General features: G+C 62.2%; 46 protein-coding genes (2 of these 46 cut by a window edge). 28 read left to right on the top strand and 18 right to left on the bottom strand.

Annotated features, from left to right (window positions below; translation table 11 throughout):
• The 9 genes from CQW31_RS14715 to CQW31_RS31645 all read right to left on the bottom strand — a co-directional run.
• Positions 1 to 243, bottom strand: partial view of a hypothetical protein gene (locus CQW31_RS14715; RefSeq protein ID WP_012112312.1) — the 5' portion only. 18 nt of this gene lie to the left of the window's left edge; only the first 243 of its 261 coding nucleotides appear in the window; the start codon lies at positions 241 to 243; the stop codon falls past the left edge of the window.
• On the bottom strand, positions 227 to 1102 hold the full coding sequence (locus CQW31_RS14720) for a ParA family protein (protein WP_012112311.1): 876 nt from the start codon (positions 1100 to 1102) through the stop codon (positions 227 to 229). Before CQW31_RS14720 ends, CQW31_RS14715 begins: the two co-directional genes overlap by 17 nt.
• Positions 1103 to 1144: 42 nt before the next feature.
• Entirely contained in the window at positions 1145 to 1357 is a 213-nt protein-coding gene (locus tag CQW31_RS14725) for an AlpA family transcriptional regulator (protein WP_012112310.1), read from the bottom strand.
• 118 nt (positions 1358 to 1475) lie between these two features.
• Entirely contained in the window at positions 1476 to 2222 is a 747-nt protein-coding gene (locus CQW31_RS14730; protein WP_012112309.1) for a hypothetical protein, read from the bottom strand.
• 907 nt (positions 2223 to 3129) lie between these two features.
• Positions 3130 to 4623, bottom strand: a complete 1494-nt coding sequence (locus CQW31_RS14735) for a hypothetical protein (RefSeq protein WP_256587405.1) — start codon at positions 4621 to 4623, stop codon at positions 3130 to 3132.
• Between the two features lie 60 nt (positions 4624 to 4683).
• The gene (locus tag CQW31_RS14740) at positions 4684 to 6852 is read right to left on the bottom strand and encodes an autotransporter outer membrane beta-barrel domain-containing protein (RefSeq protein ID WP_099814806.1); all 2169 of its coding nucleotides are present in this window, start codon (positions 6850 to 6852) and stop codon (positions 4684 to 4686) included.
• A gap of 188 nt (positions 6853 to 7040) precedes the next feature.
• Positions 7041 to 9038 (bottom strand): hypothetical protein, encoded by a 1998-nt coding sequence (locus CQW31_RS14745; RefSeq protein WP_099814807.1) that lies wholly within the window; start codon positions 9036 to 9038, stop codon positions 7041 to 7043.
• A 76-nt stretch (positions 9039 to 9114) separates the two neighbouring features.
• Positions 9115 to 12705 carry an RHS repeat-associated core domain-containing protein gene (locus CQW31_RS31640; RefSeq protein WP_349681611.1) on the bottom strand — a complete coding sequence of 1197 codons (3591 nt, stop codon included), beginning with the start codon at positions 12703 to 12705 and terminating at the stop codon, positions 9115 to 9117.
• An 89-nt stretch (positions 12706 to 12794) separates the two neighbouring features.
• A complete protein-coding gene (locus tag CQW31_RS31645; protein WP_256587406.1) occupies positions 12795 to 14135 on the bottom strand; it encodes a hypothetical protein in 1341 nt (446 codons plus the stop codon).
• Here CQW31_RS31645 and CQW31_RS14755 point away from each other — a divergent pair.
• From CQW31_RS14755 to CQW31_RS14775, 5 genes are read left to right on the top strand one after another with little or no spacing between them, the layout of a single operon-like run.
• Positions 14112 to 15893 carry a hypothetical protein gene (locus CQW31_RS14755; RefSeq protein ID WP_099814808.1) on the top strand — a complete coding sequence of 594 codons (1782 nt, stop codon included), beginning with the start codon at positions 14112 to 14114 and terminating at the stop codon, positions 15891 to 15893. The genes CQW31_RS31645 and CQW31_RS14755 overlap by 24 nt on opposite strands.
• Positions 15894 to 15919: 26 nt before the next feature.
• Positions 15920 to 17899 carry a hypothetical protein gene (locus tag CQW31_RS31320; protein WP_178075570.1) on the top strand — a complete coding sequence of 660 codons (1980 nt, stop codon included), beginning with the start codon at positions 15920 to 15922 and terminating at the stop codon, positions 17897 to 17899.
• Positions 17900 to 17903: 4 nt separating this feature from the next.
• Positions 17904 to 20789 carry a hypothetical protein gene (locus CQW31_RS14765; protein WP_099814809.1) on the top strand — a complete coding sequence of 962 codons (2886 nt, stop codon included), beginning with the start codon at positions 17904 to 17906 and terminating at the stop codon, positions 20787 to 20789.
• Entirely contained in the window at positions 20789 to 21295 is a 507-nt protein-coding gene (locus CQW31_RS14770; protein WP_099814810.1) for a hypothetical protein, read from the top strand. Before CQW31_RS14765 ends, CQW31_RS14770 begins: the two co-directional genes overlap by 1 nt.
• Positions 21296 to 21348: 53 nt before the next feature.
• Positions 21349 to 25200, top strand: coding sequence for an RHS repeat domain-containing protein (locus CQW31_RS14775; protein ID WP_099814811.1), 3852 nt, complete (start codon positions 21349 to 21351; stop codon positions 25198 to 25200).
• Here the strand turns inward: CQW31_RS14775 and CQW31_RS14780 are convergent.
• The 6 genes from CQW31_RS14780 to CQW31_RS14805 form a co-directional block, all read right to left on the bottom strand.
• Positions 25181 to 26284 (bottom strand): fimbrial protein, encoded by a 1104-nt coding sequence (locus CQW31_RS14780; protein ID WP_099814812.1) that lies wholly within the window; start codon positions 26282 to 26284, stop codon positions 25181 to 25183. The two genes, CQW31_RS14775 and CQW31_RS14780, sit on opposite strands and share 20 nt — an antisense overlap.
• A 56-nt stretch (positions 26285 to 26340) precedes the next feature.
• Positions 26341 to 28188: a fimbria/pilus outer membrane usher protein gene (locus CQW31_RS14785; protein WP_256587407.1), complete on the bottom strand. Its 1848-nt coding sequence runs from the start codon at positions 28186 to 28188 to the stop codon at positions 26341 to 26343.
• 393 nt (positions 28189 to 28581) lie between these two features.
• Positions 28582 to 29334 carry a molecular chaperone gene (locus tag CQW31_RS14790; RefSeq protein ID WP_099814814.1) on the bottom strand — a complete coding sequence of 251 codons (753 nt, stop codon included), beginning with the start codon at positions 29332 to 29334 and terminating at the stop codon, positions 28582 to 28584.
• A gap of 89 nt (positions 29335 to 29423) precedes the next feature.
• Positions 29424 to 29966 (bottom strand): fimbrial protein, encoded by a 543-nt coding sequence (locus tag CQW31_RS14795; protein WP_099814815.1) that lies wholly within the window; start codon positions 29964 to 29966, stop codon positions 29424 to 29426.
• A 371-nt stretch (positions 29967 to 30337) separates the two neighbouring features.
• Positions 30338 to 30739: a PA2817 family protein gene (locus tag CQW31_RS14800; RefSeq protein ID WP_099814816.1), complete on the bottom strand. Its 402-nt coding sequence runs from the start codon at positions 30737 to 30739 to the stop codon at positions 30338 to 30340.
• Between the two features lie 68 nt (positions 30740 to 30807).
• Positions 30808 to 33255, bottom strand: a complete 2448-nt coding sequence (locus CQW31_RS14805) for an acyl-CoA dehydrogenase (RefSeq protein WP_099814817.1) — start codon at positions 33253 to 33255, stop codon at positions 30808 to 30810.
• 221 nt (positions 33256 to 33476) lie between these two features.
• Here CQW31_RS14805 and CQW31_RS14810 point away from each other — a divergent pair, with 221 nt between their 5' ends.
• From CQW31_RS14810 to CQW31_RS14820, 3 genes are all read left to right on the top strand, one after another.
• On the top strand, positions 33477 to 34100 hold the full coding sequence (locus CQW31_RS14810) for a glutathione S-transferase (protein ID WP_099814818.1): 624 nt from the start codon (positions 33477 to 33479) through the stop codon (positions 34098 to 34100).
• A gap of 133 nt (positions 34101 to 34233) precedes the next feature.
• Positions 34234 to 35166 carry an ABC transporter ATP-binding protein gene (locus CQW31_RS14815; RefSeq protein WP_054883736.1) on the top strand — a complete coding sequence of 311 codons (933 nt, stop codon included), beginning with the start codon at positions 34234 to 34236 and terminating at the stop codon, positions 35164 to 35166.
• Positions 35163 to 35942: an ABC transporter permease gene (locus CQW31_RS14820; protein WP_099814819.1), complete on the top strand. Its 780-nt coding sequence runs from the start codon at positions 35163 to 35165 to the stop codon at positions 35940 to 35942. Before CQW31_RS14815 ends, CQW31_RS14820 begins: the two co-directional genes overlap by 4 nt.
• Here the strand turns inward: CQW31_RS14820 and CQW31_RS14825 are convergent.
• Complete coding sequence (locus CQW31_RS14825; protein ID WP_143524221.1) at positions 35826 to 36452, bottom strand: DUF2062 domain-containing protein; 627 nt, start codon at positions 36450 to 36452, stop codon at positions 35826 to 35828. The two genes, CQW31_RS14820 and CQW31_RS14825, sit on opposite strands and share 117 nt — an antisense overlap.
• A gap of 142 nt (positions 36453 to 36594) precedes the next feature.
• Between CQW31_RS14825 and CQW31_RS14830 the strand changes: the two genes are divergently transcribed.
• The 8 genes from CQW31_RS14830 (at position 36595) to murB (ending at position 43503) form a co-directional block, all read left to right on the top strand.
• Positions 36595 to 38802 carry a DNA internalization-related competence protein ComEC/Rec2 gene (locus tag CQW31_RS14830; protein WP_099814820.1) on the top strand — a complete coding sequence of 736 codons (2208 nt, stop codon included), beginning with the start codon at positions 36595 to 36597 and terminating at the stop codon, positions 38800 to 38802.
• A gap of 163 nt (positions 38803 to 38965) precedes the next feature.
• Positions 38966 to 39601 (top strand): MotA/TolQ/ExbB proton channel family protein, encoded by a 636-nt coding sequence (locus CQW31_RS14835; RefSeq protein ID WP_023379394.1) that lies wholly within the window; start codon positions 38966 to 38968, stop codon positions 39599 to 39601.
• Entirely contained in the window at positions 39598 to 40032 is a 435-nt protein-coding gene (locus CQW31_RS14840) for a biopolymer transporter ExbD (protein WP_054883740.1), read from the top strand. The genes CQW31_RS14835 and CQW31_RS14840 overlap by 4 nt, the downstream gene beginning before the upstream one ends.
• A complete protein-coding gene (lpxK, locus tag CQW31_RS14845) occupies positions 40032 to 41033 on the top strand; it encodes a tetraacyldisaccharide 4'-kinase (protein WP_099814821.1) in 1002 nt (333 codons plus the stop codon). The genes CQW31_RS14840 and lpxK overlap by 1 nt, the downstream gene beginning before the upstream one ends.
• A 43-nt stretch (positions 41034 to 41076) precedes the next feature.
• Positions 41077 to 41262, top strand: coding sequence for a Trm112 family protein (locus CQW31_RS14850; RefSeq protein WP_003247142.1), 186 nt, complete (start codon positions 41077 to 41079; stop codon positions 41260 to 41262).
• The gene (kdsB, locus tag CQW31_RS14855; protein ID WP_099814822.1) at positions 41259 to 42023 is read left to right on the top strand and encodes a 3-deoxy-manno-octulosonate cytidylyltransferase; all 765 of its coding nucleotides are present in this window, start codon (positions 41259 to 41261) and stop codon (positions 42021 to 42023) included. Before CQW31_RS14850 ends, kdsB begins: the two co-directional genes overlap by 4 nt.
• Positions 42023 to 42487, top strand: a complete 465-nt coding sequence (locus CQW31_RS14860) for a low molecular weight protein-tyrosine-phosphatase (RefSeq protein ID WP_099814823.1) — start codon at positions 42023 to 42025, stop codon at positions 42485 to 42487. The genes kdsB and CQW31_RS14860 overlap by 1 nt, the downstream gene beginning before the upstream one ends.
• Complete coding sequence (gene murB / locus CQW31_RS14865; RefSeq protein WP_099814824.1) at positions 42484 to 43503, top strand: UDP-N-acetylmuramate dehydrogenase; 1020 nt, start codon at positions 42484 to 42486, stop codon at positions 43501 to 43503. Before CQW31_RS14860 ends, murB begins: the two co-directional genes overlap by 4 nt.
• 98 nt (positions 43504 to 43601) lie before the next feature.
• Here the strand turns inward: murB and rne are convergent, their stop codons facing one another.
• Entirely contained in the window at positions 43602 to 46898 is a 3297-nt protein-coding gene (gene rne, locus CQW31_RS14870) for a ribonuclease E (protein WP_099814825.1), read from the bottom strand.
• A gap of 801 nt (positions 46899 to 47699) precedes the next feature.
• On the opposite strand from rne, the gene rluC reads away from it, so the two are divergent.
• From rluC to CQW31_RS14890, 3 genes are read left to right on the top strand one after another with little or no spacing between them, the layout of a single operon-like run.
• Positions 47700 to 48656 (top strand): 23S rRNA pseudouridine(955/2504/2580) synthase RluC, encoded by a 957-nt coding sequence (rluC, locus tag CQW31_RS14880; RefSeq protein WP_099814826.1) that lies wholly within the window; start codon positions 47700 to 47702, stop codon positions 48654 to 48656.
• Entirely contained in the window at positions 48646 to 49326 is a 681-nt protein-coding gene (locus tag CQW31_RS14885) for an HAD family hydrolase (RefSeq protein WP_054883747.1), read from the top strand. The genes rluC and CQW31_RS14885 overlap by 11 nt, the downstream gene beginning before the upstream one ends.
• Positions 49327 to 49328: 2 nt before the next feature.
• Positions 49329 to 50363 carry a S49 family peptidase gene (locus tag CQW31_RS14890; protein ID WP_099814827.1) on the top strand — a complete coding sequence of 345 codons (1035 nt, stop codon included), beginning with the start codon at positions 49329 to 49331 and terminating at the stop codon, positions 50361 to 50363.
• A gap of 38 nt (positions 50364 to 50401) precedes the next feature.
• Here the strand turns inward: CQW31_RS14890 and CQW31_RS14895 are convergent, their stop codons facing one another.
• Positions 50402 to 50980 (bottom strand): nucleoside triphosphate pyrophosphatase, encoded by a 579-nt coding sequence (locus tag CQW31_RS14895; protein WP_054883749.1) that lies wholly within the window; start codon positions 50978 to 50980, stop codon positions 50402 to 50404.
• A 96-nt stretch (positions 50981 to 51076) separates the two neighbouring features.
• Here CQW31_RS14895 and CQW31_RS14900 point away from each other — a divergent pair, with 96 nt between their 5' ends.
• The 9 genes from CQW31_RS14900 to mltG all read left to right on the top strand — a co-directional run.
• A complete protein-coding gene (locus CQW31_RS14900; protein ID WP_027919446.1) occupies positions 51077 to 51604 on the top strand; it encodes a YceD family protein in 528 nt (175 codons plus the stop codon).
• Positions 51605 to 51617: 13 nt separating this feature from the next.
• Positions 51618 to 51800: a 50S ribosomal protein L32 gene (rpmF, locus tag CQW31_RS14905; RefSeq protein WP_003247154.1), complete on the top strand. Its 183-nt coding sequence runs from the start codon at positions 51618 to 51620 to the stop codon at positions 51798 to 51800.
• A gap of 3 nt (positions 51801 to 51803) precedes the next feature.
• Positions 51804 to 52814, top strand: a complete 1011-nt coding sequence (gene plsX, locus CQW31_RS14910; protein WP_082433411.1) for a phosphate acyltransferase PlsX — start codon at positions 51804 to 51806, stop codon at positions 52812 to 52814.
• A gap of 127 nt (positions 52815 to 52941) precedes the next feature.
• Positions 52942 to 53880 (top strand): ACP S-malonyltransferase, encoded by a 939-nt coding sequence (fabD, locus tag CQW31_RS14915; RefSeq protein ID WP_082433413.1) that lies wholly within the window; start codon positions 52942 to 52944, stop codon positions 53878 to 53880.
• Positions 53881 to 53895: 15 nt separating this feature from the next.
• The gene (gene fabG / locus CQW31_RS14920; RefSeq protein WP_060513100.1) at positions 53896 to 54636 is read left to right on the top strand and encodes a 3-oxoacyl-ACP reductase FabG; all 741 of its coding nucleotides are present in this window, start codon (positions 53896 to 53898) and stop codon (positions 54634 to 54636) included.
• A 203-nt stretch (positions 54637 to 54839) separates the two neighbouring features.
• The gene (gene acpP, locus CQW31_RS14925) at positions 54840 to 55076 is read left to right on the top strand and encodes an acyl carrier protein (RefSeq protein ID WP_009685065.1); all 237 of its coding nucleotides are present in this window, start codon (positions 54840 to 54842) and stop codon (positions 55074 to 55076) included.
• A 173-nt stretch (positions 55077 to 55249) separates the two neighbouring features.
• Positions 55250 to 56494 carry a beta-ketoacyl-ACP synthase II gene (gene fabF, locus CQW31_RS14930; RefSeq protein ID WP_054883752.1) on the top strand — a complete coding sequence of 415 codons (1245 nt, stop codon included), beginning with the start codon at positions 55250 to 55252 and terminating at the stop codon, positions 56492 to 56494.
• Positions 56494 to 57309, top strand: coding sequence for an aminodeoxychorismate lyase (gene pabC, locus CQW31_RS14935; protein WP_054883753.1), 816 nt, complete (start codon positions 56494 to 56496; stop codon positions 57307 to 57309). Before fabF ends, pabC begins: the two co-directional genes overlap by 1 nt.
• A 4-nt stretch (positions 57310 to 57313) precedes the next feature.
• A protein-coding gene (gene mltG / locus CQW31_RS14940) for an endolytic transglycosylase MltG (protein ID WP_054883754.1) crosses the window boundary here: on the top strand, positions 57314 to 57671 show its start. It continues 770 nt past the right edge of the window; the window shows 358 of its 1128 coding nt (coding positions 1-358); its start codon is at positions 57314 to 57316; the stop codon falls past the right edge of the window.

Raw genomic sequence — 57671 nt, forward strand, 5'->3', positions numbered from 1 at the left:
CTCGGCGTTGGCGGGCCGGGCCATGCGGGCCTCGCGCTCGGCTCGGCGGATCTGCGCACGGGCATTGAGGTCTGCCCGGTAATCGCTCGCTGTCGAGCTGGTGTAGATGGCGGCGCAGCCGGTCTTGGTGAATTTGAGGTGTCCACCCCGAGTACGTTTGACGTGCCAGCCTTCGCTCACCGCAAACTCGATCAGGGCGCGCAGTCGCTTGTGGCCACGGGACAGTTCATGTGCGCTCGCCACGGGACCTCCCGGTTTCAATAGAACGTGGAGGACGGCCGGACACGCGGGCGAATCTGTCTTGCCACTGCGGGAACAGTTCGCCGGCGAGCGTGCGCATGGTGTCGAGCGCAGCGGGCGCAACTCTGCCTGGTGGCTGTCGATACTCGACGCGATGCACCGGCATGCCGCGGGTTGCAGCGCGCGGATAGGCTTCGATGGCCGGCACGTCGGTGCCCAGCACGCGGATGCCCGTGTGATCCTGAAATAGGTCGTGCAGCGCCTGCTGGATCATGCGTGCGTTGGCGGACACGGGGTGGACACGATTGATGAGTAGGTGCAGCGGTGGCGGTTCGATGCCAAGGTGCCGATACGGCGCGATGTCCTCCAGCAACTGCATGGTGCCGCGCCGCAGTTCGCGGGCCGCAAGGATTTCCGGGGTCACGGGTGACAGCGCCAGGCCGGAGGCGAGCACCGCCATCTCCAACAGCACCGAGCGCGCGCCTTGGGTGTCGATTAGCACCAGGTCATAGAGCGGCGCCAGCGCCGGCAGCAGGTGGCGCAACCGCAGGCGCCCGTCTGGCGCGTGCAGCAGCAAGGTGTTCAGTTCACCCCGGTGGTCGTTCGAGAGCACCAGGTCCAGGCCCGCGATGATGGTGCGGGACACGAGCTGGTCGAGACCGCGCTCGTTGAACGCCAGCAGCTCATAGATGCCGCCGGGCGCGCGGTGAGCCAGATCGTAGTAGGAGGACAAGGTGGGCTGCACGTCGAGATCGAGCAGCAGCACGCGCAGCCCCGCGTCCGCGGCGAGCCCGCCGAGGTTGGCGGCCGTGGTCGTCTTGCCGACGCCACCTTTCGTTGAAATGATGGATACGACCTGCATGGCGCTCTCCGTTTGGCGATGGGAAGTCCGAGGGGGAGCGAGTCAGGTGCGGTTGTTAAGGCGTTCGGCGATCCACTGATCGATCTCGACCGAATCCCAGCCCACCGCGCGCACGCCAAGGCGCAACGCCTGTGGAAACTGGCGCTTCTTCATCAGGTTGTAGATGTGGGCGCGTTTGAAGCCGGACTTCGCTTCAACTTCATCGAGCCGCAGGATGCGGCGCTCGTGCGGTGGCAGTACAGGTACTTGCGACATGGCGGTCACTCCTGAACGCTCAGTGGCGTTTGTTGGCGTGACCTCTATTCAATAGACATGGCTGCAAAAAGACATTGCAAATGCAATCTCCGAGACTGCACATACAAGATGGAAGAATTCACGCGGCTGCGCTACGCACATTCTTCCTGGCGTTGGCGAACTTGCCGTTCAAGGTTCGCTCCGTGATGCCCATGGTGCCGCCATAGTGGGCGAGCAATGCGGTGACGATTGCCTCCTGCGTCTTGAAGCTGGAGTACGGCACACCCGATGGGGATTGACCCAGCATCAGCGTCAGCATGCCACCGATGATGTTCAGGTACGTGGTCTCCGCTCGATCACTGATCGCGCACTGCTTGGATGCCAACAGCACCGCGGACTGCTTGAGCAAGGCTTCGTGTTGCGCTTGAAGTTTGCGCATCTCACGCCGGCTATGGTCCAGCGCGGCCTGCAGAGCCTGCCGTTCCAGCAGGATTGCCTGTCCTGTTTCCAGGGTGATGGAGGGATGCGCCATGCGCTCGCTGCGGCTGAACAGGAATCCGGGTCGATGCTCAGGATAGTGAGTGCGCATCCAGCGTTTCAGATCGACGTGGCGGATGGTCAGATCGGGTGAACTCACCAACTCTGGGTCATTGAGCGTGATCCCGTTCTTGCCAAAGGGCAGTTCCGAGTTGAGGATGCCGTCGTAGATGCGTTCCGAGTACAGCCGACACTCGTTCCATCGCGGGCAGTCCAATGTCTGCGGCAGGCACCGCGGTGATGCGATCGAGGCGAGGATCGACGCCTTGTACCGCAACAACCCAGCCCACCGTATGGCAGCTTCGATGGGACGATAGAACACCTTTGATAATGGTGGCTCCTTGTGCATGTTTTCGTCTCCTTTCGGAAGCGCTACATCACCGGCTCCTTTCTCGCCCTGCCAAGGGCTGTTGTGTCGTTATGCCTGTGGCGGATGCCAGGGACGAATGCCCCGGAACGTGGGCGGACGAGATCATGGCATCCGCCACAGGTGGCCCTCTCTTGCTCAATGTGCAAGAATCGACCAGTTGCCGGCCCGTCGAGTAACAAGGAAGAAGCACGCTCGACAATGGCGCTCACGGTGCCAGCGTCATGGGGTGCGTCAGGCGTATCAAGACCGATTCGCTATGGTCTGATATCCCTACGGTTTCACAAGTCGCGCTGGGGCGCAGTCGTTGCTCAACGTCCAGAGGGACGCAGAGAAAACCGCGCGTGTGATGCTTGTTCTGGCATCCTGATATATCGACATAGCATCCAGCGATCCTGGGCTGTGGCCAGTTTGAGGCTGTTGCGCGCCGCTCCCACACGGTCGCCAGCTGACCAGGTGATGTGAACATGCGCCCCATCTTTCCTTGCTCGCCGCTTGGCCTTCATCACGAACAGCCTTGGGCTGTGGTGCGCACGGCATCAAACCAAGCGCGGTCTCAACGTTCGATGCTGATGCCATTCCTGACGCAAGGAGACCTGAGTGTCGAGCGGCGTTGCAGGGGCGGGCCTCTGGTAGCCGTGTATTCTGCGTCGGTTGTCAGGGGATGAAATGGCAGTCCTTGGACGCTGATGGAAGTTGTTGGATGAGTTTTGTTGCCGAGGGCGAAGAACAAGGCTATAATTCAGGCCTTCGCTGCTCACGGCGGCGAAGAATGTGATTGGGAAACAAGGATTTAGCGCCCTAGTGCCTGTCTCGTTTCCCGCTCCAAACATGAAAAACGCCACTCTTCGAGTGGCGTTTTTTTTTTTGCTGTCTGCTCCTGAGGGACCTAGGCCTGCAGCACGGCGGCCACATCCGGGAATTTCAACCAGGTTTGCTTGTCGTCAAATGACACCTGCACCGAAACTCGGAACTGGTAGTTGAGCGCCAGGCGCGAAAGCTCAGTGCGTGCAACCTCACCCAGTACCATCTCCCCCGACCCGGAAGGTACAGGCAGCTCGGTGGCGATGGGCAGCGTGATGAGGCTACCGATATTGTCGCGCTCCACGCCTTCGATCCAGGCGTTGACGAACTGCGATGGGGCGCGGAAGGCCCAATCCGCCAATGTGAACGCGGCGCTGTCGCCCATTCTGTTCAGCTCCAGGGCTCCGTTGACGATGTCTGTGCACTGCACGATCGGCAGGCCTTCTATTTTGCGTACCGTCACAAAGTGCGACGGTGAGGGCGGCATGTCAGGTTTGTCGATTTGGTAGTGCAGCTCGGCGCGGTTTTCCATGTGGGGCGGAATATGTTGGCCAGGGATGAGGTATTCGCGCCCGCCGGGTGCAATTGGCGTGCTGGTCGAGTAGCCGCCGAGGGTGCCAGGCTCCCCCCAGTACACGGTGACGGTTTCGTTGGGACGTATATCCGCGCCGTCCGGTATGACGAATGTGACCCCATCGACGGCGTCAGCCGGCAGCAGTGTGCTGAAATACTCGCTCCCGGTAGCCTCCCTGATAAACGGTGGTGGCAGTACCCGAGGTGGCGGGGATGGATCGGAATTCAGCGTGCGTGCCAGGGATCGCTGTACGGCCGTGCCGGCCCGGTCCTGCACTTCGTAACGGGCGAAGCGCTGGCCGCCTTGGGACTGACGAATGAAATCACCCGGGAATGTCAGCTCGATCGGTTTGCTGATGCCCCCAGAGAGTTCGATATCGTCCAGGGTCAGTGTGTGCATGTCGACCAGGTGAATCCCGACAGGGTCGTCGCTCCAGAACCATTTGATCACATCACCGGGCTCAGCACCCAGAAAGGACGGTACAGTTCCCACGACCTTGTCGCCGTTGGCATCGAGATACTCTTCGGTGACGCCTTCGCCGATCACGTAGTCAGGAAACCCCAGGCGGTCGTCATCCGGGTCCAGCATGGGGGGGGTCTTGTCGATGTAGACATTCAGAGGCCGGGAAGGGACCTCTGTGCCATTGAATATCGTTACCTCGTAGTGGAGGGTGTGCGTGCCTTCGATCAAGTAGCGCACCGGGACCAGAATGAACAGTTCTTCTGGTTTCACGGGTTGGTTGAAGGTCTTCCTTTCGACCAGCTCCCCGTTCCAGTAAAGGTCAAGGAACTCGTTGTCCTCTTCGCTTGGCTCGGAGGGTGCCCAGGGGTGGAATTCTACTCGCAGAGGCAAATACGTTGCCCGGAACGAAATAGTGTTGGGCATGGCGCCATCGACATCGGGTATGAGGTCTGGTACATCCGGCTCGACAAGCAGGCCCTCGTCCTCAGCAGGGCGCTCTGGCCGTGGTGCTTTGAATTCAACGCTGCGTTTGCTGTGTGCCATCCTGCTTCTCCACCCTTTCTGCTGAATGAAAAAGGGAAGGCACTCGGCCTTCCCGCGGTTTTACCAGTTGTAACGCACTCCGAAGTTGACGCCCCAGGGCTGTTCGATCTTGCTGCCATGGCTGTAATCGAAGTCGGCATGTGCCTGCCACTTGTCGTCCCAGGCAACCGCCATACCGACACCGACTTCACCACGCGACCCTGACAGGTCATTGGCGAAGCGGTTGTCGTTGACTTTCACCTGGTTGCCATTGGCGAACTCATGTGCCGCTGCAACGCGCAGGTAGGGCTGCAGGGTGCGCCCCTCGCCGGCTGCGAAATTGCGCCCGATGGTGGTGCCTACCTTGCCCAGCAGCGAGCGGGTGCGTTCACTCTCGGCACGCATGCCGTTATCCAGGGTGTAGTCCTTACCTTGCAGCACCAGCCCGGACAACTGCGCGAACGGTTCGAGGAACCAGTCATCGGCCAGGGTCAGATGCCGGCCTACTTCCAGCGATACACCGGCGCCGAGGTTGTTGTAGTCGCCCTTTGCCTTGCTGCCGTCGCTCAGGCGAACGTCGGCCTTGTTGCGCAACTGGTTGATACGGGCCACGGTGTCGATGTAATAGCCGCTATCAGCATCGAGCCAGGTGGCATACACCCCGGCGTGGTAGCTGTCGACGCTGGCTGATGAGCCGCGTGCGAGGTTCAGGTCCGAGTTGCTGTAGCCGGCCGTGATGCCGAGCAGCCAGTTGCCATCGCCGATCGGCAGCGGTGCGTCGGCACCTATCGACAGGCCTTGCTGCTGCTGTTGGTAAGGTGCACCCGTCGACACGTTGAATTGGTTGGCGTAGGTACGCACCCATCCACCCGCCTTGCCGGGGTTACGGCGCACGTCGCCCATGCGGCTGCGCAACACTCCCAGCTCGCCATACCAGATGGTCGGCGCGACATTGGCCAAGGCCATGACCGTTTGCGTGCCGGGGCTGATGGTGCGGGTGGTGGCATCCAGGTACCAGTCATTGTCGCCGCGCTGGACCAGGTCGTATGAATAGGCGCCCAAGTCTACCGGGCCGCCCAGCAGTGAAAATTGCGCATCGCCGGCCGCCGTGTGGACCACATGCAGGCTGTTGTCGGCGAGCGGGTCCTTGCCACTGGCGCTGACCTGCAACTGATGGTCGCCGCTGGCGCTGCCCGTGACATCAAGGAAGTCCGAGTGCGACGTGCTGAAGTCTGCCTCCATGATGAAGGTGCCATTGCCTGCCAGGTTTTCCACGGAAAGCTTGAAGAACTCACCCGGGCCGCCGAAGCGTACCGCGCCGCCATCGAGCTGAAGGTCGCCCACCTGGCTGTTCTCGACCAGAATCCACTCGGCACCGCTGCTGATCCCCAGGTCGGCAACGTTCTCCAGCCGCCCCTTTAGCGTTGCCTGGTTTTCCAGCAGTACGTTGGCAGTGCCCCCGCTGGCGACGACGATGTCACCGACCAGGTGACTGTCATTCACTCGCAGGTTGGCATCGGCATCGTCAGCGACTTCCAGCAGTACGCCGTTACCCCCGCTCAGGCTCGCGTTATTGAGCACCTCGATATTTGCTGATGCGGCACCTGCACCGCGTCCGACGGCGATCGCCGGCCCGTTGCGTCCTTCCACCAGGCTGTTGTCTACCACCAGCGACGACCCGCGGCCGTTGTCTTCAATGATGCGTACGCCGTAGCTGCCACCGCTGATGGTGCTGCCGTCCCTTGCAGCCAGGCTGCCGGCCACCATGCGCACGCCTTCGCTGGTCTCGCCGGTGCCACGCAGGGTGGTGCGTTGCAGTTCTGCGCTGCTGGCATTGATGGTTGCGCCCAGCACACCGCCTTCGATCAGGCTGTCGCTGATCGCGGCGGTTGCGCCTGCGCTGAATGCCATGCCGCGCCCGTTGCTACGGATAACAGAGCCTACGACGCTGGCGTTGGCGCCGTTGAGCGTAAGACCGTCGGCATTGCTTTCGGCGGTGACCTGGCTACCCGAAAGATTCACCGTGGAGCCGGCTCGAGCAGCGATCTGCAAGGTCGTGGCACCGGAGGCGGAGAGCGTCGCTTGGTTGGTCACACGGTAGCTGTCCAGTGCGCTACTGGCATCGAGTGCGGTGTCGCTGTCGATGAGCGTTTCAGCCAAGGCGGGGCCGGCGAACAACAGCGGGCCCAGCAGCACCAGTCGAGCGGGGTGCGTGAATTGGCGAAGGGTATGGAGGAGGCGAGTTGACATTAGGGGCACCATTGAAGTAGCAATTTTCTGTAGGACCATTCCCTTTTGGTTGAGAGATTGGTCTTGATGCCCCAAGGCTATTCGGACGAGACCGCGAAAAATGTAGGAAAAATCCCAACAAAATACCGGATTGTTCCTTCAGGGCTCGCCGGCCGCAGCTTTGCCCGTTAGCTGCGGCCGGGGCGCGTTCAAGGTCTGTTCAAATCGCATGAGCTGCCAGTACCTTGGTCGGCAATGCTGATCTTGTTTGCTGTCGTATTGGAGATGAGCGACGGGGTGTCGATGACATAGCTCACTTCGGCACGGCCACGTGATGGAGCGACGTCATAGATTGGCCGGATATGGTCTTCGTATGGCTGTACTCTCCAGACGAAGCCGTTGTTGATTTGCTCCGCATCTAACAAAACCGACTCGGTTTTCGTCACCGTCGTGATCAGGTTTCCGCCCACCTCCTGGTCATATACCTCCCAGGTCAAGGTCATCGTTGCACCTGGCTGGACATTGAGGCGGTGGCAAGGGGGAACCTGAATTCTTATTGCGGGAAGGGCGGTTGGGTCGTCGGGGTCCCAGATCGAAGCGCAACTCAGCCACCCTCGGGAGTTAATGCCAAGGAACTCAAGGTCATCCGGCGTCTTGTCGACCACCTCCACCTTAATATGCTTGGTAATTGACTGCTGTGCGTTGTCATTGGGATCCTCGCTGGCACGCACCGTGTAATACACGGGCAACGCCAGGTTATCGCCCCCGTCCTGGATGGTCTGCCAAAGAACGGTTACGGTCTTTGGCGTACCGGGTGCCTGATCGACCACCCAGCGTGCATATGGCAAAAGAGTGCTATTCCAGTAGAAGTCCACCACTTGCCCGTCTACGGCGCCTTCGAATACGTCGAACGTCAGGGAAGCGTTTTCACCCCGGTCTGGGGTGGTAATTTGGTCAACGACACCGGTATGGCTGGTGATCACCGGGGCGAAAATCTTGGCATTGACCGGGTCCGGCCAGTCGGTGTCAGGGTTGGGGCGTACTGGGCCGACAACAGAAAAGTCGACGTCGACGTCCCGTTGCGCCGGCCCATAGGGCGCTTGCCCGCGCAGTACCTGGTAGCTGATGCTGGTTGACTTGCGTCCGGTGGCAGTACCGTACTCGTCTTGCAGAATATCGCTCGGCACCAGGATCCGGATCGGGAATCCGCGTGACCCCACTTGTTCCTGCATCAGGGGGGTGCTGCCCCAGGTGACCACGATCGTGTCTTCGGGGCGATGGTTGGCGTACTCCAGGATATGCACATGCACGCCTACCTGTGCATCCGCCAGGTTCACCACACCATCCGTTTCGGCCTGGGGGACGCTGGGTGGTAGCAGCGCAGCCGGTTCCGGCGTGAGTACGACATCCACCGTCGCCGGCAAGCGGATGCGGCTGCGGTTCTGCGCCTTGTCGAACAGGTAGTAGACGATGTAGAAGCGGCCGTCGCCCAGGGGACGAACAACAGTATCCGGTATCTTGATCTTCAGGTTGTCAGGGACAGGGCCGACAGCGCTGGGGTTCTCGTAGTCGGTGTCATCTTCAGACCAGTTCTTGAGGTAGAAGACTTGGTAGGTGTCACCTGCCGCACGATCTACGTAGTCGGGGATATCCAGCTCGATCCCGTTGTTACCAGTCAGGTAAGCGTCGTTGATAACGCCGGGGGGCGTGTTCAGCGGAGGGGCAGGCTCGTCACCCCAAGGTGCGACGCTATCGCAGATCAGTTCGAGTGGCGTGGAGTCGTAAAGCTCCCCTCTGTGATCCTCCAGCTCGTAGCGGACCCAGAGTTTGCCGTTGCGTGGCAATGAAGCCTGGGGAAATGGGAGGAGGAGGGGGAAATCACTAGCCTCGAGCGGCCCATCATAGCGGTGGGTAGGCCCAATCGCCGTATAGTTGTCTTCGGCACCTGTCAGGGTGAACTGCAGCTGCACAGTCGAATAGTCATCTGGTTCAGTTTGTAATTCCGGCCATGCGGGGATCTTGAGTATCAGGTCGGCCTTCAGGCAGTCCTTGTGCAACGTGCCGTCAGTGCGATCGACGATGCCATCGACGTCGGGTTTGGTCAGGTCCACCAGCGCCGGCGAGAGGGGCGCATCCTGCAAGTTGAGGTGTTTGCGCCGGGCGCTGATGGCACGGGTCTGTTGGGGGGTGGAGGGTGATGTGTTCATGGTGACTCTCCGCATGGGTGACATCAGCGATGGGTGATGGTGCGCAGTGGTGCCATAGGTAATTGGCTGGGTATGGTCAGCGTCGAATGTCCTGTCTGAATTTCGGTATGTTCTTTCGAACTTGCCCCGAGTACAGCCAGGAGGGGCGCCATAAGCTATTCCCGGCGGTAGGGGCGGAGGTAGGTTTCGGAGGTACGGGCGGCCTGATTCGCGGCCCAATTGGATTCATGGCGTTCTCAAGTACGGAGTAGGTGGCGCGTGATAGCATTTTCGACGCCGAACCTGCCACATAGCCCAAGGCCCCTGCACCCAGCCCGGCAACGACCGCCGCATAGTTCAGGATCGCGCCGATGTTGCTGCGCTCTTCATTCCCCGAGAGCACCCCCTCGGTCTGCACTGCCGTACCGGCGACCGACAATGCTGCCCCGACGATGCTGCCGGCGAGCTTGATACCGGTGGCGATCGATACGCTGGCAATGGCCCCGGCGCCGGCTGCAACTGCCGCTCCGGTCCCCGCCAGCCCACCGCCGGCGGCTGTCCAGGCGGCGGCTACCGCCGGTGCTGCAACGCCGCCCGTGATCACCACAGCCGCCACCGATGCGATCGCGGCGAAGAGGAAGCCGAAGCCCATGCCAATCCAGCCCATCACCCCCAGCTCCACGCGGGGTGATACCCGGTTTGTCTCGATGTCTTCCAGGCTGCGGCTGGTACCGCTGTACCCGCTGCTGTAATGCCCGGTCGGGTCGCGGAAGGTCACCGGGTTGCCTTGGCAGTAGCCGTAACAGTTCAGTCCGCCCTCGGCGAACGGGCTAAGGGCGTCAGGGCTGTGAAAGCGCATCAGCACCGGGTTGAACGCGCGGTAGCCATTGCCCAGCAGATACCAGCCAGTGCCGGCGTCCAGCGCTTCGCCGGTATAGCCCAGGGCACTGTGCAGCGGCTGCTCGCTGTAGCCTTCGCCGTAGGCGGTGTAGTGGCGGGTGCGCAAGCTTCCCGCCTGGGTTTCGGCAATCACGTTGTAGCAGGTGCCGGTGTGCAGCAGCAGCGGCACCTGTGCACCGCTGCCGCTTTGCTGCTGGCCCAGCGGCTGGTCGCCGTGGTGCAGATAGAGGGTTTTCACCCCATCATGTACTGCTTGGCGCAGTTGCAGCCCGTCGCGCAGGAACAGCGTCTGCGGCCCGTTGGCAGAGGTGCTGGCAACCAGTTGTCCGTCGGCGTCATAGCGGTAGCTGATGGCGCTGCCTTCGATGCCCGTCAGGCGGTTCTGGCTGTCGTAGCGCAATACCCGGCCCTGCTCGTCACGGGTCAGGTTGCCATTGGCATCGTAGGTGAACGTCGGGTCCGGCTCGCTGCGCTTTGGTGTGTACTCGATGCGCACTAACTGGCAGGGATCCTGGTCGGCGTAGACGTACTTGGCACGCTCCGGGCGCGGCCCGCCTTCGAAGCTGGTGACGGTCAAGCTTATGCTGTCATAGGCATCAAACCCGATGGTCTGCGTGGCGAGGCGGCGACCAAGGGCATCCACTGGCCGCTCGGGGCCTTCGCACACGTGCTTGGTCAGACGACCGCGCAGGTCGTATTCGAAGGTTTCCTCGAGCAACGTTGCCCCTCCCTGGGTCAGCTTTCGCCATTGCAGGAGGTCGTCTTCCCCCCAGCGCTGTTCCAGGATGCGCTCGGCCTGGCCATCCTGGCGCCAGGTCTTCCTGCACTCACGGTCCTGATCATCGTATTCGATGAGGGCTTCCAGAAGAGTGCCGCTTGCCAGGTCGGTACTGTCCAGCTTCGACACGCGGCCGAGGGCATCGTAGTGAATTCGTGCCTTGAGCTGGCCTTGCTCGGTGGTTTCCAGGCGCCCGTGGGTGTCGTAGTCGTGAACGGTGTAGACACCGGCGTCTTCGTGCGTGCTCTTCAGCCTGTCGAACACCGTGCTGACGTGGGTTCTGCTGAAAGTCTGGTTGCCAGCATCGTCCCAGTGTTCAGCTGTCAGCTGGTTGGCGAGGTTGTAATCGAAGCGTCGCGTGCCCTGTGGGTTGCAGGTGCTCAGCAGGCGGGCGCTGGTGGGGTGGTAATCGAAATTGGCCGGATCGTCCGGCGCGATACTACTGATGGGCTCATCGGTCAGCGCAGGCGTATAGGTCAGCTTGATGGTGTCGCCAGCGGGGGTAACACGCCGCAGCGGGTGTGGCGCGCCTGCCTCGAAGTGGAAGTACTCGGTGCGCCCGCCAGTGGTGGCGCCCATCAGCCGGTCCAGCCCGTCATGGTACTGCGCGCCGACCTCCTGGGCGGGCAACTCGGTGTTGGCCGGCGTCACTGTCACGCTGGCGGGCAGCTCCTCGGTGGAGTGCGCCGCGTAGGTGCGTGTGAGCAAGGTGTCGTCCGCCAGGCGAGTGCTGAGCATGCGGCCCCATGGGTCGTAGGCGAATGTGGTGGTATGGCGGCGTTCGTTGGTTTCGCTGACCGTGCGCCCGAGGCCGTCGTACAGGTAGCTGACCTCCCCAAGCAGTTCGCCGAGGGGAGTGAGGCGTTTGACCTTGGCCGGTTTTTCGAAAAGGTTGAGCCAGGTTTCGGACTTGCCACTGGTCACCCGTGCCTGCAACGTACCGCCCTCACGCCAGCTGCGGCGAACAGGGCCATCGTGGCCCGGGACGCCGATGGGGTCGAGCTCGTCATGGTGCTCGACACCGTCAGGGTCGATGGTGCAGCGCAGTTCGCCCCAGCCGTCGTATTGATAGCGGTTGACGAGGGTCAGGTAGCGCTCACCCTGCAACCAGTCGGTGCGCGTCTCACTGTCGCGCTGGCCTTGTGCGTCATAGCGCGTCGCCAAGGTTTCGAAGAACAGGGTAGGGCGCTGTTCGTGGATATTGTCCCGCGCCTCAAAGGTGACCCTGCCCAGGCCGTCCACTTCGGTGCGGGTGGTGACCCCTCTGGCATTGGTCGCATGCTGGCGGGCGATGTCGCCATCTGCGGCGCAGAGCTCATAGACATAGCGACGGCTGGCCTCGAAAGAGGTACCTGGCGCGACCCGCTCGCGGGTGACCCGACGCAAAGCGTCATGCTCACGGTGGGTCTGCACGCCACTTTCGTCCTCCTCGAACACGGTTTCGCCCAACAGTAGCGAGCGTTGCATCAAGCTCGAGCGCAGGGTTCCATCGTAGCCATGGATGGTGGTGGTGGTCTGCAGCACTGGCTGCTCGCTGATGGGGTCGGCCATGACCCGGAACTGATATTGGGTCGTGGTTTCCAGTGTGCCCAGTTTGTGTATCTGTTGGTAAAGGCGACCATGCAGCAATCCGGACCTGGGTGCATCGACATGGCTGCTGATGGTCTGCTCAAGCACCTGGCCTTCATGCAGCAGGGTTTCGCTGTGCTCCACAGGCCAGTGCCTGAGTTTGGTGTCGTTGCCGGCCAGCGTCGGCAGGGCACGGTAACGGTACTGGCGCACCAGGGTCGGGGCTGAGGCCTCGCCCGCGGTCGAGGGGATGACGGTCTTGCTCTTCATGTGCCGGACAAAGCCGTAGGGGTCGCCGGGGTACCCCTCTTCGGCTTCGCTGCCGTACCAGGTCATCCGCTCGACCACTCCGTTGGGCTGTGTGCGTTCGATCGGGTTACCAAAGCTGTCGTATTTGGTTTCGGCGGTTTCCAGGCGATTGCTGGGCGTATGGCCGTCCATGCTCCAGCGGGTCAGTTGCTTGATCGGCAATTGGCAGGTGCTGACCTGTTGTGCAAATGGCACGTTGTCCGTGATCTCGTAACGGGTAATTACCTCATGGACGCTGGTGCCGCGCTCGGTTCGTACCAATGTCGGCAAGTGGAACCGGTTGAACGTGCGGGTGATGCACTGCAGGCGTGCGTTGTCGCTGTCGCACAGTTCCTGGACAGTCTGGTACTCGTAGTCCCCGGTGTGCTTGTAGAGATTGTCCAAACCGTCGTCCGACCAACCGACACGAGTGCCAAACCCCAGAAGTTGCTGTTCTGCGGATAGCTGTAGTTGGTCTGGAACGCGGGCTGTTGCAGGCCTGGTTCGACGATGTGCCGGGTCACCCTGGGCAAGGGTTTGCGCTCGCCGCTCGGGAACAGATGGCCGCCGTCGTTGTACTGCAGGTACTCTCGTGCGCCGGTGGGCGTGCGGACCTCGGTGATGCACAGGTGTTCGAGCACTACCTTGTAGTCGAAGCGCCAGCTGGCCTGTTCCGCAGTGGGCAGGCTGAAGGAAGCGACCCGGTTGTCGACGTCCTGCAGGGTCATCACGTAAAGCGCCACCGGCTTGCCGTCGCCGCCCAGGTAGGGCCGCTCGCGGATTTCGATGAACCCGTCCTCACGCTCAACTTCCAGCAGCAGCTCGCCGCGGCCATCACGGATAGCGCCGAGCATCATGTATTCGGCGTTGAATTGCTTGTAACTCAGGTTCAGTTTGTGCCCCTGCGGCGAATAGATTTCTACCGGCAGAGCAATCGTGCCCCGGGCACTGCCCATTGTCTGCAGAATCTCCACCATCCCTGAGCGATGTACCACGCGGTAGCGGGGCGCTCCGCCCTCCCCAGGAGGTTCCCGGTACAAGTGGAAATGACTCAGTTTCTGCTCTTGAAAGGAATAACGATCACCCGTACTGCCGGTCACTTTGAATGCCTCGCCGGTGTATGTAGTGAGGATCTGATTGTGTTCGGTATATTGCGTCAGGGACAAGTTCCAGCCTTTGCCCCAGCCGGAATCGATTGTGTTCAGTGGGTTGAAACTCAAACTTAATTCAATGTCCGGGCCAAGCCACAAGTTTGCCGCCAGGTCGGGTAACTTGATCGTCACTGTGTATTGCCCTGTGCGGCTATCCACCCCGTTTTGCATGAAACTCATGAAGTTAAGCGCGTTTGAATGTACGGAAGATTCCGAGCTCATTGCGATGGCCTCTTGGGGGTGCATCAAGGTGAACAAGCGTTCTGCTGGCGGCTTGAATTGGGCGAACTCGTGAATACCGTACGCAATCTGCAAGCGGTTAGCACCTGGCATTTTTGTCAGGTGCGCCGGTTGCCCGGCAGGGTTATAACTTCGTCGCAATGACAGGCGCTGCGATGGAGGCTGCCGATGGATATTCCAGAAGTTGATCACCTCGACCCCCGAACTAACTCAGTGGATGTGGATGCACTCGGGGACGAGGATCTGAAAACTTGGATCACCTATCCAGGTATCGCAAAAGAAGATCGGATACTGATCAACTGGCGTGGCTGCGCTGCGGACGGCAGCGCGGTCGATGTTTTTGGCAATATCAGCGTGGGCGAGCTCGATGATCAGCAACGCTTCCTGCTGGAAATACGCAACTTTCAGCTGCAGGCACTGCGCGAAGGCACGGTGTTCTATTCGTATCAGCAGTTGGACGAAAACGATGAGCCGATCTCGATCGAATTCAAGCGCCGCTTTTTCTACGTCCAGCGGCCGCCCGAAACCAGCGAACTGCCCGCCGTTGCCTTGTTGAGCGGGGCGCATGACCTGATCATCGATGCCGCGCAGGTGCCATCCACCGGCGTTGGGGTGGTGACATTGCCCTATGCGGCAATGGCCCAGGGTGACGTGCTGACCCTCAATTGGCGCCCCTGGTTCGATGAAGACTTCGCCGGTTCCGAGGTGAAACTGGAGCACGAGGTACTTGCCAGCGAAATTGGCATGCCGCTGTCGTGGCGCCTCGACTCCAACGATTTTGTCATGTACTTCGATGGCTTCGGTTTTCTCGACTACAGCATCGAATATGCAGCCGGCGGCAGCAGCCGTTCACCCAGCCAGCGGTTCGACATCGTCTGGGAAGAGCCGGTTACCACGCCGCTGCTGGAAGCGCCGGTCATCCCAGGGCATTCAGGCAGCGTACTCGACCCCGATGACGACGCGTATCGCGACGGTGTCTGGTTGCTGGCAGACCCCTATGCGCAGCTGGCGCTGGGCGATGCACTGACCCTTTACGCTGAAGGCCCGGCCCTGACGCTGCGGCCACTGCGCACTGACGTGACGGTGCTCGACAGTGGCCGGTTGGCGTTTCACCTCGACCGCATCTGGTTGCAGAGCGACATCAACCGCGGCCAGCACGTCGAGTTCAGCTATCAGTTCGGCAGGCCGGGCGCGCAGAAGCGCTCGGCGGCGCTGGCCCTGGCCCTGCAGCGGCCATTGTTCCTGCCCTTGCCGAACATCAAGGATGCCCGCCCGCAGGAAGGTGACGAGCCGCACCAAGGCACCGTTCATCCACAGAACCTGCAGCAGGGCGCGGTGGTCACGGTGCCCAGCGAGGCGGTGATCGACGAGGGTGAAGTGTGGGTGCACTGGGAAGGCCATGGCAGCTCCGGGAACGTAGTCATCAAGCACCCGGACGGCGCCAGCCCCCGACAGTTCACCGTCCCGCGCAGCGCCATTGCGGCCAACCTGGGCCACCGCCTCTGGGTGTACTACTCGGTGACCAAGCCTGGCCAGATGCCCCAGCCCTCGGAAAAGTTCGACCTGGAGGTGGCGGACTACGAGACGCAGAGCTATCCGATCGTCCAGCTCGATGGCGTCGAAAATCAGCAGTTGTCGCTCAAGGGCGTTCCCGCCGCGGGCTGCCTGTGCGAGCTGGGTCCCTGGCCATTCATTGCACAAGGGCAGTGGCTGGGCATGGTTGTGGAGGGTGAGCTCAAGGGCGGCGGCAGTGATCAGCACACCATCCGCACCCGCGAAACCGAAGTGACCTTGGATGAGTACTACGACGGTATCGAAGAGTACTTACCCAGGGCGTTTCTTGAACGCTTGGCGCTCAATCGTGCCTTCCGGGTGTCGGTCGAGGCCAGTTTCGATGAAGGGAAGACCTGGCGGCCGTTCCGCTCAGCCGACGTCACATTGATTGCCTAACGCATTCTGCAATGCAGGAGAAATCCATGACCAGCAATTCAAAAGCAGAATTACTGTTCTGGTTGAGTGCCGACAACCGCCTGTTGGGGTTCGACTCGGTATTTGCCATCGACAAGACGAAAACCGACACCTTGTTGACCCAAGAGTATATCCGGCGCTTCAGCACGGCGTCTTACTTGCCGCCCGTCAGCGGTGAAACCGCGCCGGACAACAACTACAAGATTCACATGCAGGGCTTCGTTCTGGACCACCCACGGTTGTCTTTCGACAATGCCGACATCACCGACTCCAGAGCCAGCCTGCGCATGAAAATCGTTGGCGGCAACCAGGTGGACCTGAAGCAAGCGGGCGAACACTGGTACCCGCGGCGGATGGACCGCATCGGCCCGTTGACAGGGCCGGAGTTGCGCCTGCGGCTTGAGTTGGGTGCGGTGCCCGGATATGTGGATGAAGGCGGTCATGTCATCTTGGACTTGAGCAACAGTGATGACTTCGTGCTGACGTTTGCCCAGTCCAACCGCATTCGGCAATTGGGGGGGGAATTCTTCAAGGAAATCTTCATGGCATTGCCAGATGAGCAACGCGTGTGGTCGCTGGGACGAATCGAGCCGGGTGACGATGACTTGTTGCGGCCCGAGTCCTTCTTCCTGCGCACCCAGCGCAACCCGTCGGCGAGCTTTTCGCCAATGGCGGAAGGCGACTGGGCCTCTTTCTGCACCCTGTCGTTCAGCTTCAAACCGCGAAAAAGCAACGGCTGGCAAGAGTTGTCGGCAACCTTCCAGTTCGACCTCACGACACTGTTCCACCTGGTCGAGCCTACGCCCGAAGAAAGCGCCGGTTGCCTGTTGCTGGGTCAGGTGCTGTGGCCCTGGCAGCAAACAGCAGAAGTGCAGCCGGTAAGCGGCTTGCCGGAGGGCTTGAGCGAGCTGGAGAAGCAGGAGATATGCGCCTTTGTCGCGTATCTGATCAAGCAGGCGGTGCTGGAAGGCCTGGCTCGCAAGCTCAGTGCCCTGGTACCCGAGCAGGTGCTCGAAAAACTGTCACTGGCTGGGGCTGCGAGCCTTGAGCACACAGCTTTCGAGATGCCCCATGGCGTGGCGCTGTTCGCCAACGGCGGTGGAACTGCCGACTGGCGAATCGCTGATGCCCCGCATGTGCTGGCGGCCGCGCAGCGTCATACCTTCACTGTCGAACCGGCAGGGGAAGCGGTGAGCTGGACGGTGGAACCGCTGCCAGGCAACCTCGGCGATTTTGGCCGGATCGATGAAAGCAGCGGTGAATATCGGGCACCCCCGGCCCATGCCATGGGGGGGCAGCCGGCGCGATTGCTGATCGTGGCCACGGGGCGTGACAGCGGGTTGCGCAGCTCGAAGCTGCTCACCGTAACCCTCGCCGCACTGACGGTAAACCCTTTGATCCGGGTCTGCTACGTCGGCGATGAGCTGTCCCTGACGGCCGGTACCACCGCCGGTGATCTGCAATGGTCGCTGGCCGACCCCGACGCAGAGGGGCGCGGCACCGTCCGCCCTGAGGCGGATGGATTGCGTTGCACCTACATCGCCGGTAGCCCGGTAGAAGACAACCGGACCTATGTGCTGGATCAGGTGCTCGTGCAAAGCCCCGGTGCCGGTGAGCCACGCACGGTGCACATGCTGGTTCGCCAGCGGCGGCCCGAGATGGTGGTGGAGGTTGCCGAGCAGTTACCCGATGGCAGCTTGCAGTTCCAGGGGCGGGTCGCAGGCAATGTCGTCAAGGGGGTTCGCTGGTCCACACCTGTGGCTGACAGCGGCAGCATTGACCCTGACACCGGTCACTACACACCGCCAGGCGATGCAGGCCCGGGCTTCGTGCTGGTCATGGCCAGGCTGGAGATCCTTGACCTCGAGCTACTTTTCGAGGGCCACCTGGTACTGCCACTGCCCTTGGCCTTGCATGCTGATGCCATGCGCCGCTTGGCGCAACCCGCCGGCCTGCGGTTCGGCAAACCAGAAACTTCGGGAGAGTGATGCCATGTCCAATTCCATGAAGCAATTGCTTGAACGCATGAGCAAAGGTTCGGTGACCGAAGGCTGGGGGGCCGTCGCAGCCTATAGCCGCAGCCGCCTCAACCGTTTGCTCGAGCAGCAATATCTGGCTCGGCTGGAGGATAACAGCTACCTTCCGCCGTTCTCCGAGGTGCTGGCCGGTCAGGCCGTGGGCCAAAGGGTGAGGGTGCAACGCCTGGAGTTCGGCGCGCCGCTGTTGTCGTTCAGTAGCGCCTCGATGGAGAACTCCAGGGCCACCCTGACCATGAACATCGTCAGCGGCACCCTCGACAAGCTCGGAACACTGATCAGCAGCACCGTGGTGACCGAGGCGCTGGGGTTGTGGGTGCAACTGGAAGTCGACCTGGAGGTGGTGGTAGGGGAGGTCAGTCGCTACGGCCGGGTCAGCCTCAACCTGTCCCATGCGGCAACCATTACCAGCAACCTGTTCGAAAACACGCCTGACCTGAACGCCTTGCTGACGGCGGCATTGCAGGACTGGATACACGCGCTGCCGGCTCGATATGCGGTATTCGAACTGGGAACTGTGGACTTTTCCGGCTACGACCCCTTGGCGCCGACGCGCTTCATCATCCGCACCCAGGCGGCGCCTGGAGCACGAGTACTTGGGGCCTTGAACCATGGTGACGGCGCAGTGCTGGTGTTCATACAGCTGCGGGCAAATGCCCGCGAAGGCATGCGTCCTGGCAGCAACTACCCTTACCTGATACCCGATGGCGACTATTCCGCGACGCTGGTGCTGAACGAAAACCTGCTCCACCACGCATCTGACCAGGGGCTGGAGCTGCTGGCCCGCTTGCTGTTCCCTGAGCTCAACGCCTTTGTGAAACGCGAAGACCATACACCGCGGGACCGGGCACTGTTCGGCAACATCGACCCGCTGCGCACCCAGCTGACCCTGGAGCCTGCGCTGGGTGCGGTGATCGTGGCTGGGGAGCGGCAGCAGTTCACCCTGCGCGACGGGTTTGGCCAGCCAGTGACCACGGGTGTCAGCTGGCGAGCGTTGAGCCCGCAAAGCCATACCGAGGCCGGCCACGGCGTCATCGATGCCAGGGGCTTGTACCAGGCCCCTGCCATCGCCGACATGGGCAATGAACTGATCACCGCCATCGTTACCGCCGAACGCGAGGAAGCAGGGCAGACCTACCGCGCTGCAGCCCGCTTGCTGGTGTGCGCCGAGCATCTGCTGGTCACGCCCAGCGCTGGCGCTTTCCGCCCCCAGCAGGAACAGGGGCTGGATGTGTGGAATGCTGGCCCCAAGGCCGCGAGCTTCGAGCTGCTGGAGCCACGGCTGGGTGAGCTTGCAATACTCGGCGACAAGAGCGCCAGGTTCGTGCCGTATCGCCAGACCCAGCGGCGTCTGTTGGCAGTACAGCAGGTGCAGGCCAGCGCCGGCGAGCAACGTAACGCCGCACTGATCATGGTCAACGGTGAGCCTCTGCTACCGCTCGAGCCACCCTTCATGCCCAGGCTCGGCCATGGCAGGACCACGCAGCTGAGCGAAGTCAACCGCATCATGCCGAATCAGGCCAGGCGCTGGCGCATGCTCGCGGGGGCCGGCAGCGTGACCCCCTCCGGCCTGTTCCAGGCCTCGGCACAACAGCAACCGCAGAGCAATGTGGTGGCTTGCGAAGTCGTGCACAACGGGGTCGTGTTCGCCTCGGGCTATAGCGTGCTCAAGCAGACCGACCTGGCAGAAAACGACACCTGGAAGGCGTTGAGCCTGTTCACCATTACCGTGGGCAAGAGCGGCTCAGGTACCGTTGGCAACGTCGCTTCCAGTGGCTACCAGCAGCTGGAGGTGGAAATCACGGTGCAAACCCAGGCCGTGGACGGCAAGGATTACAAATTGAGCATCGACGAGATCGCCACCCTGGCGCTGTACGATCGCTCGGGGCAAGTCATCGCCAGCCTGGCCGACAGCGAGGAGGGGATTGCCGAGGACGAAGGCCCCGCATGGCGTACCAGCCGGGTGAAGAACCGTTTCGTGCTGGCTAACGATAGCCAGCCCGTGGTGGGCGAGGGGGCAGCGCCTCACGGGGATGAAGACCGCACCATCCGCCAGATCTTCTACTTGCATCGACGGGGCGCTTCCGGCTCCACGGTCTTCTATGCCGGCTTCAAGTCGGATTCCGATGTGTGGCACTACTCCACCGACTTCTCTAGGGGGCTCAACAGCACCATCGAGGTACGGGTATTGACACCGGAGCCCTACAAGTCTTCCGACTACACACTCGTGCGCAAGCGCGTGGACGGTGGCGGCGAAGATGAGGGCAGTGTGGATCCGGAAAGCCCTGACTTCGACCTGCATCCCGTAACGACCGACTACTGGTTGCTGGACTACCGCGCAGGCACGTTCTACACCGCCGACTTCGTCACGGCGCACGAAGGTGATCTGGAAGCCGATGTGAACACCTCGATCGTCCGCTGGGAGAGCACCTATGGCAACGAGGTGTACCACAGCTACACCGGTTATGCCTTCCAGAACCACGGGCAAGCCGAGCCGAAGAACATTTCTTTTGATGACAGGATGGCAGAGGTTCTTGGCCGCAACGATTTCGCCACTCCAATCACCAGCCAGTACGAGGCCGGGCTGCTGCTTATTGCCAACTTCCGCAACCGTGACCGCAGGCTGGACGCGGTCCGTGATCTTGATGAGTACGCGAAAATGAGCAAACCATTGCGCGTGAGGCTACGCGATTCGAAGGGTAACGAGCACGTTGTACAACTCGACTACCTGCCACGCAGCATCATCGGTGATCGCAACGTGCTGGTACACAGTGTGCCGAGCCGCCCGTCCGGGCAAAGCAATGTCATCCGCTTGACCAACCGCCTCGAAGGAGCTGAGTGATGAAGAGTATCAAGGGTGTGACGAGCCTGCTGCTGATGGCGTTGCTGGCAGGCTGTGGCACGGCGCAGGCGCCCTCGAGCGATTCTGTAAAGGTAGCCAACACGGGGCTTGTCAAGTTTGCCCAGAGGATGGACGGCCCTCAGCACCCGGGAGGCAATCAGTGTTCGGTCAGCGTCGGCGCGGTGGGCGAGTCGCGCAAGAAGACCAAAATGTCTACCGCTGGCTGTGGCAACGACGTCGTGACGTTTTTCAAGCTTGAGGATGTGGCCAGCTCCACGCTCATCGATCTGAGCTCGGAGTTCAAATGCTGGGGTGGAGACTGGTTATTCCGGGTACGTGCCATCAAACAGCCGACGACTTCGGTCTGGCTGGACATTCGAGACCTGAGAAACAGGGAATATGGAGACATCATCGCGCCGGGTGTGGAGGTCATCCGTTCGGAATACCATCACGGCAATATCGAAGGGAAGCTCTCATGCACCGAAATCTTCCCACCAGAGCGTTGAGCCAACACTTGTAAGTGACTTCAGCGGCTTGAGCGTCGCGGGGAGGATCCATCATGGCTGCAGCAACTTCCGTGCATTCCAATGCATTCAATTTTTCGTCCTATGTGCAGACCGGCGTCGACCCGCGTACGGGGCAGTACACGATCGCCCTCAAGCTGCCAGAGCTCAAGGCCAATGCGCTGCAAGGGCCGGACTTCGAACTTTCTCTGTTCTATACCCCCTTGAACACTGAAGACTCAGGTTTTGGCAAAGGCTGGAACATGCAGTTGAGCCAGGTGCGCAAGACCCAAGGTAGCGAAGTCGTGACACTGAGCAGTGGGGAAACGTACCAGATCACCGACGAGTCCGACGGGCAGTTGCTGATGCGCGAGCAAAAGCTCAAGCAGTTCCAGCTCTACCGTGAAGCGCCGGCCGAAGCGGGTGGGGCTGGGCGCTATCGGCTGGTGCACCGCTCCGGTCTGGTAGAGGTGCTGGAAATCATGCAGTCGCAGCAAGCCGAGGTGGCCTTGCCGATTGAAATGCATTCGCCCATGGGCCACACGCTATGGCTTACCCACCGCGACCCGTTCGGCCCAGGTTCCGAGCCGTTCCTGAGCGTACGCGATGCTGACGATACCCTGTTGGAGATTACCCGCAGCGCAAATCAGGTCGATATCCGCTGTTATCCCTACGGCGGTGACGATGGTGAGCCACTGGCTCGCTACCGCTTGGCCCTGAGCCAGGCCGATAAACGGGTCAGTGATGTCATCCTGCCCACCGCCAACCAGGCTCGCTGGCATCTGGAGTACAGCACTCAGGGCGGGTTGCTGTGCGTGAGCAACGTCCAGACCCCGCATGGGGGGCACGAGGCCGTCTTCTACCAGGACCTTGGGCACGAATTCCCGGCGTCTGCCGGCCGTACAAGCAATCTGCCGCGGGTCACCCGCCATGAAACGTCGCCGCGTTTTGGTCAACCAGCGATGGTGGTGACCTATGAATACCCTGGGACGCGCAATTTTATCGGCGGCGGCAGTACGATCCCCTGGCGGGACGATGGGCGTGACAACCTTTACCAGGTGGGCCCGGATTACACGTACCAGTCGGTTGAAACGCAGCTTGGCCCTGTGCTGGAAACGGACGACGGTCCGCTGCAAACCAGACGGATCATCACCCGGACCTTCAACCGCTTCCACTTGCTCACCCTTCAGCACACCCAGCAGGGTGACAATGTGATCGAGGCGATTACCGAGTATGGTGACAGCAATGGTGACTTTGACGCACAGCCACCACAGTTTCAGCTGCCGGTAACGGAGACCACCCGCTGGTCGCTGGCGAGCGAATCGGGCAAGCGCCGCGTTGAGACGACCCGCAACAGTTACGACAATCAAGGCAACCTGCTTACCCGCACGCAGGCCAATAACGTGGTGGAAACGCAGGTTTGGTACAGCGTCGCCGAGGAGGGCTACCCAGGCGACGGGTCCGGTTTCGTACGCCACCTCAAGTCCAGGACGGTGAGCCCTGCCGACACCGGTCATGACGGGGCGGCGAGGTTGAAGCGCGTCTATCGCTACAAGGCCTTGCAACCGCTGGGGGCATACCTCGAGAACCCCTGGCTGCTCGTGGAAAACGAGCAGTTGCTGGACGCAGGTAACGCGGATGAAGTGCTGGAAGAAACGCAATTCCTCTACTACGACCAGCCATCGGTACCCGCCATCCAGTATGGCCGGGTGCGCACCCGCACCGTGAAGTACCCGGCCGGCGAACCCGGCAAAACCTTGGACAGCGTGACTGCGTTCAGCTACGAGCTGACGGGCCAGGGACGCGCGTTGCAGTCTGGCGAGACCCTCACCGGCTACGATGGCCAGCGCAAGAGCCTGACGCTGGAGCACGACCTGCAAACGGGTGAGCCTCTGCTCAACCGCGACGACAACGATGTCGAGATACGCTATGTGTATGACGCCCTGCGCCGGGTGACCCTGGAAACGGTAGCGCCGGGCACAGAATACGAAGCGTCGCGTCGTTACCAGTACTTCCTCTGCGCCTATGACAACGAGCAGGCCCAGCAATGGGCGCAGGATGTCAAACAGGTGCAGACCCGCACCCTGTTCGACGGGCTTGGGCGGGCCATTTTCGAAGAGCGGCAGGATACCGACAGTACGACCTTCGCGGGCGCACCACGCCCCATCTACCGGGCCCTTTATGATGAATTCGGCCAATTGAGTGTAGAAACCGAAATTGACTGGTTGGGTGATCGTTTGTTGGAGCTTGCAAGTGCCTACCACTACGATGACTGGGGAGAGCAGTACAGCGTCACCGACCCGGACGGGGTCATCAACGTCGAGCAGACCGACCATCTGGCATCGGCGCTGGGACCGGTTCGGCGCGCCTGGCGGGAACGTGACGACCGCCGCGACGATGAGGGCAAGCGGATCAAGTTGAGCGGTGTGGTCGAAACGCACATGAACCTGTTCGAAAAGGCCAGCCGCATTGAGCGTTTCGGCGAGCAAGGGCAGAGTGTCAGCGTGCAGGTCAATGATTACGACGGCCTTGGCCGGATTCGCCGGCAAACCTTGGGCAGCGGTGCCAAGCAACGGGTTGAAACGTTTCTCCACGATCCGTTCGACCGCCTGCTGGAGCAGCGCCTGGCCGACGGCAACACCGTCTATCGCACCTATGCACGCCACAGCACCGGTGATGTCCCGGTCAGTATCCGCGTCGGCAAGGCCTTTGAAAGTGCCATGTTATTGGGCGAGCAGACATTCGATGGCCTCGACCGGCGCACCAGTGCCACCACCGGTGGGCGGCTGCAGAAGTTCAGCTACGACCCGGGCCAGCGCCAACCCTGGCGGATGACTGCGGCAGATGGCACTCACGTGGATTACAAATACAACCCCCTGCTTGGCGAGGAACCCACCTGGAGGGTGTTGGCTGGCACTGAAGCCAATTACACCTACGACAAGCTCAACGCCAGGCTCACCCACTGCGATGAACCGGCGTATAAAATGGACCGTACGTATTTCAGCCACGGCGAAGTGAAAAGCGAAACGCGTGAGGTGGATGGCGAGCCTTACCACATGAGCTACAGCTACAGTTATCGGAGCCGGTTGCGCGCCTATGAGGATGTTCAGGGCCAGACCCAGGTCAATGCATACGATGACAATGGCCGCCTGGATTACACCGAGCTAAGGGCACCCTCTGCGCCGCAGGCCAACGGGTCGCGGCGCCGGCCATTCGATGAGCAGGTGTTGTTGCGGGCCACTTTCCTGTATGACGAACTGGGTCGCCAGCAAAGTATCACCACGCTCGACCTGGTCGACAATCAGGCGCTGACAACAACCCTGGACTATGACGAGTTCGACCGCGAGACCCAGCGCACATTCGAATTTGCCGATACCGTGCAGACGCTGGAACAGGGCTACGACGAATTCGACTGCCTGGAGTACCGCACACTCAAGGAGCGGCCGAAAGACGGCGACGAAGTACAGTCCGTGTTGCTGCGCCATGAAACCTACCAGTACGACTTGCGCGGGCGTTTGTCTCGATATGACTGCGAGGGCCCGCTGGCTCCGGTCGACCCTTCAGGCAGAACCATAGCCATGCAGCTGTTCGGCTTTGACGCAGTGGATAACATCACCTCTGTGCTCACCCAGGAGCCGGGCGGCCGGCCGGTTCGCACAAAGTACGTGTTCGACGGCACGGACCCGGCTCAGCTGCAAAGGATCGAACCTGCCGACGCGCCCCCCATCGACCTCGAATACGACGCCAACGGCAACCTGACGAAAGATGAGCAAGGCAGGCAGTTGCGCTATGACGCGCTCAACCGCCTGGTCAGCGTGACGACACCAGAAGGTGAAAGCCAACGTTATCACTACGACCCTGAAAACATCCTTTCGGGCACCTCAGCGGTCAGCGATAGCGCAGGGTGAACTTCAGTGCTCCCTTGGCGTTGCCTGCGCGCACCGCGCTGCTGGGCTCGGTCTGATAAAAACGGGCCTGGAAGTTCAGCAGCGTGCTGCCGCCTTGCACGGGGGTCAGTGGCAGCTCTGTGTCCAGTGGCATCGGGTTGCCTTGGTAGAGCACCTGGATGCCTATGCCACGTGCGTCGGAATCATCGGTGAGGCTGAAGACGTTTTCGCCATTGGCCTCGATCGGCCCGGAGCCGTTGATACCGTTCAACTCGATGGTCGCTGTGGTCAGGTTGTCAGGGTCGTCTGGGTCGACCTGGCAGTTGGTCAGGCTGATCTGGAACGGCTTGAGTGGTGTCTTGAAGCCGACATGAGTGAAATCGGCCTTGCTCCACTCACCCAGCTCTACCGGGCTCGGGTTGACCGGTTGGCCTGCGGTATTGCATTGAGTCTGGATTATTGTCGCGAGCAAGGTGTAATTCATCACATGGTTGAAGGTGCGGTCAACATGGCCCGTAACCAGCACGCCTCTTATGTCGTGCGCGCCTGGCGCAATGTCGCCGGTTTTGACCAGCGTTATGCCGTGGCGCCAGCCAAGCAATTGCCCGGTGACGAATGGATGTTTGACGTGGAAGGCAGTGAAGGGCACCAGAGGCGGATTACGGCCGATGGGCCCCCATTCCGGAAGCTTCAAGAATGGTTGGGCCAATCTCATCACGACGCCTATACCCGGTACATTGGTCTGCAATACGTGACCGTTGACGTCCTGGCCGTTTATCGGCGGCAGGGGACCGGGGTGAACGCCTCTGGTTGCCTTGGCCTCGAAGTGAATAGGGCCATCATCGTCGGCTACGCACCTCAGTTCCAGGTTGCTGTCGTCGGGAGTGATTACGGTTACGTCCGCCGGCCCGATCACGGTCCCTATCCTGGCGTCCCGTGGCACATAGAGGGTGCCCATGTTTCGTTGGTAGACCTTGAGCGTGCCGCGTCCTATTGGTCTCAGCTCGCAGTAGCCTACATTGTCATCGGCCAGGGCAGTGGTGGCCGACCAGGCGATGCTTGCCAGCAGGGCATGGCGCAGGGTGGTGGTGTTGATCAACTTCATCGATGTTGTCCTTGCTCGCACCGGCACCGCGATGGCGCTGTGCCGGTATTGATTCGCTACAGGCATGCCTGGGTGTGCAGTCGATAGCCCTCGACCAACGGTATCGCCTGGGGGTCGAGGGACAGTTGGCACTGCGCTTGAGATCGCTCTCCCCAGTTCACTTGCAGTTGCTGCGGGCGATCATGGGTGCTCAACAACGACTGGCCTGCCTGGCCCACTACACCCAGCACTTCACCGTCGCTGGCGGTGACCTGGGCACCGAAGGGCAGGGGGTGCCCGTTGGCATCGTGCAGCGTCAGCACCAGGCGCGATACCTGCCGCGCCTCGAAGCGTTGCCTGACCACCGCGCCTCGGCGCGGTACTACCTGGGCGGTGCCGTTGTCGATCTGCACGTCCAGCCCGAGACGGTCGGTGTTCAGTTCCAGGGCATTGCGCCGATAGGGTTGCAGAGCTGGCACGATGGCGAAGCCGTCGGCATTGGTACGTGTGTCGGCATTGAGCAGACCCACACCGGCAATCCCGGGGACCTCTATCAGCCCGGCGGTATCGCCCAGGTAAGGGCTGAACGCCACGCCATCGGCATGCATCAGCACGGCCCCACTGGCATTGAGGTTCAGGTTGCGATAGCCGTGGCCTTGGGTAAAACCGCTGCCCAGCGAGGCTTGTGGTCCTTGATAGCCCAGTGCCAGCGAGGCGACTTTATTGTGGTCATGCTCCTGGCTGACGCTGGCGCTGTAACTGAGTGCATCGTTGCCTCTGCCGCTGAGCGAGGCACGTTGGCTGTAGCCATTGTCACTTTTGCGCATCTCGAAGCTGGCGTTGGTGGAGCGTCCAAACTGCAACGGCATCGACAGCATCAGGCCAATTTGCTGGTCACTGCGGTTTTTGTCCGTCAGCGATTGCGAGGCATACAGGTTGTAGGTAATGCCACTGTGGTGGGTGCTGAAATTGAGCTGGTACTGCCGCTGGGTGGCGGAGTAGTGCCAATAGTCCTGTTGTGAAACGGTCAGGGTCAATGAACTGGACTTGCCCACCCGTTGGTGCGCGGAGGCCTCCAGGCGGCTGCGGCGCCCGCCCAGGAATTGGCTGTCGCGATTGCGCTGGTTCACTGCTTCGTCGAAATCCCGGTAGCCGGGCGTCGAATAGCGGTAGCCGGCAAAACGCAGGGTCGTCTGGGTGTTGAAGGACTTGCCATACCTTGCTGCGTAGCTCATCCCCTGCACCGCGCCGCCCGCACTGGCATCAAGGTCGGTGAGCGAGCGCGTGGCATCGACCGCCACTGCGCCGATTTCACCCAGGTCCTTGCTGATGCCCAGTGCCCCCGCTCGGTAGAATTCGCTGGCCATGAGCCCGCCGTACAGTGTGGCGTTCCAGTGCGTGCCCATGGCCAGGGTACCTTGCCAGAGCAGGGGCTTTTCCTGTGCGCTTGCAGGGTTGTAGCGTCCCAGCGTGGCACTGTAGCGCCACACACCTTGGCGCAACTGGTTGGCCAGTGTCGAGTAAGGCTGGATGAACCGGCGCACCTGGCCGTCCTCCTCGGTCAACACCACCTCCAGTTCGCCACTGCCCGAGGTGCTCAGGTCATCGATGACGTAAGGGCCCGCACTGACGTAAGTGGAATAGACCGGATAGCCGTTCTGCCAGATTTCCAGTTTCGAGCGGCTCTGTGCCACGCCTCGGATAACGGGGGCGTAACCCTGTTGCGAGTCCGGGAGCATGGACAGATCCGAGGCTACGCGCACGCCCGCAATCGGGACGCCGCGAAACACATCGCTGCTGGTGAAGGTTTCACCCAGGGTCAGGTTGGCGTGGGTGCCGGGCAGATCGCGTTGGACGTAAGTCTGGCCTCTGGTCCATTCTTGCAGGCCCTTGTTGTCCTGGCGCCAGGACTGAGTGCTGCGCAAGCGCCACTCGCCGAAATTCAGGCCGCTGTTGAGGTACAGATCGTGGCTGCTGGAGCGGCCTCGTGTGCGACTGTGACCTTGCTGGGTGGACGCCTGGTAATTGAAGAAAGCGGCATTGATGCCGCTACTTGAACGCGATAGGCGCCAGGTGCCAAGGACTGATCGGCGAGCAGTTTCTGCAGCGCCCACGCACTGGCTTGTTCGGGCTGCCCGGGCACCTGGTGCAGAAAGCCGCTCTCGAATTCAGGTTCGGCGTGACTTGCGGGAATGTGCAGCATTGCCGAAATGCTACCGAACAGGCAAAGGAGTGCGTGCCGCCGGCGGCTTACGGCACGCCAGTGATGGTGAAAAGAGTGCATGTGCAGGAGTCCTTGCGTAGAGCGCGGCGTTGCCTTAGCGGGCCATGCTTACCGGCGCCTTCACAGGCTCGGTATTGCCGCCGAAGTCGTTGATCACCGTGAACTGCGCCTGCAGGTCGGTGGCGGGCTTTATCCCGGTCAAGGGGTAGGCCTGGGTGCTGAGTGGCAAGAGCATGTCGGCAGATTTCAACGTGTAATGCTGGCCTTTGCCATTGACTTCCAAACGCCTGAACGTGATATGAAACGGTGTAGGGTTCTCCACCAGTAATTCGGCTTGTCCGTTATTGTTGTTGAATGAGAATTTCAACTCGTTAATCTGTCGGGTCAATGAACCGGTTATCTGGTGGGGGCGATAGAACAGTTTGATACGGGTGCGCAACGCAATATTCAATACGTTGTCGGCGTCTTTGTCGGTCTGCGGTATTTCCTGAACATTGAGGTAGAACAGGGATTCGCGGTCGGTCGGTAACGTGTTGGGCAATGCATTGATCTGCAGCTGTTGATCGTCGCCTGGGCCCAGGCGAAACAGGTGCGGGGAGGCGATGAAGGGTACCGGTATCGTCGCCATGTCCTCGGCAGTATTGACCCAGGCCTGCACGGCATAGGTTTGTTTGCTGGGGTTGCGAACGACGGTCGAAGCACTGGTCTTGTCGCTGACGAATACCAATCGGGTGCTGTTCAGGCTCAAGGCTGCGTGGCTGGCATTGAAGGGAGTGGCGAGCAGCAGCAAGGTCATCCAGGCAGAAGACACGCGCATGCATACGGCCAGTAGTGAATTTCCGGACATGGGATTGCTCCAGGTTCCAGGCGCGCGGGCGCGCCCGGAGGTTCAGCAGGGGGGGGATCATGCCCCTGGATTGCCCAGGGGCGCGCAGGTCACGGCGTTTCTACGGTGAAGTTGAGGTTGGCCGAAGCATTGCCTGCACCAACCGTTGCGACGGAGCGGTAGTAGGCCGTGAATGGCAAGCGAGTCTCGCCGGAGGCCTGCAGTGGTTGCGGGGTGGAGGGGCTGCCCGGAGCAACCAGGGTGTCGCTCCAGTCTTTCAAACCAAGCGCAACCCCTGGGGCGGGGCTGGCGCCGGTGACGGCGAAGTAATTGTTGTCAGTGCCATCTGCAGTGCCACTGAAGGTGACGTGCACTTCATCGCCCAACGACGCGCATTCGGACTTGTCTGGCACGATGAGTTCAAAACGCTTCTGGTTGACGTCCACGCCAACATTGCCTCCGAACGCCGCTTTAGGTAACGCTCCCATATCGATGGTAGTGCCAGCACCGCCGCCGGGCGGACTGATCACGATGGGGCAGGTCACGTCGGTGATAGAGCCTTGAAAGATGATATTTCCAGTGTTGGCAAATGCGCTGGTACCTGCGGTGCTCAATATTACGCCAGCTGAAAGGGCAAGCAGTGACTTCTTCATAAGATGTCCCGAAGTGGATGTTGTTTATGGTGTTGAAGCGTTTGAAGTGCGCGAGACAGCACTGCGCTGTATCGTTTAACTTGGCTTCGGGGGCATCTTATGAATTTGTGCTTTTGTTCTGCAATGGTTATTTCTTGGTGTGCTTAATATATTTTTAATCCAAGTGAAATATGGAGTTTTTAAAGTTGTAAATTCTGATGAGGGTAAGTATTAATTTAACCGGTCAAGTAAGTTCAAGGGTTGGGGTATAAGTTTTTTCTGGTTTTAATGTAAGGCTTGTATGTAGTGCAGGAAAGGGAAGGAAAGGCAAACAGGTGATGCGCGCAAGGAGGCGTCTCACGCCCGGGCGCGAGACGTCTGTAGGTAGGAGGTCAGTGCGTGCCGCCCTGGCCGAGCAGCTGTTTTTCCTGATGCCAGTCGAACGGTTCATCGTTCTGCTCAGCTTCGTAGCGGCGTTCTTCGAGCTGCTGGTACAGGGCGAGCTCTTCGTCCGGCATGAAGTGCAAGCAGTCACCGGCAAAGAACCACAGCAGGTCGCGAGGCACCAGGTGGGCAATTTGCGGATAACGCTGTATCACCTGGCAGATCAGGTCCTGGCCCAGGTACTGGCTTTGCAGCGGGTCCTGTGGCAACAGCGTCAGCAGTTCGTCGAAGCGTTCGAGGAACAGGGCGTGGCTTTCTTCCGGCACCTGCTCTGCCTCGCCCAGCGCCACCAGGATGGTGCGCAGGTGCTGGAGCAGTTGCAGGTGATATTCCAGGTGGGGGTTGGCCATGGAATGGGTCCTCGGTATGGCTGAAACGGGGGGCGGAGTATACGCCGCCCCCCGATGCTCGCGAAGGGTCAGCGCACCGTGCCGGGTTCAGCGAGCAGTTGTGCCTTGTCGAAGGCATCGACATCGATCACCTTGCGCCGCGCCTGTTCGGCATCGAGCAGGCGCTGACCTTCGCCAGGTTGCAGTACGCCTGCCTCGACGGCGGCGTCGATGCTGGATTGGCCGGGGGTTGGCTGGACTTTGCCTTCCTTGATGGCCTGGTGAAGTGCCTTGCGCAGCGGCGCCGTGTCGTCGAGCTGGTCGCTGGCCCTTTGCAGCGCGGCGACCGGGTCGTTTTCTGCTTGCGGGCGGTAACAGCCGGCGAGCAGCGCTTCCAGCGCCGGGTCGCCCTTGCGCCGACCGATCAGCTCGGCCACTTCGGCATCCAGTTCATCACTGGGCCCTGTATGGCGACGGCCGAAGGGGAATACCAGCACCCGCAGTGCGCAGCCGACAAAACGGTTGGGGAAGTTGTCGAGCAGGCGGTCCAGCGCATGCTCCGCCTGGCCCAGGCTTTCTTCCATGGCCCAGCGCAACAGCGGCTGCAGGTATTCGGGCGAACCCTGATCGTGATAACGCTTGAGGGCGGCGCTGGCGAGGTACAGGTAGCTGAGAACATCGCCGAGGCGGGCACTGAGGCGCTCGCGGCGCTTCAGTGCCCCGCCCAGCAGCATCATCGACAGGTCGGCCATCATCGCGAACGCCGCCGCCTGGCGGTTGAGGGCGCGGAAGTAGCCTTGGCTCAGGGCGTCGCCTGGCATCTGCTCCAGGCGACCCAAGCCCAGGCCGTAGATCAAGGTGCTGGCCGCATTGCCGGCGGCGAACATGATGTGCTTCATCAGCAGGTCATCGAACTCGACCAGCGCCTGGTCGCGGTCTTCGCGGGCGGCCAGGGCCATTTCCCTGAGCACGAAGGGGTGGCAGCGGATAGCGCCCTGGCCGAAGATCATCAAGTTGCGCGAGAGGATGTTGGCCCCTTCGACGGTGATGAAGATCGGCGCGCCCTGCCAGTTGCGCCCCAGGTAGTTGTTCGGGCCCATGATGATGCCCTTGCCCCCATGCACGTCCATGGCGTGCTGGATGCATTCGCGACCGCGCTCGGTGAGGTGGTACTTGAGGATCGCCGACAGCACCGAGGGTTTTTCGCCCAGGTCCACGGCCTTGGCGGTGAGCAGGCGGGCGCTGTCCATCAGCCAGGCGTTGCCGCCGATGCGTGCCAGCGACTCCTGGATGCCCTCGAAGGCAGCCAGCGGCACGTTGAACTGCTCGCGGATATTGGCGTATTGGCCAGTGACCAGGCTGGTGTACTTGGCCGCGCCGGTGCCCACGGCGGGCAGCGAGATCGAACGGCCCACCGACAGGCAATTCATGAGCATCATCCAGCCCTTGCCGAGCATGGCCTGGCCGCCGATAAGGAAGCTCAGCGGCACGAACACGTCCTTGCCGCTGTTGGGGCCATTCATGAACGCTGCGCCCAGCGGCAGATGGCGCTTGCCGATGTCCACGCCGGGGGTGTCGGTGGGGATCAGCGCCAGGCTGATACCCAGTTCTTCTTCCTCGCCCAGCAGATGGTCCGGGTCGTAGGCCTTGAAAGCCAGGCCCAGCAAAGTGGCGACCGGGCCCAGGGTGATGTAGCGCTTTTCCCAGTTCAGGCGCAGGCCGATGACTTCTTCGCCCTGCCATTGGCCTTTGCAGATCACGCCGGTGTCAGGCATGGCTCCGGCGTCAGAGCCGGCCAGAGGGCCGGTGAGGGCGAAACAGGGTATTTCGTCGCCGCGGGCCAAGCGTGGCAGATAGTGATTGCGCTGCTCGTCGGTACCGTAATGCAACAGCAACTCTGCCGGGCCGAGGGAGTTTGGCACCATCACCGTGGACGCAAGGTCGCCGCTGCGGGTGGCCAGTTTCATGGCAACCTGCGAGTGGGCGTAGGCGCTGAAGCCTTTGCCGCCATACTCCTTGGGGATGATCAGGGCAAAAAAACCATTCGCTTTGATGTGCGCCCAGGCCTCGGGCGGCAGATCCAGGTCCTGGCCGATCTGCCAATCGCTGACCATGGCGCAGAGCGCTTCGGTGGGCCCGTCGATGAAGGCCTGTTCTTCGTCGCTGAGGGTGGGCGCCGGATAAGCGAGCAGGGTACGCCAGTCGGGGCGGCCGCTGAACAGTTCACCGTCCCACCACACGGTCCCGGCGTCGATGGCTTCACGCTCGGTCTGCGACATCGGCGGCAAGGTGCGCTGGAACCACTTGAACACCGGGCCGCTGAACACCTTGCGCCGCCATTGCGGCAGCGCCACGAGGGCAGCCTTCAGCGCCAACACGATCCAGAACAGTGCCAGCAGCCAGCCAGGGGCACTGCTGAAAATGCCCATCAGCAGCACGTACGCGGCAATGCTGCCAAGAATCTGCAAGGGCGCCAGGCGCCGGTGCGTGAGGTATGCCGCGCCGATCACCAGCACCACCAACCACAACAGCAACATAATCGGTCCTCCTTGGAACCAAGGGCTTGAGCCGTCCCAGTCAGCTTAGACGTAACGCTGTGAACGGCAGGGTCAGAACAGTGACAGGGTGTGGCGGTCAGAGTTTCAGCGTTTTGTTTGTCTGTACCGGCCTCTTCGCGGGCAAGGCCGCGAAGAGGCCGGTACAGACGATAAAACTCTGGAGTAGACTGTCCCACCTCCGCATTCATAAGGACGTTGCCATGCTGAAGATCTGGGGCCGCAAGAATTCGAGCAATGTGCGCAAGGCGCTGTGGATCGCCCACGAACTGGGGCTGGATTTCCAATCGATCGACGCTGGCGGCGCCTTCGGCGTGGTCAACGAGCCGCACTACCGTGCCCGCAACCCAAACGGCCTGGTACCGATGCTGGAGGACGGCGACCTGACCCTGTGGGAGTCCAATACCATCGTCCGCTACCTGTGCGCCGAATACGGTGCAGAGCAGGGCTGGTACCTGGAAGATCCACGCCAGCGCGCCCAAGCCGACAAGTGGATGGACTGGACCACCTCGTCCTTCGCCGGGTCGTTCCGACCGCTGTTCTGGGGCCTGCTGCGCACCCCCGAAGACCAGCGCGACTGGGTGGCGATCAATGCCGCGCACAAGCAATGCGCTCAGTTGCTGGCCATTGCCGATGAAACGCTGGCCAAGCAGGCGTATCTATCCGGTGACCAGATCGGCATGGGCGACATCCCACTGGGTAGCTTCGTCTATGCCTGGTTCGAGATGCCCATCGAGCGCCCGGCCATGCGTCACCTTGAAGCCTGGTACGCGCGGCTCAAGACCCGCCCGGCCTACCAGGCTGCAGTGATGACCGCGCTGACCTGACCTTGCTTCGATAGTCATTATCAATACATGTGACTGTACTTGTGCGGCCTGGCCTTGCACCATGGCCGCACTCACTGCGCCAGTGATCTGCCCTGGCGTGTCCTGCACCTTTTTCTTCGGTAAGTGACCCGCTATGAGTTCCGCCCTGTCCATCCGACAGCTGACCAAGACCTACGGCAACGGCTTCCAGGCCCTCAAGGGCATCGATCTGGATGTTGCCGAAGGCGACTTCTTCGCCTTGCTCGGCCCCAACGGTGCCGGCAAGTCCACCACCATTGGCATCCTCTCGACCCTGGTCAACAAGACCAGTGGCACGGTGAACGTGTTTGGCCACGATCTGGACCGTGAGCCCTCGGCGCTCAAGCGTTGCCTGGGCGTGGTGCCGCAGGAGTTCAACTTCAACCAGTTCGAGAAATGCTTCGATATCGTCGTCACCCAGGCGGGCTATTACGGTATCCCGGCCAAGATCGCCAAGGAGCGCGCCGAACAGTATCTGACCCAGCTGGGTCTGTGGGACAAGCGCGATGTGCCGTCGCGCTCGCTGTCTGGCGGTATGAAGCGCCGCCTGATGATCGCCCGCGCGCTGATCCATGAACCACGCCTGCTGATCCTCGACGAGCCTACCGCTGGCGTGGACATCGAGCTGCGCCGTTCGATGTGGAGCTTCCTGACCGAGCTCAACCAGAAGGGCATCACCATCATCCTCACCACCCATTATCTGGAAGAGGCCGAGCAGCTGTGCCGTAACATAGGCATCATCGACCACGGCACCATCGTCGAGAACACCAGCATGCGCCAACTGCTGGGCAAGCTGCATGTCGAGACCTTCGTCCTCGACCTCAAGCAGGACCTGGCCACGGCGCCCGTGCTGCAGGGCTACCCGTGCCGGCTGCTGAGCCCGCACACCCTGGAAGTGCAGGTGGAAAAAGACAGCGGTATCACCGCGCTGTTCGGCCAGCTGGCGCTGCAGAACATCGAAGTGCAGAGCCTGCGCAACAAGACCAACCGACTCGAGGAGCTGTTCGTGTCCCTGGTGGAAAAAAACCTGTCGAAGGTGGCCGTATGAGTGTCGAACTGCGCACCAACTGGGTTGCCCTGCAGACCATCGTCTACCGCGAAGTGCGGCGCTTCCTGCGTATCTGGCCGCAGACCCTGCTGCCGCCGGCGATCACCATGGTCCTGTACTTCGTCATTTTCGGTAACCTGATCGGCCGGCAGATCGGTGACATGGGTGGCTTTACCTACATGCAGTACATCGTGCCGGGGCTGATCATGATGTCGGTGATCACCAACTCGTATGGCAACGTGGTGTCGAGCTTCTTCGGCAGCAAGTTCCAGCGCTCGATCGAAGAGCTGATGGTGTCGCCGGTGTCGCCGCATACCATCCTGGTCGGCTATGTGCTGGGTGGCGTGCTGCGGGGGCTGGCGGTCGGGGTGATCGTAACCATCCTGTCGCTGTTCTTCACCGACCTGCAGGTGCACCACCTGGGCGTGACGGTTGTCGTGGTGCTGCTGACCGCGACCATCTTTTCGTTGCTGGGCTTCGTCAACGCGGTATTCGCGCGCAACTTCGACGATATCTCGATCATCCCGACCTTCGTGCTGACCCCGCTGACCTACCTGGGCGGGGTGTTCTACTCGATCAACCTGCTGCCGCCGTTCTGGCAGACCGTGTCGCTGGCCAACCCGGTGCTGCACATGGTCAACTCGTTCCGCTACGGCATCCTAGGGGTTTCGGATATCAGTATTGGTACGGCGATCACCTTCATGCTGGTGGCCACCGCAGTGCTCTATGTGCTTTGCGTGCGGCTGCTGGTCAGCGGCCGCGGCATGCGCGCCTGACAGCCGTTGCTTGCGCCGGCGCCACTGCCGGCCAATCCACCAGCGCCAGTACAGCAGGGTGGCGAAGTAGGCGAGTACGCCGAGCACCACCCCGCACACCACCGAACCCAGCAAGAACGGTTGCCACAGCGTGGCCAGCTGGTCGGTGATCCATTCGAAGGTCAGTTCGTCCGGCAGGCTGCGTGGCGGAATCTGCATCAGCCAGGCGCCGGTCATGTAGGTGACGAAGAACACCGGTGGCATGGTCAGCGGGTTGGTCAGCCAGACCAGGCTGACGGCGATCGGCAGGTTGCCGCGCACCGGGATCGCCAGTGCCGCGGCCAGCAGCATCTGCATGGGAATGGGGATCAACGCGGCGAACAGGCCTACACCCATGGCTCGCGCCACCGAGTGGCGGTTGAGATGCCAGAGGTTCGGGTCATGCAGCAGCTTGCCGAAAAAGCGTAAGGACTTGTGTTCCCGAATACTGGTCGGGTCCGGCATGTAGCGTTTGAAAAGTCGGCGCGGCATGTAGGCTCCCGGAGCGTTGATTGGGGCAGTATGCCTCGATTCCCGGTCGGCCTCGTTTAGAGTTTGTGACAATTGTTGAGCGGACAAAGCCGGCTTTTCGTCTATGCCTCTGTAAGCGATGTTGCTTCTGGAGCTCTACTTCATGCGCACAGGGATGTTTGCGCTCGCGCTCGGGCTGCTGTGCCTGGGCCTGCTTCCCGTTTTGCCATCTGTCGGATGGCTTTTGCTGCTTTTGTTCGGCGCAATCTTTTGCCTGTGCACGCGGTTATGGCCACTGGGCTGTTTCGTGCTGGGGCTGTGCTGGGCCTGCTGGTCGGCCCAGCAGGCCCTGGATGATCGCCTGACCGCGGGCCTGGATGGCCGCACGCTTTGGCTGGAGGGCCGGGTCGTCGGCTTGCCGACGCGAACTGCGCAGGGCGTGCGCTTCGAGTTGGATCAGCCTCGCTCGCGCCGCGCCGAACTGCCCCGGCGCCTGCAATTGAGCTGGTTCGATGGGCCGGCCATACGGGCTGGCGAGCATTGGCGCTTGGCGGTCACCTTGCAGCGCCCGGTCGGCTTGCTGAACCCTCATGGCCCGGATCGTGAGGCCCAGCTGCTGGCGCGACGTATCGGCGCCACCGGCACGGTAAAGGCGGGGCAGGTGCTGCACCCGGTGGCTCCAGGGTGGCGGGATGCTTTGCGCGAGCGTTTGCTCAAGGTTGATGCCCAAGGGCAGGAAGCGGCATTGGTGGCCTTGGTACTCGGCGACGGGGCGGGCTTGGCCCGCGAGCAGTGGCAGACGTTGCAGGCTACGGGCACGGTGCACTTGCTGGTGATATCCGGGCAACACATCGGGCTGGTCGCGGGTTTGTTGTATGCCTTGGTTGCGGGCTTGGCGCGCTGGGGTCTCTGGCCGCGGGGATGGCCATGGTTGCCGTGGGCGTGCGGGCTGGCGCTGGCGGCGGCGCTGGCCTACGGCTGGCTGGCCGGCGCCGGCGTGCCGGTGCAGCGAGCCTGCCTGATGCTGGCAGTGGTGTTGTTGTGGCGCCTGCGTTTCCGCCAGCTTGGGGCGACGTTCCCGCTGTTGCTGGCGTTGATTCTGGTATTGCTGGTCGAACCCCTGGCGGCGTTGTTACCCGGCTTCTGGCTGTCGTTCGCAGCGGTGGCGATCCTCATCTACAGCTTTGCCGCACGGATTGGCGGTTGGCGACCCTGGCAGGCCTGGGCGCGGGCTCAGTGGGTGATCGCTGTCGGTCTTTTGCCGGTGCTGTTGGCTACAGGCTTGCCGGTTAGCCTGAGTGCGCCTGTGGCCAACCTGCTGGCGGTGCCCTGGGTCAGCCTGGCGGTGTTGCCGCTGGCATTGCTCGGTACGCTGTTATTGCCACTGGCAGGTGTCGGCGAGGGCTTGCTGTGGGTCGCGGGCGGCTCGCTGGATCTCCTGTTTCGCCTGCTTGCCTTGATGGCGCAGTGGCGGCCGGTATGGATGCCGCCGGCACTGCCGGTATTGGCCTGGTTAATGGTGTGTGCCGGGGCTCTGCTGCTGTTGCTGCCTCGTGGTGTGCCGCTTCGCGGCCTTGGCGGGGTCATGCTGCTGGCCCTTTGGCTGCCGCGGGATTCGGTACCGCATGGGCAGGTCGAGGTCTGGCAGCTGGACGTTGGTCAAGGCTTGGCGGTACTGCTGCGCACGCGTCATCACAGCCTGCTCTACGACGCAGGCCCTGCGCGGGGTGACAGTGACCTGGGCGAGCGTGTGGTGTTGCCGACCTTGCATAAATTGGGTGTGCGGCAGTTGGATGTGATGTTGATCAGTCATGCTCATGCCGACCATGCCGGTGGCGCTGCGGCCATCCACCGAGGCTTGCCGGTCAGGCGGGCCATTGGTGGCGAAGCGCTGGCCGACGTTCAGTTGCAACCTTGCACCCGTGGCGAGCGATGGACATGGGACGGCGTGGGCTTTTCTCTCTGGCGCTGGTCGGACGGGCAGAGCAGCAATGACCGCTCCTGTGTGCTGATGGTCGAGGCACAAGGCGAGCGGATGCTGTTGGCGGGGGATATGGAGGCCGGCGCCGAGCGGGCTTGGCTGGCGGATACCGAAACGCCTGCTGTCGATTGGCTGCAGGCGCCGCACCATGGCAGCCGTACATCCTCCAGCGAGGCCTTCATCCGCGCCACGGCACCCCGTGGGGTGCTGATTTCGCGGGGGCGCAACAACAGCTTCGGGCATCCGCATGCGCAGGTGGTCGAGCGGTATCGGCGGCATGGGGTAGTGGTGCATGACACTGCGGTGGACGGGGCTTTGCGGGTGGTGTTGGGTGGGCAGGGGGAGGTGGCGGGAGTGCGTTGGCAGAGAAGGTTCTGGCGGGGGCGGTGAGGTTGGGGCTGATAGGTGCCTGCCATGAGATCTTCAGCGCCTGTGACATCGAACTGTGATGGCGAACACTCGCGAGCCCCAGCAGCATTTCCCTGACCTCCGGCAGATGAGCCCCTTGCGCTCCTGTGTTAGAGTGGCGGCCTTTTTCCAGAGGGCGTTTACTGTGTGGGAATTGGTCAAGTCCGGTGGTTGGATGATGCTGCCGATCATTCTGAGTTCCATCGCCGCCATGGCTATCGTCGTCGAGCGCCTGTGGACCCTGCGCGCCAGCCGCGTTACCCCGCCGCACCTGCTGGGCCAGGTATGGATATGGATCAAGGACAAGCAACTCACCAGTGACAAACTCAAGGCCCTGCGTGCTGATTCGCCGCTGGGCGAGATCCTCGCGGCGGGCCTGGCCAATTCGCGCCATGGCCGCGAAATCATGAAAGAGTGCATCGAGGAAGCCGCCTCGCGCGTCATCCACGAACTGGAGCGCTACATCAGTACCCTCGGCACCATCGCTGCCATGGCGCCGCTGCTCGGCCTGCTGGGCACCGTGCTGGGCATGATCGACATTTTCAGCGCTTTCATGGGCTCGCAGATGACCGCCAATGCCGCGGTGCTGGCCGGTGGTATCTCCAAGGCCCTGGTCACCACCGCAGCCGGCCTGATGGTCGGTATCCCGGCGGTGTTCTTCCATCGCTTCCTGCTGCGCCGCATCGACGAACTGGTGGTGGGCATGGAGCAGGAGGCGATCAAACTGGTGGAGGTGATCCAGGGCGACCGCGAAGTGGAAGTGGCCGGAGGCAAGGCGTGAAGTTCCGGCGCAATCGCCAGCGGGAGAACGTCGACATCAACCTCGCATCGCTGATCGATGTGGTGTTCGTCCTGCTGCTGTTCTTCGTGGTCACCACCACCTTCACCCGCGAGACCCAGTTGCGTGTCGAGCTGCCCGAGGCGGCGAGCGCCGAGCAGCCGCCGGCGGACCAGGGCAAGCTGGTTGAAGTGACCATCAGCGCCGATGGCGTGTATTCGGTGAACAATCACCTGCTACCCAAGAGCGACCTGGCGACCCTGACCGAGGCCATCGAGCGCGAGTCGGGGGGTGACAACAAGTTGCCGCTGGCCATCAGCGCCGATGGCAAGACCCCGCACCAGGCCGTGGTCACCGCAATGGATGCCGCCGGCAAGCTCGGTTTCAGCCACCTGCGCATGACCACCGTCGAGGCTGCCCAGGGGACACCTTAATGGCGCTCGCCGACCGCTTGCTCGCCGCCTGGTACGCCGGGCATCCGGCCCTGGCGCTGCTGCGCCCGCTCGAAGCGCTGTACCGGCGCGTGGTGACGCGCAGGCGCGCGCGTTTTCTCAGTGGTGAGAGTGCCAGCTACCGGGCACCGGTGCCGGTCATCGTGGTAGGCAACATCACCGTGGGTGGCACCGGCAAGACACCGATGATTCTCTGGCTGATCGAGCATTGCCGTCGCCAGGGCCTCAAGGTTGGCGTGGTCAGCCGTGGTTACGGTGCCAAGCCGCCACACTACCCATGGCGTGTGGACGCCAGCCAGCCAGCCGCACAGGCCGGCGACGAACCCTTGCTGATCGTCCAGCGCACGGATGTGCCGCTGATGATCGACCCTGACCGATCTGCTGCGGTAAAGGCGCTGCTGGCCAGCGAGCCACTGGACCTGATCCTGTGTGACGATGGCATGCAGCACTACCGCCTGGCCCGTGACCTTGAACTGGTGCTGATCGATGCTGCCCGTGGCCTTGGCAATCGCCGTTGCCTGCCGGCCGGGCCGCTGCGCGAGCCTGCCGAGCGGCTGCAGGATGCCGACGCCGTGCTGTTCAACGGCGCCAGTGAAGACCGCGCCGAGGGTTTCGCTTTGCGCCTGCAGCCGTCCGCCCTGGTGAACCTGCGCAGCGGCGAGCGCCGTGGGCTGGATCATTTCCCGGCAGGCCAGCGCCTGCACGCGGTTGCTGGTATCGGCAACCCGCAACGTTTCTTCAATACCCTGCTGGGGCTAAACTGGCAACCGGTGCCGCATCCCTTTGCCGACCACGCGCAGTTCAGCGCCGAAAGCCTGGCGTTCAGCCCGGCGCTGCCGCTGGTCATGACCGAGAAGGATGCGGTGAAATGCCGGGCCTTCGCTGCCGATGACTGGTGGTACCTGGCTGTCGATGCACAGCCTGCGCCAGCCTTCGGCGCCTGGTTCGACAGCCAGCTGCAGCGCTTGCTGCGCAAGCCCTGAGCCCTACTTCAATTTCTGGCCATCCGGCCTCAAGGACGCTCCCATGGACACCAAACTGCTCGATATCCTGGCCTGCCCGATCACCAAGGGCCCGCTCAAGCTCAGCGCCGACAAGACCGAGCTGATCAGCAAGGGCGCAGGCCTGGCCTACCCGATCCGCGACGGTATTCCGGTGATGCTGGAAAGCGAAGCTCGTACCCTGACCGACGACGAGCGTCTGGACAAATGAGCGTGGATTTCACCGTGGTAATTCCTGCCCGGCTGCGCTCCACGCGTCTGCCGGGCAAGCCATTGCTGGCGATCGCCGGCAAGCCGATGGTCCAGCACGTCTGGGAGCAGGCGCGCAAGAGCGGCGCCAGCCGTGTGGTCATCGCCACCGATGACGCGAGCATCTTAGAAGCCTGCCAGGCCTTCGGCGCCGAAGTGCTGATGACCCGCGTCGACCATGAATCGGGCACCGACCGCCTGGCCGAAGTGGCCGAGCACCTGGGCCTTTCGGCTGAGGCCATCGTGGTCAACGTGCAGGGTGACGAGCCGCTGATCCCGCCAGTGATCATCGACCAGGTGGCCGCCAACCTGGCTGCCCACCCGGAAGCGGGTATCGCCACCCTGGCCGAGCCGATCCATGAGCCAGAAACGGTATTCAACCCCAATGCCGTCAAGGTGGTCAGCGACAAGAACGGCCTGGCCCTGACATTCAGCCGCGCGCCGCTGCCTTGGGCCCGTGATGCCTTTGCCAAGGATCGTAACGTGCTGCCGGAAGGCGTGCCGTATCGCCGCCATATCGGCATGTACGCCTACCGCGTCGGCTTCCTCCAGGATTTCGTCAGCTGGGGCCCGTGCTGGCTCGAGCAGACCGAGGCCCTGGAGCAGTTGCGTGCACTGTGGCACGGCGTGCGCATTCACGTCGAGGATGCTATCGAAGCGCCAGCCGTGGGCGTCGATACCCCTGAAGACCTGGAGCGCGTACGGCGCTTGCTGGAGGCCTGATGCGCATCCTGTTCGTCTGCCTCGGCAACATCTGCCGATCGCCCACCGCCGAAGGCGTGCTGCGTCATCAGTTGCAGGCCGCCGGCTTGGCTGAGCAGGTGCATGTGGCGTCTGCCGGTACCGGCGACTGGCATGTCGGCAAGGCACCTGACAGCCGCACCTGCAAGGCTGCGTTGGCGCGTGGTTATGATTTGTCGCAGCAACGTGCCCAGCAGGTCAAGCCGGCGCATTTCGCCGAGTACGACCTGATCCTGGCCATGGATGAAAGCAACCTTGGCCACTTGCGCGCCCTGCGCCCACACGACGCCGCTGGCGAACTCGACCTGTTCCTGCGCCGCTATGGCGCGGCCCTGGACGAGGTGCCCGACCCTTACTATGGCGGTGCTGAGGGCTTCGAGCAGGTGCTCGACCTGATCGAGGCTGCGTGCCGCGAGCTGGTCGTGGAAATCAAGGGGCGGTTATGACAGCGGTTTGGCAGGAACAGGTTTCGCTCAAGCCCTACAACACCTTTGGCATCGATGTGAAAGCCCGTTATTTCACCCAGGCGCACAGCGATGAAGACGTGCGCGAGGTGCTGGCTCGGGCGCGCCAGCGCAAGCTGGCGGTGCACGTGATCGGGGGTGGGAGCAACCTGCTGCTGACTCGCGATATCGACGCAGTGGTGTTGCACATGGCCAGCCGTGGTCGGCGAGTCATGAGCGACGATGGCGAACGTGTGGTGGTCGAAGCGCAAGCGGGTGAACCCTGGCACCCGTTCGTGCAATGGTCGCTGGCCCAAGGCTACTGCGGCCTGGAAAACCTCAGCCTGATCCCCGGCACCGTGGGGGCTGCGCCGATGCAGAATGTCGGCGCCTATGGGGTCGAGATCAAGGATGTGTTCGCCGGCCTGACTGCGCTGGACCGTGAAACCGGAGCACTGCGCGATTTCAACCTGGAGGCCTGTGCTTTCGGTTACCGCGACAGCGTATTCAAGCGCAACCCGGGGCGTTGGTTGATTCTGCGTGTACGCTTTGCCCTGCGCCATGAGCTGCAGGCACATCTGGACTATGGCCCGGTGCGCCAGCGGCTGGCGGAGCAGGGCGTCGAACAACCGACCGCGCAGGCGATCAGTGACGCGATTTGCAGCATTCGTCGCGAGAAATTGCCGGATCCCGCCGAGCTGGGTAATGCCGGGAGCTTCTTCAAGAACCCGGTCGTGTCGGCTGAGCAGGTGGCGCGCATCCGTGCCCAGTATCCGGGTGTGGTCGCTTATCCCCAGGCTGATGGCCAGGTGAAGCTGGCAGCGGGCTGGCTGATCGAACAAGCGGGCTGGAAAGGTTATCGCGAGGGAGATGCCGGGGTGCATCGGTTGCAGTCGCTGGTGTTGGTCAATCATGGCCAGGCGAGTGGTGCGCAGGTGCATGCGCTGGCGCAGCGGATCCAGGCGGATATCCTGGAGCGGTTCGGGGTGGCGCTGGAGATGGAGCCCAACCTGTACTGATCGATCTGCCGCTGTTGCCTGCTTCGTGGGTAAACAGATAGCCAAGAAAAAGCCCCGCCAGTTCGCACTGGCGGGGCTTTTTCATTCAGCCTTGGCTATCAACCGTGATGAGGCTTGTGCTCATCGGCGGTTTCCAGCACGCCCTTGGCAGCTTCCTCGGCGGCTTTGGCAGCAGCCTCGGCCTCACGCTTGCGGCGACGCACTTCACGAGGGTCGTTCGGGGCGCGGCCGTTTGGCAGCATTACGGTAGCGGCCGGAGCTTGTTCCGCAGGGGCCTGCTCGACAACTACCGGTGCGGCTTCGACGGCTGCAGGCGCAGTTTCTGCGGCCACTACAGGCTGGGCATCGGCGACAGGCGCTGGCTGCTCGGCGACTGGGGCTTGCTCGACCGCGACCTGGGCCTTCTCGGCTTCACCGGCCTCGACGACCGCCGCTTCGGCAACTGGCGCTTCAACGGCGGGTGCATTTTCAGCGGCAGGCACTGCGACCGGTGCTTCGGCAACGAGCACTGGCTCTGCAGTGGCAGGAGCTTCTTCGGCCACAGGCTGTGGTGCGACCTCGACCACTGGCTCGACGCCGGCTTCGACCACGGCGACGGGGCCGCTGACTGGCTGCTCGACCACCGGTGCGATGGCTGCCTGCTCGGCCTGGGCAACCTCTTCAACCTGCTCGGTCGGCTGGGCGACTTCGCTGTTTTCAGTGGTCACAGCTTCGGCGTTGGCGCGTTCGGCCTGCTGGTTGGCTTCAGCCTCTGCATTGGCGCTGATCTGGCTGCTGGCGACAGCGGCGGTGACGGCCAGGCCGGCTGCCAGCTCGGCGCCAAGCGCAGTGGCCTGGTGCTGTTGCGGCTGTTCTTCGCTGCCTTCTTCCTCGCTGCCTTCGATCAGCTCGCCATTGGCATTGCGCTGACGCTCACGGCGGTTGCTGCGGCGACGCTGGCCACGGGAGCGACGACGCGGACGCTCATCATCGGTGCCTTCCTGCTCATCCTGCAGCAGCTCTTCGTTCGGCAGTTGCTCCTCGGCGAGCTCGGCAGCCTGCTCGGCGGCTTGTTCGGCCGGGCGTGGCTGGCGCTCTTCGCGCGGTGGGCGTGGCTGGCGCTCTTCACGAGGAGCGCGCTCTTCACGCGGGGCACGCTCTTCGCGAGGTGCGCGTTCTTCACGTGGGGCACGCTCTTCGCGAGGGGCGCGCTCTTCACGTGGGGCACGTTCCTCGCGAGGTGCGCGTTCTTCACGTGGGGCACGCTCTTCACGAGGTGCACGCTCCTCGCGGGCTACCCGTTCTTCACGCGGCTGACGCTCTTCGCGTTCGGCCGGTGCGGCGTCCAGCGGCTCACGCAGTTCGCGTACGCGTTCTTCGCCGCGGTTGCCACGGCGGTCTTCGCGTGGCGGGCGCGGGGCGCGTTCTTCACGCGGAGCGCGCTCTTCACGAGGTGTGCGTTCTTCACGTGGGGCGCGCTCTTCGCGAGGTGCGCGTTCTTCACGCGGTTGGCGCTCTTCACGCGGGGCGCGCTCGGCGCGCTCTTCACGCGGCTTGCGCTCTTCATCGCGACGGCCGTTGCGGTTGCGGCTCTGCTGGCGACCGTTGCGGCGCTCTTCGTTGCGTTGGCTGCGCTCGGCGGCCGGCTTTTCAGCGGCAGCGACGACCGGTGCGGCGGCAGGCTCTTGCTTGCCGGCGAACAGGCTGACCAGCGACTTCACCAGGCCCTTGAACAGGCTTGGCTCAGGCGCGCTCGGCGCACGTGCTGCCGGTGCGGCCGCTTGAGGTTGCTCTTCGGCGGCGCTCGGTACCGGGGCGTTGGCGCGGGCCGGGGCGGTCTTGACCGCAGCTTCCTGGCGAACCAGGGTGCGGGTGGCGGTCGGCTGCGGCGCTTCTTCGGCTTCGGCGGCGGCGATTTCGTAGCTGGACTGGTTGTTCAGCACTTCCGGGTTGTCGTCGCGCAGGCGCTGGACTTCGAAGTGCGGGGTTTCCAGGTGGTCGTTCGGCAGGATGATGATGCGGGCGCGGGTGCGCAGTTCGATCTTGGTGATCGAGTTGCGCTTCTCGTTGAGCAGGAAGGCTGCGACCGGGATCGGCACCTGGGCGCGTACTTCGGCGGTGCGGTCTTTCAGGGCTTCTTCTTCGATCAGGCGCAGGATGGCCAGCGACAGCGATTCGACGTCACGGATGATGCCGGTGCCGGAGCAGCGCGGGCAGACGATGCCGCTGCTTTCGCCGAGCGACGGGCGCAGGCGCTGACGGGACATTTCCAGCAGGCCGAAGCGCGAGATGCGGCCAACCTGCACGCGGGCACGGTCGGCTTCCAGGCATTCACGCACACGCTCTTCCACGGCGCGCTGGTTCTTCGCCGGAGTCATGTCGATGAAGTCGATGACGATCAGGCCGCCGATGTCACGCAGGCGCAGCTGACGTGCGATTTCCTCGGCCGCTTCCAGGTTGGTCTGCAGGGCGGTTTCTTCGATGTCGCTGCCCTTGGTGGCGCGCGCCGAGTTGATGTCGATGGACACCAGGGCTTCGGTCGGGTCGATCACGATCGAGCCGCCGGACGGCAGGTCGACGACGCGCTGGAAGGCGGTCTCGATCTGGCTTTCGATCTGGAAACGGTTGAACAGCGGCACGCTGTCTTCGTAGAGCTTGACCTTGCTGGCGTACTGCGGCATCACCTGGCGGATGAACGTCAGGGCTTCTTCCTGGGCATCGATGCTGTCGATCAGCACTTCGCCGATGTCCTGACGCAGGTAGTCGCGGATGGCGCGGATGATGACGTTGCTTTCCTGGTAGATCAGGAAGGGCGCGGCCCGGTCCTGGGACGCTTCCTTGATGGCGGTCCACAGTTGCAGCAGGTAATCGAGGTCCCACTGCATTTCTTCGCTGCTGCGGCCAAGGCCGGCAGTGCGTACGATCAGGCCCATGTCGCCCGGTACGGTCAGGCCGTTCAGGGCTTCACGCAGTTCGTTGCGCTCTTCGCCTTCGATACGGCGCGAGATGCCACCGGCACGCGGGTTGTTGGGCATCAGCACCAGGTAGCGGCCAGCCAGGCTGATGAAGGTGGTCAGGGCGGCGCCTTTGTTGCCGCGCTCTTCCTTCTCGACCTGGACGATGACTTCCTGGCCTTCGCTCAGGACTTCCTTGATGTTGACCCGGCCTTCAGGGGACTTCTTGAAGTACTCGCGGGAGATTTCCTTCAGCGGCAGAAAGCCGTGACGTTCGGAGCCGAAGTCGACGAAGGCGGCTTCGAGGCTGGGCTCGATCCGGGTGATCTTGCCTTTGTAGATGTTGGCCTTTTTCTGCTCGCGCGCGCCGGACTCGATGTCCAGGTCGTAGAGACGTTGGCCGTCCACCAGGGCTACACGCAACTCTTCAGGTTGAGTTGCGTTAATCAGCATTCTTTTCATGTTGTACCGTCGGTTTCCGGGCTGCCGGAAACGGCGTGCGGCACACACGACTTCTCATGGTCGGTGCCAAGGTGCGCAAAGGGTGGCCGGGCCACCCCCGTGTCGAGCAACGTTCGGCACCAGCCGGTTGCCCAGCCTGCCGTTGTCGCGACGACGCGTCCTGTTTGCTGCGGTGCCTACCAGGCCCCGGTGGCTTCGAATGGGTATCCGAATCAACCAAGCGGGCCTCGTGCACTCAGTCAGGAGGAGGAATCAACCGTCAGCCGTGGACGCCCGGAGGCATCTGTTCAGGACCTTATCCGCTCGCCGGCCGTTCAGTGGGCCGGTGGCCGGACGCGGTGCTACACGGTCCGAGGGCTGTGCATCTCCACCCTGCACGTATCCCTGATAATTCGGGTGCTGCCGCGCGCTGAATCCGCAACGGGTTGCATTTTTCGCCAGCTTCGAACGGGAAGCTGACGCCATTACATGTCCAAGGCAGGTATTTCCGAAGCATTCGCCTTGCGTTGCGTGGAAGCGACGGGGGCGGGCAGAGGTGCAGCGAAAAGAATCGGGAAGCAGGTGAAAAACCACACTTGTCGTTTTTTTTCGGTCTTCTCTACACAGCGCTGGTGGCGATTCCAGGCAATTCGGTAAACTGGCGAAAACCCCGTAGGACGGCCTCGCGTCCTGGAGAACTGCGTAGGTCAGTAACCGGCCCAGGGCCTGGTTTCACTGGCCTGCCGCTTTTGGCGGCGTTCGCGACTATAGCATTGATGATTAAGTGCTTCAATTCCATAAATAATTGTTATGATCCCCTCCATGACGACCAATACCCCCCCGACTTCCGGCGTCCAGCTGATCGAAGTCGCGCCGGAACTTGCCGGCCAACGCATCGACAATTTCCTTATCACGGCGCTCAAGGGCGTGCCCAAGACCTTGGTCTACCGCATCCTGCGCAAGGGTGAGGTGCGCGTCAACAAGGGGCGGGTCAAACCCGAGTACAAGATCCAGGCCGGCGATATCGTGCGCGTGCCGCCCGTCCGCTTGCCCGAGCGTGACGAGCCGGCGCCGGTGGCCCAGGGGCTGCTGCAACGCCTGGAAGCCGCCATCGTCTTCGAAGACAAGGCGCTGATCGTGATGAACAAGCCAGCCGGCATCGCCGTGCACGGTGGCAGCGGCCTGAGCTTCGGCGTGATCGAGGCGCTGCGTCAGCTGCGCCCGGACGCCAAGGAACTGGAGCTGGTGCACCGCCTGGACCGCGACACCTCTGGCCTGCTGATGATCGCCAAGAAGCGCAGCATGCTGCGCCACTTGCATGCTGCCTTGCGCGGTGACGGCGTGGACAAGCGCTACATGGCGCTGGTGCGCGGTCACTGGCCAACCTCGAAGAAGCAGGTCAACGCCCCGCTGCTCAAGAGCAACCTGCGCTCCGGCGAACGCATGGTCGAAGTCAACGATGAGGGCAAGGAGGCGTTGACCCTGTTCCGCGTGCTGCGTCGGTTCGGCGAGTTCGCCACCATTGTCGAGGCGCGCCCGATCACCGGTCGCACCCACCAGATTCGCGTGCATACCCTGCATGCCGGGCACATGATCGCCGGTGACAGCAAGTATGGCGACGAGGATTTCAGCCGCGAGATCCGCGAACTGGGGGGCAAGCGCCTGTTCCTGCATGCCTACGCATTGACCGTGCCGCTGCCAGGTGGCGGCGAGCTGAAACTCGAAGCGCCTGTGGACGAAGTCTGGGCCAAGACCGTGGAGCGTTTGAGTGCGCCGTGACTATGAGCTGCTGATTTTCGACTGGGACGGCACCCTGGCCGATTCCATCGGCCGCATCGTCGAGGCGATGAATGCCGCTGCCGAGCGTGCCGGCGAGGCGCCAAGCCCTGAGGGTGCGGTCAAGGGCATCATTGGCCTGGCGCTTGGGGAGGCCATCTCGACACTGTATCCACACCTTGATCCGCAGCAGGTCGAAACCTTCCGTCAGCACTATGCCGACATCTATATGGCTCTTGATCAACAACCTTCGCCGCTGTTCGACGGTGTGGTCGAATCGCTGGATGCCTTCCGTGCCGAGGGCTATCGCCTGGCAGTAGCGACCGGCAAGGCGCGCCGCGGCCTGGATCGGGTGCTCAAGGCCAATGGTTGGGAGCGGTTCTTCGACGTTACCCGTGCCGCCGACGAAACCCGCGGCAAGCCTCACCCGCTCATGCTTGAGGAAATCCTCGGGCATTGCGGTGTCGAACCTGGTCGGGCGCTGATGGTCGGAGATTCGGCATTCGACCTGCAGATGGCCAGCAATGCCGGCATGCATTCGGTGGCGGTGGGCTACGGTGCGATGTCGCTTCAGGCACTGGCCGAGTTTGGTCCGCAAGTATGCATCGATCATTTTTCCCAGCTGCGCGAGTGGCTGGCTGGTTCCAGGCAAGTCCAATTCCAAGGTAGGTGAGCATGGCTGACGAGTGGAAAGCGCCGGTTAACGAGACCGAAGAGGAGCGTCTCGCTCGCGAAGCGCGTGAAGCGCAGAACGAAGAGGCTCGTGTCGAGCACAAGAGCTGGAAGTTGCTTGAAAAGACCTTGCTGGCAGGGGTTCAGGAGCAGCGTCGGGCCCGGCGATGGGGGATCTTCTTCAAGCTGCTGACCTTCGTCTACCTGTTCGGCATCCTGGCCTTGTTCCTGCCGTTCATGGATGTGGACAAGGCTGCGTCGCGCAGTGGCAATCACACAGCCCTGGTTGAAGTGCGCGGGGTGATTGCCGATCAGGAAGCGGCCAGCGCCGACAATATCGTCAAGAGCCTGCGCGATGCGTTCAAGGACCCCAAGACCAAGGCGGTGGTCCTGCGCATCAACAGTCCGGGCGGCAGCCCTGTGCAGGCAGGCTATGTATATGACGAGATCCGTCGCCTGCGCGCTGAGCACCCGGATATCAAACTGTATGCAGTGATAGCCGACCTGGGCGCTTCCGGGGCTTATTACATCGCCAGTGCGGCGGATGAGATCTATGCCGACAAGGCCAGCCTGGTCGGCTCCATTGGTGTGACGGCGGCCGGCTACGGTTTCGTGGGCTCCATGGAGAAGCTGGGTGTGGAGCGTCGTACCTATACCGCTGGCGAGCACAAGGCGTTTCTTGATCCGTTCTCGCCTGAAAAACCTGAAGAGCGTGCGTTCTGGCAGGGTGTGCTCAATACCACGCACCAGCAGTTCATTGCCATGGTCAAGCAGGGGCGGGGTGACCGCCTGAAGGACAAGGAGCATCCGGAGCTGTTCAGTGGCCTGGTCTGGTCGGGTGAGCAGGCCAAGGCACTGGGGCTGGTGGACGGGCTGGGCAGTGCCAGCTACGTGGCGCGTGAGATCGTGGGTGAGAAGGACTTGGTCGATTACACCGTGCAGGAGTCGCCGTTCGATCGCTTCTCCAAGCGCATTGGTGCCAGCGTGGCCGAGCACCTGGCCATGTGGATGGGGTTCCAGGGGCCTCAGCTGCGCTGATTCGAAATTGCCGGGGCCGCGCAGCGGCCCCAAAAATCTCAAGGTATGACCACGCCTTCCCGGGTCAGCATATCCACCAGCCGAATCAGTGGCAGCCCGATCAGGCTGGTGGCATCGCACCCATGGGTGCTCTGAAACAAACTCACCCCCAATCCTTCCGCCTTGAAGCTCCCCGCGCAATCCAGCGGCTGCTCCGCCTGCACATAGCGCTCCACCTGCTCCCGATTCAGCTCGCGCATGATGACCGTGAACGGCACGCAGTCGACCTGGCAGTGCCCGGTTGCGGTATTGAGCAGTGCTAGCCCGGTCAGGAAGGTCACCTGCTGGCCGCTGGCTTCGAGCAGCTGCTCGCAGGCGCGATCGAAGGTGTGCGGCTTGCCGAGGATCTGTTCGCCCAATACCGCGACCTGGTCGGAGCCGATGATCAGGTGCCCCGGATGGCTGGCGGCAAGCGCTTCGGCCTTTTGCCTGGCCAGGCGTTTCACCAGTTCCACGGCGGGTTCGTCAGCCAGGCGTCGCTCGTCTAGGTCGGGGCTTGCCCAGGTGAAGGGCAGGCGCAGGCGCGCGAGCAGTTCGCGTCGGTAGGCAGAGCTGGAAGCCAGCAACAGAGGCAGCATGATAGACTCCTGGTCAGTTGAACCCGATTCTAACATGCGAGATGCCGCCTAATTTCCTTTGACAGGGGCGGGGGGCATCCCTAGAATGCTGCGCCTATGTTGAATGACCCGATTCCACCTCACGTTGACCCGCGCAAATTAGCCGACCGAGGCGTATCCATCACTGGTACGCTGCAACTCGCTGATTTGGAAAGACTCTGCGACCCGCTTTCCGACGATGTCGGTACGGTGCAGGCGAAGTTCGATTTTGAACGAGATGAACAGCACGTGGTGGTTATCCACAGCGAGCTGGACGTCGAAGTCAAAATGGTTTGCCAGCGTTGTCTTGAGCTGGTCACCCTGCCGATCCACAGCGAATGTACTTACGCCGTGGTGAAGGAGGGTGCGAATACCCAGTCGTTGCCGAAAGGCTATGACGTGCTGGAACTGGGCGAAGATCCTTTGGATCTGCAGGCCTTGGTCGAGGAGGAGCTGCTGCTCGCCTTGCCTATCGTGCCTGCTCACCATCCGGAAGAATGCCAGCAGCCGGCGGGCGCAGACGAGCCCGAATCGAGCAAGGACGAGGTATCGCGGTCCAACCCGTTCAGTGTTTTGGCGCAGTTAAAGCGTGACCCAAACGTTTAGGAGTTAATCAATTATGGCTGTTCAGCAGAACAAAAAATCCCGCTCTGCCCGTGACATGCGCCGTTCCCACGACGCCCTGTCGGAAAACGCGCTGTCGGTAGAAAAGACCACCGGTGAAGTGCACCTGCGTCACCACGTTTCGCCAGAAGGCGTATACCGTGGCCGCAAAGTGGTCGATAAGGGCGCTGACGAGTAATCCTTGTCCGCTCAGATCATCGCGATCGACGCAATGGGCGGGGACTTCGGTCCCCGCAGCATTGTCCAGGCTAGCATTGCCTGCCTTTCGGCTACCCCCTCGCTGCACCTGACCCTCGTCGGTCAACCCTCCCTCCTTGAAGATCTTGTCAGCGGCCTTGCGGCTGCGGATCGCGCGCGCCTGCAGATTGTCGCCGCCAGTGAGGTAGTCGGTATGGACGAGCGGCCATCACAGGCGTTGCGCGGCAAGCCGGACTCGTCGATGCGCATCGCCCTCGAACTGGTGCGTGACGGCAAGGCCCAGGCCTGCGTAAGTGCCGGCAATACCGGGGCGCTGATGGCATTGTCGCGTTTCGTGCTCAAGACCTTGCCGGGTATCGATCGGCCGGCCATGGTCGCGGCGATCCCGACCCAGGCGGGTTACTGCCAGCTGCTCGACCTTGGCGCCAATGTCGACTGCAGTGCCGAAAACCTCTACCAGTTCGCCGTCATGGGGTCCGTGGCTGCCCAGGCCCTGGGCATTCACCGGCCACGCGTGGCGCTGCTGAACATCGGTACCGAGGACATCAAGGGCAACCAGCAGGTCAAGCTGGCCGCCACCCTGCTGCAGAACGCCCGTGGCCTCAACTATGTCGGCTTCGTCGAAGGTGATGGCTTGTACCGCGGTGAGGCGGATGTGGTGGTGTGCGACGGTTTTGTCGGCAACATCCTGCTCAAGTCCAGCGAAGGTCTGGCTACCATGATCGGCGCGCGTATCGAAAAGCTGTTCAAGGGCGGGGTGTTGTCGCGGGTGGCAGGGGCAATGGCGATGCCGTTGCTCAAGCGCCTGCAGGCCGACCTGGCGCCAGCGCGGCACAACGGCGCGAGCTTCCTCGGCCTGCAGGGTATCGTCATCAAGAGCCATGGTTCGGCGGGCGTGCAGGGCTTCCAGAGCGCGATCCAGCGGGCGCTGATCGAGATCCAGGAAAACCTCCCGCAGCGGCTGCATGGTCGCCTCGAAGATTTGTTGCCTTAGGCATTTCGCCGATGAAGTGCTTAAATGTGACCGCTTGGTCTGTGTTTCCATCCAAGTTTTCAGATTCCGCGCCCGGCCCAAGGCCCGGCGCACCCTATCCGATGACAAGATCATAAGGGCTTGTTCAATGTCTGCATCCCTCGCATTCGTCTTCCCCGGTCAAGGTTCCCAGTCGCTGGGCATGCTCGCCGAACTCGGCGCTGAAAAGCCGGTGGTCATCGAGACCTTCAAGGAGGCTTCCGAGGCTCTGGGCTACGACCTGTGGAAGCTGGTCCAGGAAGGCCCGGAAGAACAACTCAACCAAACCGACAAGACCCAGCCAGCGATCCTCACCGCTTCCATCGCCCTTTGGCGCCTGTGGCTGGAAGAGGGCGGCGCACAACCGGCGTTCGTTTCCGGCCATAGCCTGGGCGAATACAGCGCCCTGGTCGCTGCGGGCGCCCTGTCGCTGAAAGACGCCGTGCGCCTGGTCGAGCGTCGTGGCCAGCTGATGCAGGAAGCCGTGCCTGCCGGTCACGGTGCCATGGCTGCGATCCTGGGCCTGGATGACGCCGTCGTGGTGGAAATCTGCGCCGAAGCGGCCGAAGACCAAGTGGTCAGCGCCGTGAACTTCAACTCGCCAGGCCAGGTGGTCATCGCCGGTAACAAGGCTGCGGTCGACCGCGCCGTGGAACTGTGCAAGGCCAAGGGTGCCAAGCGCGCCCTGCCGCTGGCGGTCAGCGTGCCGTCGCACTGCGCCCTGATGAAGCCGGCTGCCGAGCGCTTTGCCGACTCCGTCAACGCTATCGAATGGAAGGCCCCGCAGATCCCGGTGGTGCAGAACGTCACCGCCGCTGTCGCCGCCGACCTCGATGCCCTGAAGCGAGACCTGCTGGCACAGCTGTACCAGCCGGTACGCTGGGTTGAATGCGTGCAGACCCTGGCCGCCAACGGTGCGGTCAACCTGGTCGAATGCGGCCCGGGCAAGGTCCTGGCTGGCCTGAACAAGCGTTGCGCCGACGGCGTGACCACCTACAACCTCAATACCCCTGACGCTGTCGCCGCCACCCGTGCGGCGCTGGCCTGATTTGGAGAAGCTTGCATGAGCCTGCAAGGTAAAGTTGCACTGGTCACCGGCGCCAGCCGTGGTATTGGCCAGGCCATCGCCCTCGAGCTGGGCCGCCAGGGCGCGACCGTGATCGGTACCGCCACCTCGGCTTCCGGTGCCGAGCGCATCGCCGCCACCCTGAAAGAACATGGCATCGCCGGTACCGGCATGGAACTGAACGTCACCAGCGCCGAGTCCGTGGAAGCCGTGCTGGGCGCCATTGGTGAGCAGTTCGGCGCACCGGCCATTCTGGTCAACAACGCCGGTATCACCCGCGACAACCTCATGCTGCGCATGAAGGACGACGAGTGGTTCGACGTGATCGACACCAACCTGAACAGCCTCTACCGTCTGTCCAAGGGCGTGCTGCGTGGCATGACCAAGGCGCGCTGGGGTCGTATCATCAGCATCGGTTCGGTCGTCGGTGCCATGGGCAACGCCGGCCAGGCCAACTACGCGGCGGCCAAGGCCGGCCTCGAAGGCTTCAGCCGCGCCCTGGCGCGTGAAGTGGGCTCGCGTGGCATCACCGTCAACTCGGTGACCCCGGGCTTCATCGATACCGACATGACCCGCGAGTTGCCAGAGGCGCAGCGCGAAGCCCTGCAGACCCAGATTCCGCTGGGCCGCCTGGGCCAGGCTGACGAAATTGCCAAGGTGGTTTCGTTCCTGGCGTCGGACGGCGCTGGCTACGTTACCGGTGCAACCGTGCCGGTCAACGGCGGGATGTACATGTAAAACTGCAACTCAATGTGACGGATTGCTTCAAAAAAGAGTCATACTGCGAGCCTAAAATCCGTTATAAAGCTGCAACCAGATTCCAGGCAGCGGGCGCGGTGGCTAAAGGGAAGTTGCGTTCCGCTTGAAAAGCGAACGTCTTTCTATAAACTTGGTCACCGGCCAGCTGCCTGACATATGTCCATTAGGAGTGAAAACTAGGTATGAGCACCATCGAAGAACGCGTCAAGAAAATCGTCGCCGAGCAACTGGGCGTCAAGGAAGAGGAAGTGACTGCTGAGAAGTCCTTCGTCGATGACCTGGGTGCCGATTCGCTTGACACCGTTGAGCTGGTGATGGCTCTGGAAGAGGAATTCGAGACCGAAATCCCTGACGAAGAAGCCGAGAAGATCACTACCGTTCAAGCTGCAATCGACTACGTCAAAAACCACCAGGCTTAAGACGTTGTAGTCGACGCTTCTTGTCGAGAAGAACCGCACTGCCTTTGCCGGCGTGCGGTTTTTTCTTTGCGAGCCAGCGCCGTCGTTTCGCTCGCTACGAGAGCTTGTTGCCATTTCATTCCATTGCTTGAATGCAATGGCAAGAAACTCTGTGATTAGAAAAGGAGAGTACTGTGTCGCGTAGACGCGTCGTGGTCACCGGTATGGGCATGCTGTCGCCACTGGGTACCGATGTACCGAGCACCTGGCAGGGCATTCTGGCTGGCCGCAGTGGCATTGGTCCGATCGAGCATACGGACCTGTCTGCCTACTCCACCCGTTTTGGCGGCTCGGTGAAAGGCTTCGAGGTTGAGCAGTACCTGTCGGCCAAAGAGGCCCGCAAGCTCGACCTGTTCATTCAGTACGGCCTGGCGGCCGGTTTCCAGGCAGTGCGTAATGCCGGCCTGGAAGTCACCGACGCCAACCGTGAGCGCATTGGCGTGGCCATGGGCTCGGGTATCGGCGGTCTGACCAACATCGAAGAAACCAGCCGTACCTTGCACGAGCAAGGCCCGCGCCGTATTTCGCCGTTCTTCGTGCCGGGTTCGATCATCAACATGATCTCCGGCTTCCTGTCGATCCATCTGGGGCTGCAGGGGCCGAACTACGCCATCGCCACCGCTTGCACCACCGGCACCCACTGCATCGGCATGGCCGCGCGCAACATCGCCTACGGTGAAGCCGACGTGATGATTGCCGGTGGCGCCGAAATGGCTGCGTGTGGCCTGGGCATGGGGGGCTTCGGTGCGTCTCGGGCGCTGTCCACCCGCAACGATGAGCCAACCCGTGCCAGCCGTCCGTGGGACAAGGGCCGTGATGGCTTCGTGCTGTCCGACGGTGCCGGTGCGCTGGTGCTCGAAGAGCTCGAACACGCCAAGGCCCGTGGTGCGACCATCTATGCCGAGCTGGTCGGTTTCGGCATGAGCGGTGACGCCTACCACATGACCTCGCCACCCGACAGCGGTGAAGGTGCTGCCCGTTGCATGGCCAATGCCCTGCGCGATGCTGGCATCCAGCCTGAAGCGGTCAGCTACATCAACGCCCACGGTACCTCGACCCCGGCCGGCGATATCGCCGAAGTCGCGGCGATCAAGCGCGTGTTCGGCGAGCATGCCTACAAGCTGGCGGTCAGCTCGACCAAGTCGATGACCGGTCACCTGCTCGGCGCTGCCGGTGCAGTTGAGGCGATCTTCAGCGTGCTGGCGATCAACAGCCAGATGGCGCCGCCGACCATCAACCTCGATGAGCCGGACGAAGGCTGCGACCTCGACTTCGTACCGCACCAGGCGCGCAGCATGCCGATCGACGTGGTGTTGTCCAACTCGTTCGGCTTTGGTGGCACCAACGGTTCGCTGGTGTTCCGCCGGTTCGTCGATTGATGCACAGCTGGATCGACGGCCAGCCCGCGACTGCGATCAATTTGCAGAACCGCGGCCTGGCCTACGGCGATGGCCTGTTCGAGACCATCGCCGTGCGCGCTGGCCGGCCCAGTCTGCTGGACGGCCATTTGGCCCGCCTGGCGCTGGGTTGCCAGCGGCTGATGATCGACGCCGATCTGGCGCTGGTGCGTGATGAAATCCTGCTCTTCGCCCGTCAGCTCGGTGACGGAGTCGCCAAGCTGGTCCTCACCCGTGGCGACAGTCAGCGGGGCTACGCGCCGGTTGCCGGCGTTGCACCGCGGCGGATTCTCCAGGGCAGCCCGCTGCCCAGCTATCCTGTCGAACATGCCCAGCACGGCGTGCGGCTGTTCCCTTGCCAGACCCGGCTTGCGGAGCAACCGTTGCTGGCCGGCCTGAAACACCTCAATCGCCTGGAACAAGTGCTGGCCCGTGCCGAATGGCAGGACAGCGAACATGCCGAAGGCCTGATGCGTGACGGGCAGGGCAGGGTGATCGAAGGCGTATACAGCAATCTGTTTCTGGTGCGCGATGGCGTGCTGCTCACGGCTGAACTCAGCCGTTGTGGCGTGGCCGGCGTGATGCGCGGTGCCCTGCTGGAGCAGGCGCAGCGGCTGGGCATCCCGGTACAGGTGCGAGATATCGCGTTCGACGAATTGCAACAGGCGGACGAAGTGTTTGTCTGCAACAGTGTCTATGGCGTCTGGCCCGTGCGCGGAATTGCCGCGCTGAACTGGTCGCCGGGCCCACTCACCCGTAAACTGCAGGCCGTTGCCCGTACGTTACTGGATACCTGAATTCGTGAGACGCAAATTCCTGCTGCTGCTGGAAATGGGCTTGATCCTCGCTGGCCTGGCCCTGGGCTGGTCGGCCTGGAAGATCAACTCGGTGCTGGAGCAGCCCCTGCATGTGGCCGAAGAGCGCCTGCTCGACGTGCCCAGTGGCACCAACCCCAACCGCATGTTCTATCGCATGCAGGCCGAAGGCTTGCTCGACGATGCCGTCTGGCTGCGCCTGTACTGGCGCTTCAACATGGCCGGCACACAGTTGCATACCGGCGAGTATCGCCTCACCCCCGGCATGACCGTGGAAGATCTGTTCGACGTCTGGCGCCGTGGCGATGTGGTGCAGTACAACCTGACCCTGGTCGAAGGCTGGA

Source organism: Pseudomonas sp. 382 (assembly GCF_002759075.1).
GTDB classification, from domain to species: domain Bacteria; phylum Pseudomonadota; class Gammaproteobacteria; order Pseudomonadales; family Pseudomonadaceae; genus Aquipseudomonas; species Aquipseudomonas vlassakiae.

Bases quoted from the DNA above. Each gene is read 5' to 3' on its own strand.
- CQW31_RS14720 (WP_012112311.1), bottom strand. From the start codon at position 1,102: ATGCAGGTCGTATCCATCATTTCAACGAAAGGTGGCGTCGGCAAGACG.
- CQW31_RS14725 (WP_012112310.1), bottom strand. From the start codon at position 1,357: ATGTCGCAAGTACCTGTACTGCCACCGCACGAGCGCCGCATCCTGCGG.
- CQW31_RS14730 (WP_012112309.1), bottom strand. From the start codon at position 2,222: ATGCACAAGGAGCCACCATTATCAAAGGTGTTCTATCGTCCCATCGAA.
- CQW31_RS14735 (WP_256587405.1), bottom strand. From the start codon at position 4,623: ATGGCACACAGCAAACGCAGCGTTGAATTCAAAGCACCACGGCCAGAG.
- CQW31_RS14740 (WP_099814806.1), bottom strand. From the start codon at position 6,852: ATGTCAACTCGCCTCCTCCATACCCTTCGCCAATTCACGCACCCCGCT.
- CQW31_RS14745 (WP_099814807.1), bottom strand. From the start codon at position 9,038: ATGAACACATCACCCTCCACCCCCCAACAGACCCGTGCCATCAGCGCC.
- CQW31_RS31640 (WP_349681611.1), bottom strand. From the start codon at position 12,705: ATGGACGGCCATACGCCCAGCAATCGCCTGGAAACCGCCGAAACCAAA.
- CQW31_RS14755 (WP_099814808.1), top strand. From the start codon at position 14,112: ATGGATATTCCAGAAGTTGATCACCTCGACCCCCGAACTAACTCAGTG.
- CQW31_RS31320 (WP_178075570.1), top strand. From the start codon at position 15,920: ATGACCAGCAATTCAAAAGCAGAATTACTGTTCTGGTTGAGTGCCGAC.
- CQW31_RS14765 (WP_099814809.1), top strand. From the start codon at position 17,904: ATGTCCAATTCCATGAAGCAATTGCTTGAACGCATGAGCAAAGGTTCG.
- CQW31_RS14770 (WP_099814810.1), top strand. From the start codon at position 20,789: ATGAAGAGTATCAAGGGTGTGACGAGCCTGCTGCTGATGGCGTTGCTG.
- CQW31_RS14775 (WP_099814811.1), top strand. From the start codon at position 21,349: ATGGCTGCAGCAACTTCCGTGCATTCCAATGCATTCAATTTTTCGTCC.
- CQW31_RS14780 (WP_099814812.1), bottom strand. From the start codon at position 26,284: ATGAAGTTGATCAACACCACCACCCTGCGCCATGCCCTGCTGGCAAGC.
- CQW31_RS14790 (WP_099814814.1), bottom strand. From the start codon at position 29,334: ATGTCCGGAAATTCACTACTGGCCGTATGCATGCGCGTGTCTTCTGCC.
- CQW31_RS14795 (WP_099814815.1), bottom strand. From the start codon at position 29,966: ATGAAGAAGTCACTGCTTGCCCTTTCAGCTGGCGTAATATTGAGCACC.
- CQW31_RS14800 (WP_099814816.1), bottom strand. From the start codon at position 30,739: ATGGCCAACCCCCACCTGGAATATCACCTGCAACTGCTCCAGCACCTG.
- CQW31_RS14805 (WP_099814817.1), bottom strand. From the start codon at position 33,255: ATGTTGCTGTTGTGGTTGGTGGTGCTGGTGATCGGCGCGGCATACCTC.
- CQW31_RS14810 (WP_099814818.1), top strand. From the start codon at position 33,477: ATGCTGAAGATCTGGGGCCGCAAGAATTCGAGCAATGTGCGCAAGGCG.
- CQW31_RS14815 (WP_054883736.1), top strand. From the start codon at position 34,234: ATGAGTTCCGCCCTGTCCATCCGACAGCTGACCAAGACCTACGGCAAC.
- CQW31_RS14820 (WP_099814819.1), top strand. From the start codon at position 35,163: ATGAGTGTCGAACTGCGCACCAACTGGGTTGCCCTGCAGACCATCGTC.
- CQW31_RS14825 (WP_143524221.1), bottom strand. From the start codon at position 36,452: ATGCCGCGCCGACTTTTCAAACGCTACATGCCGGACCCGACCAGTATT.
- CQW31_RS14830 (WP_099814820.1), top strand. From the start codon at position 36,595: ATGCGCACAGGGATGTTTGCGCTCGCGCTCGGGCTGCTGTGCCTGGGC.
- lpxK (WP_099814821.1), top strand. From the start codon at position 40,032: ATGGCGCTCGCCGACCGCTTGCTCGCCGCCTGGTACGCCGGGCATCCG.
- CQW31_RS14850 (WP_003247142.1), top strand. From the start codon at position 41,077: ATGGACACCAAACTGCTCGATATCCTGGCCTGCCCGATCACCAAGGGC.
- kdsB (WP_099814822.1), top strand. From the start codon at position 41,259: ATGAGCGTGGATTTCACCGTGGTAATTCCTGCCCGGCTGCGCTCCACG.
- CQW31_RS14860 (WP_099814823.1), top strand. From the start codon at position 42,023: ATGCGCATCCTGTTCGTCTGCCTCGGCAACATCTGCCGATCGCCCACC.
- murB (WP_099814824.1), top strand. From the start codon at position 42,484: ATGACAGCGGTTTGGCAGGAACAGGTTTCGCTCAAGCCCTACAACACC.
- rne (WP_099814825.1), bottom strand. From the start codon at position 46,898: ATGAAAAGAATGCTGATTAACGCAACTCAACCTGAAGAGTTGCGTGTA.
- rluC (WP_099814826.1), top strand. From the start codon at position 47,700: ATGACGACCAATACCCCCCCGACTTCCGGCGTCCAGCTGATCGAAGTC.
- CQW31_RS14890 (WP_099814827.1), top strand. From the start codon at position 49,329: ATGGCTGACGAGTGGAAAGCGCCGGTTAACGAGACCGAAGAGGAGCGT.
- CQW31_RS14895 (WP_054883749.1), bottom strand. From the start codon at position 50,980: ATGCTGCCTCTGTTGCTGGCTTCCAGCTCTGCCTACCGACGCGAACTG.
- CQW31_RS14900 (WP_027919446.1), top strand. From the start codon at position 51,077: ATGTTGAATGACCCGATTCCACCTCACGTTGACCCGCGCAAATTAGCC.
- rpmF (WP_003247154.1), top strand. From the start codon at position 51,618: ATGGCTGTTCAGCAGAACAAAAAATCCCGCTCTGCCCGTGACATGCGC.
- fabD (WP_082433413.1), top strand. From the start codon at position 52,942: ATGTCTGCATCCCTCGCATTCGTCTTCCCCGGTCAAGGTTCCCAGTCG.
- fabG (WP_060513100.1), top strand. From the start codon at position 53,896: ATGAGCCTGCAAGGTAAAGTTGCACTGGTCACCGGCGCCAGCCGTGGT.
- acpP (WP_009685065.1), top strand. From the start codon at position 54,840: ATGAGCACCATCGAAGAACGCGTCAAGAAAATCGTCGCCGAGCAACTG.
- pabC (WP_054883753.1), top strand. From the start codon at position 56,494: ATGCACAGCTGGATCGACGGCCAGCCCGCGACTGCGATCAATTTGCAG.